Source organism: Algoriphagus marincola DSM 16067 (genome assembly GCF_000429405.1).
GTDB lineage: Bacteria > Bacteroidota > Bacteroidia > Cytophagales > Cyclobacteriaceae > Algoriphagus > Algoriphagus marincola.
Genome location: NZ_KE386898.1, coordinates 5,631 through 63,301, shown reverse-complemented (window position 1 = coordinate 63,301; position 57,671 = coordinate 5,631). Strand labels below are relative to the sequence as shown.

38 protein-coding genes (1 of these 38 only partly in view) are annotated in these 57,671 nt (G+C 42.9%); 31 read left to right on the top strand and 7 right to left on the bottom strand.

All coding sequences use genetic code 11. The features are described from left to right. From G457_RS22400 to tnpA, 12 genes are all read left to right on the top strand, one after another. A protein-coding gene (locus G457_RS22400; protein ID WP_051260900.1) for a glycine-rich domain-containing protein crosses the window boundary here: on the top strand, positions 1 to 1,899 show its 3' portion. It extends 327 nt beyond the left edge of the window; the window shows 1,899 of its 2,226 coding nt (coding positions 328-2,226); the start codon falls outside the window, past its left edge; the stop codon is at positions 1,897 to 1,899. 114 nt (positions 1,900 to 2,013) lie between these two features. Further along, entirely contained in the window at positions 2,014 to 3,081 is a 1,068-nt protein-coding gene (locus G457_RS0117310; protein ID WP_026947570.1) for a DUF3500 domain-containing protein, read from the top strand. Between the two features lie 24 nt (positions 3,082 to 3,105). Then, complete coding sequence (locus G457_RS0117305) at positions 3,106 to 3,918, top strand: peptidylprolyl isomerase (RefSeq protein ID WP_026947569.1); 813 nt, start codon at positions 3,106 to 3,108, stop codon at positions 3,916 to 3,918. A 7-nt stretch (positions 3,919 to 3,925) separates the two neighbouring features. Further along, the gene (locus G457_RS0117300) at positions 3,926 to 5,308 is read left to right on the top strand and encodes a sulfatase family protein (protein ID WP_026947568.1); all 1,383 of its coding nucleotides are present in this window, start codon (positions 3,926 to 3,928) and stop codon (positions 5,306 to 5,308) included. Beyond that, positions 5,305 to 7,227, top strand: a complete 1,923-nt coding sequence (locus G457_RS22395; protein ID WP_051260899.1) for an adenylate/guanylate cyclase domain-containing protein — start codon at positions 5,305 to 5,307, stop codon at positions 7,225 to 7,227. The genes G457_RS0117300 and G457_RS22395 overlap by 4 nt, the downstream gene beginning before the upstream one ends. Beyond that, positions 7,224 to 8,885 (top strand): arylsulfatase, encoded by a 1,662-nt coding sequence (locus G457_RS0117290; protein WP_051260898.1) that lies wholly within the window; start codon positions 7,224 to 7,226, stop codon positions 8,883 to 8,885. Before G457_RS22395 ends, G457_RS0117290 begins: the two co-directional genes overlap by 4 nt. A 3-nt stretch (positions 8,886 to 8,888) precedes the next feature. Then, entirely contained in the window at positions 8,889 to 10,211 is a 1,323-nt protein-coding gene (locus G457_RS21870) for an APC family permease (protein ID WP_051260897.1), read from the top strand. A 7-nt stretch (positions 10,212 to 10,218) separates the two neighbouring features. Beyond that, positions 10,219 to 12,249 carry an alpha/beta hydrolase family protein gene (locus tag G457_RS0117280; RefSeq protein ID WP_026947566.1) on the top strand — a complete coding sequence of 677 codons (2,031 nt, stop codon included), beginning with the start codon at positions 10,219 to 10,221 and terminating at the stop codon, positions 12,247 to 12,249. Next, complete coding sequence (locus G457_RS0117275) at positions 12,246 to 12,680, top strand: YybH family protein (protein ID WP_026947565.1); 435 nt, start codon at positions 12,246 to 12,248, stop codon at positions 12,678 to 12,680. Before G457_RS0117280 ends, G457_RS0117275 begins: the two co-directional genes overlap by 4 nt. Before the next feature lie 64 nt (positions 12,681 to 12,744). Next, a complete protein-coding gene (locus G457_RS21865; RefSeq protein ID WP_282705556.1) occupies positions 12,745 to 13,239 on the top strand; it encodes a (2Fe-2S)-binding protein in 495 nt (164 codons plus the stop codon). A 139-nt stretch (positions 13,240 to 13,378) separates the two neighbouring features. Further along, the gene (locus tag G457_RS0117265) at positions 13,379 to 15,604 is read left to right on the top strand and encodes a xanthine dehydrogenase family protein molybdopterin-binding subunit (RefSeq protein WP_026947564.1); all 2,226 of its coding nucleotides are present in this window, start codon (positions 13,379 to 13,381) and stop codon (positions 15,602 to 15,604) included. Positions 15,605 to 15,800: 196 nt separating this feature from the next. After that, entirely contained in the window at positions 15,801 to 16,262 is a 462-nt protein-coding gene (gene tnpA / locus G457_RS0117255) for an IS200/IS605 family transposase (protein WP_026947563.1), read from the top strand. A 497-nt stretch (positions 16,263 to 16,759) separates the two neighbouring features. On the opposite strand, the gene G457_RS0117245 is transcribed toward tnpA, so the two are convergent. Continuing rightward, entirely contained in the window at positions 16,760 to 17,371 is a 612-nt protein-coding gene (locus G457_RS0117245; RefSeq protein ID WP_026947562.1) for a hypothetical protein, read from the bottom strand. Between the two features lie 653 nt (positions 17,372 to 18,024). Here G457_RS0117245 and G457_RS0117240 point away from each other — a divergent pair. From G457_RS0117240 to G457_RS0117190, 10 genes are all read left to right on the top strand, one after another. Further along, entirely contained in the window at positions 18,025 to 19,812 is a 1,788-nt protein-coding gene (locus tag G457_RS0117240) for a thiamine pyrophosphate-binding protein (RefSeq protein ID WP_026947561.1), read from the top strand. 26 nt (positions 19,813 to 19,838) lie between these two features. Then, complete coding sequence (locus tag G457_RS0117235; protein WP_026947560.1) at positions 19,839 to 21,509, top strand: flavin monoamine oxidase family protein; 1,671 nt, start codon at positions 19,839 to 19,841, stop codon at positions 21,507 to 21,509. A 14-nt stretch (positions 21,510 to 21,523) separates the two neighbouring features. Then, positions 21,524 to 22,663 carry an FIST signal transduction protein gene (locus G457_RS0117230; RefSeq protein ID WP_026947559.1) on the top strand — a complete coding sequence of 380 codons (1,140 nt, stop codon included), beginning with the start codon at positions 21,524 to 21,526 and terminating at the stop codon, positions 22,661 to 22,663. A 64-nt stretch (positions 22,664 to 22,727) separates the two neighbouring features. Further along, positions 22,728 to 24,380, top strand: coding sequence for a sensor histidine kinase (locus G457_RS22390; protein WP_051260896.1), 1,653 nt, complete (start codon positions 22,728 to 22,730; stop codon positions 24,378 to 24,380). A gap of 74 nt (positions 24,381 to 24,454) precedes the next feature. Beyond that, entirely contained in the window at positions 24,455 to 27,766 is a 3,312-nt protein-coding gene (locus G457_RS22850; RefSeq protein WP_051260895.1) for a sensor histidine kinase, read from the top strand. Continuing rightward, complete coding sequence (locus tag G457_RS21850; protein WP_035484235.1) at positions 27,766 to 34,188, top strand: ATP-binding protein; 6,423 nt, start codon at positions 27,766 to 27,768, stop codon at positions 34,186 to 34,188. Before G457_RS22850 ends, G457_RS21850 begins: the two co-directional genes overlap by 1 nt. Positions 34,189 to 34,409: 221 nt before the next feature. After that, complete coding sequence (locus G457_RS21845; protein WP_051260894.1) at positions 34,410 to 35,675, top strand: oxygenase MpaB family protein; 1,266 nt, start codon at positions 34,410 to 34,412, stop codon at positions 35,673 to 35,675. Positions 35,676 to 35,680: 5 nt separating this feature from the next. Continuing rightward, positions 35,681 to 36,355, top strand: a complete 675-nt coding sequence (locus G457_RS0117200) for a transmembrane-type terpene cyclase (RefSeq protein ID WP_134199346.1) — start codon at positions 35,681 to 35,683, stop codon at positions 36,353 to 36,355. 2 nt (positions 36,356 to 36,357) lie between these two features. Next, positions 36,358 to 37,743, top strand: coding sequence for a sensor histidine kinase (locus G457_RS23140; protein WP_051260893.1), 1,386 nt, complete (start codon positions 36,358 to 36,360; stop codon positions 37,741 to 37,743). A 2-nt stretch (positions 37,744 to 37,745) separates the two neighbouring features. Next, a complete protein-coding gene (locus G457_RS0117190) occupies positions 37,746 to 37,937 on the top strand; it encodes a hypothetical protein (protein ID WP_026947556.1) in 192 nt (63 codons plus the stop codon). Between the two features lie 3 nt (positions 37,938 to 37,940). Here G457_RS0117190 and G457_RS0117185 read toward each other — a convergent pair whose 3' ends face one another. Together G457_RS0117185 and G457_RS0117180 are read right to left on the bottom strand one after the other, a co-directional pair. Then, positions 37,941 to 38,675, bottom strand: a complete 735-nt coding sequence (locus tag G457_RS0117185) for a response regulator (protein ID WP_026947555.1) — start codon at positions 38,673 to 38,675, stop codon at positions 37,941 to 37,943. Next, positions 38,672 to 40,615: a tetratricopeptide repeat-containing sensor histidine kinase gene (locus G457_RS0117180; RefSeq protein WP_026947554.1), complete on the bottom strand. Its 1,944-nt coding sequence runs from the start codon at positions 40,613 to 40,615 to the stop codon at positions 38,672 to 38,674. The genes G457_RS0117185 and G457_RS0117180 overlap by 4 nt, the downstream gene beginning before the upstream one ends. 170 nt (positions 40,616 to 40,785) lie before the next feature. Between G457_RS0117180 and G457_RS0117170 the strand changes: the two genes are divergently transcribed. From G457_RS0117170 to G457_RS22375, 4 genes are read left to right on the top strand one after another with little or no spacing between them, the layout of a single operon-like run. Next, positions 40,786 to 41,184 carry a RidA family protein gene (locus G457_RS0117170; RefSeq protein ID WP_026947553.1) on the top strand — a complete coding sequence of 133 codons (399 nt, stop codon included), beginning with the start codon at positions 40,786 to 40,788 and terminating at the stop codon, positions 41,182 to 41,184. A gap of 18 nt (positions 41,185 to 41,202) precedes the next feature. Continuing rightward, entirely contained in the window at positions 41,203 to 41,622 is a 420-nt protein-coding gene (locus tag G457_RS0117165) for a nuclear transport factor 2 family protein (RefSeq protein WP_026947552.1), read from the top strand. 39 nt (positions 41,623 to 41,661) lie between these two features. Then, positions 41,662 to 42,294, top strand: a complete 633-nt coding sequence (locus G457_RS0117160) for a DUF2306 domain-containing protein (RefSeq protein WP_026947551.1) — start codon at positions 41,662 to 41,664, stop codon at positions 42,292 to 42,294. 23 nt (positions 42,295 to 42,317) lie between these two features. Further along, a complete protein-coding gene (locus G457_RS22375; protein ID WP_162142718.1) occupies positions 42,318 to 43,232 on the top strand; it encodes an amidohydrolase family protein in 915 nt (304 codons plus the stop codon). A gap of 187 nt (positions 43,233 to 43,419) precedes the next feature. On the opposite strand, the gene G457_RS0117150 is transcribed toward G457_RS22375, so the two are convergent. Then, positions 43,420 to 46,695, bottom strand: coding sequence for a S41 family peptidase (locus tag G457_RS0117150; protein ID WP_026947550.1), 3,276 nt, complete (start codon positions 46,693 to 46,695; stop codon positions 43,420 to 43,422). 295 nt (positions 46,696 to 46,990) lie between these two features. Between G457_RS0117150 and G457_RS22370 the strand changes: the two genes are divergently transcribed. The 5 genes from G457_RS22370 (at position 46,991) to G457_RS0117120 (ending at position 54,931) form a co-directional block, all read left to right on the top strand. After that, a complete protein-coding gene (locus G457_RS22370) occupies positions 46,991 to 50,695 on the top strand; it encodes a two-component regulator propeller domain-containing protein (protein ID WP_051260891.1) in 3,705 nt (1,234 codons plus the stop codon). 3 nt (positions 50,696 to 50,698) lie between these two features. Further along, positions 50,699 to 52,066: an ATP-binding protein gene (locus G457_RS0117135; protein ID WP_026947549.1), complete on the top strand. Its 1,368-nt coding sequence runs from the start codon at positions 50,699 to 50,701 to the stop codon at positions 52,064 to 52,066. Between the two features lie 90 nt (positions 52,067 to 52,156). Next, positions 52,157 to 52,543, top strand: a complete 387-nt coding sequence (locus G457_RS0117130) for a response regulator (protein ID WP_026947548.1) — start codon at positions 52,157 to 52,159, stop codon at positions 52,541 to 52,543. A gap of 4 nt (positions 52,544 to 52,547) precedes the next feature. Next, entirely contained in the window at positions 52,548 to 53,597 is a 1,050-nt protein-coding gene (locus tag G457_RS0117125; protein WP_026947547.1) for an adenylate/guanylate cyclase domain-containing protein, read from the top strand. Positions 53,598 to 53,773: 176 nt separating this feature from the next. After that, positions 53,774 to 54,931, top strand: coding sequence for a DUF4221 family protein (locus tag G457_RS0117120; RefSeq protein ID WP_026947546.1), 1,158 nt, complete (start codon positions 53,774 to 53,776; stop codon positions 54,929 to 54,931). 121 nt (positions 54,932 to 55,052) lie between these two features. Here G457_RS0117120 and G457_RS0117115 read toward each other — a convergent pair whose 3' ends face one another. The 3 genes from G457_RS0117115 to G457_RS21825 all read right to left on the bottom strand — a co-directional run. Beyond that, entirely contained in the window at positions 55,053 to 55,271 is a 219-nt protein-coding gene (locus G457_RS0117115; RefSeq protein ID WP_026947545.1) for a hypothetical protein, read from the bottom strand. Positions 55,272 to 55,355: 84 nt separating this feature from the next. Next, positions 55,356 to 56,348 carry a PorP/SprF family type IX secretion system membrane protein gene (locus G457_RS0117110; protein ID WP_026947544.1) on the bottom strand — a complete coding sequence of 331 codons (993 nt, stop codon included), beginning with the start codon at positions 56,346 to 56,348 and terminating at the stop codon, positions 55,356 to 55,358. Positions 56,349 to 56,485: 137 nt separating this feature from the next. Further along, a partial coding sequence (locus G457_RS21825; RefSeq protein ID WP_035484233.1) for a gliding motility-associated C-terminal domain-containing protein occupies positions 56,486 to 57,671 on the bottom strand: 1,186 nt, incomplete at its 5' end.

Here is a 57,671-nt window from a genome sequence, read left to right as displayed (position 1 = left end):
AGAGCAAGTCAGGTCCTAAATAATTTTGGCTCAGTCTTTTTTAGAAATGTAACCAATGAAGGCTTAATCAATTCAAGTAGCGGCACCTTAACCGTTGAGCGAGATTTAGAGAATGATGAAGGCGTCCTAAATCTAGGCAATACCGCTGTAGGAGGGAATTTTATTAATAATAATCTAGTCACTTTAGCAGGATCGTTAACCGTCGGAGATGACCTTGATAATGATTACGACGATGCAATCATTCGGCCACTTAATACTAATCAGTGTAATACCATATCAGTTGGTGGTGATATTGATACAGATGATGGAACAATAACAGGAAACAATCTCACCGGCCCTTTCAAGGCACCTCTAATTGTAAACAAATCACCTGATGATGGAAATCTGACTGGAGGTGCAATCGTAGACTCAGACCTTGATTGTGATGACACAAGCGGTCCTCCACCTAGCGGTTGTTGGAAATATATCGATGACGGTTCTGAATCTGGAACAGTAATTATCGAATTTTTTGAGGATTGTATCTGGGAGGCACCTGCAAATCTGGCTGAATTTGAAGTCCTTGTAGTAGGCGGTGGTGGTGGCGGCGGCTCAAACATCGGAGGTGGTGGAGGTGCCGGAGGACTGGTGCATACTCGGGCAGAAGTCACTGAAATCGAAGTCAATGGACTTCCTGCCAATACAACATTTGAAATCAAAGTAGGATCGGGTGGTGAAGGTTCTGATGATGAAGACGAAGAAGGCCAAGATGGATCAGAGTCAACTTTTGATCTTGGAGGTATTTATGAAGTAAGGGCTGCTGGCGGCGGCGGAGGTGGTTCTGCTGATAGCCGCAGAGGTAAAAACGGTGCGAATTCCTCCTACAAAAATGCTACTAAAGGATATTCAGTAGTCTCCAATAGAATTTTCGGGGGCTCAGGTGGTGGAGCAGGAAATGAGGGAAACAATAACCACAGAGGTCAGGGTGGAAATAATGGAAAAAATGGTGGCCGAGGAAATGATGGTGGTGCAGGCGGAGGTGGCGGAATCAGCCAAGATGGACTTAATGCTCGTGATGAAGAAGGCGGTAATGGTGGAGCTGGCCTAATTGTAACTGAATTTGACAACAGAGTCTACGCTGCCGGTGGAGGTGGTGCTGGCGAAGATGACAGAGGCTTCGGCGGTGCAAATTTACGGGGAGGTAATGGAGCTGAAGATGATGATGAGGGTGAAGAAGGCCAAACTCCAGGTTCTGGCGGAGGTGGTGGCGGTGATGATCGAAGAGGCGGAAGAGGCTCTAATGGTGTGGTTATTGTCAGATATGAAATCGCCAGAATCCTTCCTGTCGAATTCCTGTCATTCCAGTCAACCTATCAAGTAGCCAAAAGAACAGGTCTTTTGGAATGGTCTACCGCAAAAGAATGGGAAAACTCCCACTTTGAAATCGAGCGGGCTATTAATTCGGTCGATTCATGGACCAAAATAGGAGAAATTCAGGGCCAAGGGTTTGCTGATTCTCCTACCTCCTATTCATTCGAAGACATCAATCTTCCTATTCAAGGCGGGAACATCTTCTATCGACTAAAGCAAGTGGACTTTGATGGAACATACACTTACAGCCGAACAACCGCTATTCAGATAGAGGGACAAAAAGGCAATAAGACCTGGAGAGCCTATCCAAATCCAACCAATGGATATTCATTTCAAATTGGCATGATTGACCCTTCTTCTTATCGGGATGAACCAATCTCCATTCGGGTTATTTCCTCTACTGGTCTTTATCACTACATTCGAGTGGATGATATTCAAACCATGGGGAAACAAGTAGGAGACTGGTTGATCGGTCAGACTGCAGGTATTTACACCATAGAAATTGTATGGGGAACAAACAGGGAATACCACAAAGTGATTTTAAAAAGGTAAGTAACGTTCCCACTTTTTTGGACTTTTTTTAGAATTATAGAATTTTTTATTCTATCTTTTACAAGATTCTTTTTCCATTCAGGCATAGTAAAACGCCTTTATCTTTTATTGTCCATGCAATTAAAACTAATCTCCTCTCTAGTAGCTTGCTTTTTCCCTATTCTTCTTTTTGCACAGAGCGTCACATCTATTCAGGAAAAAACCCTAAGGTTTATCGAAACTCTGGAAGACGGGCAAGAGGATGAATTAATGATTGAATTTGCAGACTCTGTCCGAACTGAATGGACCAATTTACCTCTTGGACTAGCTCCTAGGGCCGGTCTTCAATACGGCCTACTTTCTGAAAAGAGCAAAATTGCCTTTCATCAGGTTTTAAGCTCTATTCTTAGCTCCCAAGGGTATTTGAAAACCTTCGCGATCATGCAAGTGGATGATATTCTCCATGAACTATTCGAGATCAAATATGAGCGTGGGGAGGTGAATGAAAATGCTATAAAAATGATCCGAGGTTTAAACTGGGATTATGGGAATTACTTTTTAGCCATCGCAGGCAATCCCAAAACCGATACGCATTGGGGATTGAAATTTGAAGGACATCACATTTCTCTCAATTTGACTGTAGCCGGAAATGAGTTTAGCATGACTCCTTTGTTTTTAGGTTCGGATCCGGCAGTTGTTGAGGATACTCAATACGCGGGGTTAAGACCTTTGAGCAAGGAAGAAGACTATGGGTTTTGGTTTGTCAACTCGCTGGATGAAGAACAGAAACGTAAAGCTACACTCTCTGATGACGTCCCGGGAGACATCATCACCAGTCCAGGAAGACCGCAATGGCTGGAAAAATTTCAGGGTATCAAAGGATCCGAACTTTCGGAAAGCCAGCAGCAAATCCTTCACTATCTAATTGAAGAATATGTGGCCAATCTGGATCATCTCAAGGCCGAGGAACATTTAGCAAAGCTACATGCTCGGGGGATGGATGAGGTTTATTTTGCCTGGATCGGAAGTTACGAGCCGATGAAGCCCCATTATTACATCATCCATAGTCCAGACTTTTTGATCGAATATGACAATGTTGGATTCTTAGATAATGCCAATCACATCCACTCCATTTTCAGGGAAAAAGGAAATGACTTTGGGGAAGATTTACTTAGGAAACATCGACTGGCACATCAACATTAATCCATTCTTCAACTCGAAAAAGAAATGAAACAGTTTCTAATTTTTTTACTAATTATTTTTGGAAGTAGTCTAGCTACTTTAGCACAAGAACGCCCTCAGGTTGAAATCCTTACCAGCAAAGGGAGAATAGTCGTAGAACTATACCATGAGACGCCACAGCACCGGGACAATTTCCTGAGGTTGGTCGAGGAAGGAGTGTATGACAGTTTACTTTTCCACCGAGTCATACAGGACTTTATGATACAGGGAGGTGACACCAAAAGTAAAACTGCGAAAACCGGAGAACAATTGGAGAGTAATGATTTACCATATCAAGTTCCTGCGGAAATCCACTCTGAGCTTTTTCATCAAAAAGGGGCCTTAGCTGCCGCCCGAACGGGCAATCTGCAGCGGGCATCGAGCAGTACTCAGTTTTATTTGGTGCAGGGAAAAATCCAAAATGACAGCCTCATCCAACACAATCAAGGTAGAATCAACAGCATGCTGCAACGCCCTTTTGCCCGAAACCATCCGGATAATAAAAGTCTCATTGATTCTCTGGAGCAAGCTAGAGTAGCTAGGGATACCGCTACTTACCTCTCCTTGTATAAAAAGCTGGATCAGATAGTAGCCGGATTTGAGGATTTTGAAAAGTACAAGATTCCGGAAAAGCACGTAGAAGTCTATAAAACCCTAGGAGGAACTCCCCACTTGGATCAAAATTACACCGTCTTTGGTCAAACGGTTGATGGGTTGGAAGTCATTGATGCCATCGCAACGTTGGAAACTGACGAGCGGGACAGGCCATTAGAAAATGTGTATATTCTGAGTATGAAGCGCATCCCTTCCCAAAAATGAAAAAGCCATGAGAGTATTCGGAATATATTTAATCATTTTAATGATTTTCCTTTCCTGCAATCAAAAGGAAGATACTCCCCCACCCGACTCTGAGTCATATCCCAATATAGTTTTCATCTTCACCGATGATCTCGGCTATGGAGATTTGGGTTGCTTTGGAGCTACCGATATCCAAACCCCGAATATTGACAGGATCGCAAGTGAAGGCATCAAGTTCACCTCCTTTCTTTCGGCATCACCAGTTTGCAGCCCTTCCAGAGCAGGTCTTTTGACGGGACGTATGCCCCAACGGATGGGAATCAATGCCGTCTTTTTTCCAGAAAGCCTTACTGGCATGGCTCCTGAGGAAATCACTTTTGCCGAAATCCTGAAAGAAAAGGGCTATCAAACTGCTGCAGTGGGAAAGTGGCATCTCGGGCACATGGAAAGGTACCTTCCACTCAATCAAGGCTTTGACTCTTATTATGGAATTCCCTACAGCAATGACATGGCTTCGGTGGTTTACTTAAAAGACAATGAGATCGATTCAATTTCCGTCAACCAGCGATTTACCACGAAAACTTACACTCAAAAATCCCTGGAATTTATCGATCAGGCGGCTGAAGGGCCATTTTTGCTCTACCTGGCGCATAATATGCCCCATGTCCCCATTTATGCTTCTCCTGACTTTGAAGGCAGTTCCCAAAGAGGACTCTATGGAGACGTAATCCAAGAAATTGATTGGAGTGTGGGAGAAATTCTAAAGAAACTGGAAGAAAAAGATCTACTAGAAAACACCATGATTGTCTTTTCTTCAGACAATGGACCATGGCTGGTCATGGAAGATCATGGAGGATCAGCAGGATCATTGCGAGAAGGAAAGCAGTATACCTTCGAAGGTGGGGTTCGGGTTCCAACGGTTGCCATGTGGAAAGGAAAGATCGATCCGGGTCAGGTGTATGAAGACCTAGCAACGCAGATGGACTGGTTTCCAACTTTTTGCAAGTTGGTGGGGGCTGAAATTCCTCAGGACAGGGCGATAGACGGAAAAGATCTGAGTGCAGTACTCTTCGAGAATGGTATACGGGAAGGTGATGAATACGTCTATTACATGCTTTCCGACCAACGAGGATTTAGACAGGGAGACTGGAAGATAAAGAGACCTTTTGAAGGGTATGAGGGTAGTCGCGGCATGAAAGCCGTGGACGCTCACGACACTCTCCTTTTTAACCTAAAAACCGATCCCGGAGAGACAACAAACCTCGCCAAGGAAAACCCTGAAAAGCTAGCTCAGATGATGCGAGCGATGGATTTGGCAGTAAAGCAACTGGGACCCTTACCACCTAGCCTAGTCGTGAGAGGCCCGCAGGACAACAGTCATTTTAAATACCTTGACAGTAAAAAAGAATGAAAAGTATAATTTTTTATAGTGTCTTTTTTTTAACCACCTGCCAGCTTTTTGGTCAATCAACTACTGAGATTGACAGTCTGATTGTACTCACCTACGATAGCTACTCCGAATATCGGTACGAGGAAGCCATTCAACTTGCACAGGAGGCTCTTGAAAAAAGTGAAGCAAAAAAAGACAGTGCCCGGATACTGAAGTCTCAGCTTTACCTTTTGATGGCTCAGCAAGAATTAAATCCGGCTACCTACGATCCAAAATCCATAGAAAGAATAATCCCCAAACTCGCTTCCCGAAATCTATGGAAGGAAAGAGCAAGAGCACACTCATTCTCTGCCAATATTTATGCGTTTTTTGGAGACCTGGAAAAAGCAATTTCCAACCACCTTTCCGCGCTAGCAATTTATGAAGAGCATGAAGTACCCACCGGAATTGCCAGCGTTTACAATTCCCTCAGCCTCATATACTATGATCAATACGATTATGAGGAAGCATTCGACTATGGGAGAAAGTCTCTAGCTCTTGAAGAAGGGGTAGGCGACTTAGGCAGAGTCCATACCTCTTTGAATAATCTCGCCATTATTTTCGAACATACTGGACCGATTGATTCGGCTATTTTCTACCATAAACAGGCGCTCGATATCGCAATTCAAACCAAAAACCCTTACTCCATTGGACTATCTCTTAGCAATTTGGGGAATAATTATGCCAACAAGAGTGATTTGGACTTGGCAGAAGAAACCCTGCTGGAAGCCTTGAGAATTCGGGATTCCCTAGGCTACACGAGAGGCTTGGCCTACACTCACAACAGGCTAGCGGCATTGTATCTCCAAAAAAACCAAGTCAATCTTTCTAAGTTCCATGCGGAAAAATCGTTGGAGAATGCAGAAAAGGCCTCCGAAGTAAAGGTCACCAGAATGGCTTACGAGAGACTGATGGAGGTCGCTGAGAAATCAGGGAATGCGCGTGATGAGCTTACCTTCCTGAAAAAAGCCATCGCCCTCAGAGACAGTATTCGCAATGAATCAAACACCAAGGAGATTACCCAACTGATGCTGAATTATGATTTTGAAAAAAAGCAACTTCTAGACAGCATCCAAAATGCACAGCAAATGCGTGAGCAAAGCCTACTGTTTGAAGAAAGGCTGAAAGTCGAGCGGAATCGACAGCTTATTTTCCTGATCTCTGGACTATTCTTGCTTATTCTCGTCATCCTTTGGTGGAGAAGGTATGTATTTATCAAAAAATCCAATGAGGTCATTGAGGCAGAAAAAGATCGATCGGATAAGCTTTTGCTCAATATTTTGCCGGCAGAAGTTGCAGAGGAATTGAAAGAAAAGGGATTTTCAGAAGCAAGGGATTTTGAAGAGGTAACCGTGATTTTTACAGACTTTGCTGATTTCACCCAAAAAGCTCAGCATTTGAGTGCCAAGGAGTTGGTCAATGAGTTAAATACCTGTTTCAAAAAATTTGATGAAATCATCGCTTCCCATGGATTGGAAAAAATCAAAACGATCGGTGATGCCTACATGGCAGCTGGAGGGCTAAATAAGAAATCGGAAGTACAGGCGGTAGTGAGGGCTGCTCTGGAGATGAGAGACTTTATCATACAGCGAAATAACAACCCTTCCACGCCTAGTAATGCAAAGTTTGATATGCGGGTAGGAATTAACACAGGTCCAGTGGTGGCAGGAATCGTAGGAATCAAAAAATTTCAGTTTGATATCTGGGGAGACACAGTCAATACAGCTCAAAGAATGGAAGGAGCTTGTGAGTTAAACAAAATCAATATCTCCGAAAACACCTATGCTGAAATTCAGGATGAAGAAGGACTTGAGTTCGAATATAGAGGTGAATTGGAGGTCAAAGGGAAGGGAAAATTAAAAATGTGGTTTGTCTTCGAGAAAAATCATTCAGCAGCATGAAAAGGAAATATCTCTCACATTTTTATTCAGCTACCACTCTTTTGGCATTACTTAGCCTTTTAATTTTTTCCTGCTCCAAACCAAATTCGCCAGAAAAAGCCCCAAACATCCTTCTGATTGTAGCAGATGATTTGGCTTATGCAGACCTTGGGTCCTTTGGTGGAGACATCGAAACGCCAAGTCTGGATCAATTGGCAAAAGAAGGAATCCGCTTTAGTCAATATCATACTGCTCCTTTTTGCGCCGTTACCCGGGCCATGATGCTATCTGGTAATTACAATCATGTAGCAGGAATGGGATCGCAAGACCTAGTCACTGGTGTACCTGGCTATGAAGGACATTTGAGTGAGCGAATCATTCCAATACCAGAATTACTTCAGCAAGCAGGATATCACACCTACACCGTGGGTAAATGGCATCTAGGACTACGTCCCGAGGACAATCCGCATCGAAAAGGCTTCGAAAAATCCTTTGTGACCTTAGAGGGAGGTGCGAATCATTACAGTAGCAGGGGTATTTTCCCTGATGCTCCTGAATCCCCTTACACCGAAAACGGCCAAAAAGCTAACTGGCCAGAAGGTGCCTACTCTACTGATTTTTATACAGACAAGCTGATTTCCTATATCGAGTCAAATCGAGAAGACAAACAACCTTTTTTTGCTTTTGCCGCCTACACTTCACCCCATTGGCCGCTTCAGGTGGATGAAAAGTTTTGGAAAAAATACCAAGGACGATACGATGAGGGCTACGAAGTTCTACGAAATAAAAGGCTGGAATCCCTCAAAAAAGCTGGAATCATTCCGTCCAATGCTTCGCTTCCGGCCTTAAACCCGATTGTCACTTCCTGGGATTCACTTTCTCCCGAAGAGCAAAAAAAAGAAGCCCGGAAAATGGAGCTCTATGCCGGAATGGTTGACAACCTTGATTACAATATCGGCCGATTAGTAAGCTACCTAAAAGAAAATGGATTGTATGAAAATACACTGATCGTCTTCGTTTCTGACAATGGAGCAGCAGCTGAAGACTTTTATTACAGTTCCTATTTCGGTCCTTTTCTTCAAGACAATTATACAGATACCTATGAAGAAATGGGCAAAGAAAACTCCTTCATTTCCTATGGGCCTCAATGGGCCGAAGCAGGAACTTCCCCTTATCGCTACTTCAAAGGATATACTACCGAAGGAGGTATGATTGCTCCCATGATCATAGCAGGTTCACCTGTACTTCAAACCAACCAAATTGTGGATCAATTTGTAACAGTGATGGATCTGGCCCCTACTTTTTATCAACTCGCAGATTTGGAATATCCTGCCGATTGGAAAGAAAAGGAAGTAAAGCCACTAGCTGGAAGGTCCCTCTTACCCATTCTACAGGAAGGAAAAAATGAAATCCACGATTCCACCTATGTATTTGCTTTGGAGCATCGAGGTCGAATCATGCTTCGAAAAGGCAAGTGGAAATTACTCAATATCACTGCTCCTTATTCAGAAGAAAACTTTGAACTGTATGACTTGTCCGTATCACGGGACGAGCAAAACAATGTGAAAGAACGCTATCCTGAGAAATACGAAGAATTGCTTCAGGAATGGAATACCTATTCAAAATCTGTTGGTGTCAGAACCCCAACTCCTCGACTTGGAGAGGGCTTAAAAGATTAACAAATGGCAGAAAAACAAAGAACTGAGCTCAAGCGTGAGGTAGGAATGGGTGGTGTCATTACCAATGTGCTTAGCATTTCCATTGGTAGTGGTATATTCCTTTTACCAGCTTTGGTTTATGGGATTTTGGGCCATGCCAGTATTCTGGCCTACATCTTCTGCGGATTTATTTTTATGTGTCTCGGATTATGTTTTGGAGAATTGGGCAGCCGAGTACCAGATACCGGAGGTTTGTATGTTTACATCAATCGTGCCTTTGGCCCCATGGCCGGATTTATTGCCAATATTCTGTATTGGATGGGAGTAGGAGTTTTAGCATGTGGTGCCTTGATGAACGCCCTGGCTGATATTGCAGGTTCATACTTTCCTATTTTCAAAGAAACCGGGATGAGGGTTGCCTTCTTCGCTGCCATCACCGCTTTCAGCTGTTTTTTGAATTTTAAGGGAATAAAAGACAGTATGGTCTTTATCAAAATCCTCACCTGGACTAAGGTACTATCTCTGATGGCTTTGGTCAGTATTGCACTTACCCAAATAGATTTTGCCAATATCAGTTGGGAAGGGTTCCCCGAATTCGGGAAAGTCGGAGAGGCTTCCATTTTGCTCATTTTTGCCTTTTTGGGAGGGGAACTCGCTATAGCCAATGGCGGAGAAATGAAAGACCCGACCCGAACAGGTCCTATGGGTTTTATAATAGGTATTGTAATGGTGATTTTAGGATTTTGTACCATCCACCTTGCCGCCCAAGGAGTTTTGGGAGATTTGATGCTTACTAATCAGGAAGCTCCTTTAGCTGAATTAGCCAAAGTGATTTTTGGGGAAACAGGATTTCTGTTGGTATTGATTCTCTCTTTTATTGCAGTTTGGAGCACTTTAAGTTCCATAATTACACTTCTTCCTAGAATCCTGTATGCAGGTGCAAAAGATGGATTGCTTCATCCTGTTCTTTCCAAAGTACATCCTTCCCACGGTACTCCCTATGTGGCTATATTATTCTTGGGTGTTTTAGAATTTGCTTTCGCAGCTTCCGGCAGCTTCCGGTATTTGTTGGTATTGGTCACAGGAGCTTCCTTGGTAATCTACTTTGGAGCTGTCCTGGCCTATCTCAAATTTCGCTGGAAAAATAAATCCGTGGTCCCCAACTACTTTCGAGTACCCTTTGGGAATAGCATTGGAATCATAACCCTGATCGCTTTAGCCTGGGTATTTTTTCAACTAAGCAATAATGAATTATTAGCAATAGGCATTTTCATATTGCTATTAGCCGTCATCTATATACTAAGAACGCAGATTAAAAAAAGATCCAATCAACCTATCATTAACTAATAATACCATGAAAAAAGTACTGGTTTTCCTTTTTCTTTCTTTCGGGCTGTATTCGCTGACCATCGCCCAGCAAAAAACAAATTTCGAATTGACAGATCTCTTCGATCTCGAATATGTCACTAGCCCGAGCATTTCTCCAGATGGGAGCAAGATCGTCTATGTCCGCAACTTCAAGGACATCATGACCGATCGAGACTATTCCAATTTATGGATTGTCAATGCGGATGGAACACAAAATCGGCCCCTGACACAAGGAAATCAACGAGATTTTGGGCCTGTTTGGTCCCCCGATGGGGGCAAAATTGCCTACCGATCCAATGCCCAGGATGAACGGGTAAAACTTTTTGTATTCTACCTAGACACCAAAGAGTCTGTGGCCCTGACTAACTCAGCCAATGCACCGGGAGCGGTGAGTTGGTCTGCGGATGGACAGCAATTGGCCTTTACACAATTTGTCCCCGCTCCTAAAAAATCCATGCTCAGCATCCCCTCCAAACCACAAGGAGCAGAATGGAACGAAGCTCCGATTTTTATAGATGAATTGAACTACCGTGGGGATGGTGCCGGCTACCTGCCTAGCGGAAATTCGCAGATTTTTACCATAGGCCTTTCTGGTGGTACCGCGAGACAGCGAACTTTTGATAATCAGAATCACGGATCTCCTATCTGGTCTGCTGATGGTCAAAGCCTCTTTTTCTCTGCCAATCTTCTTGAAAATTCGGAATTGGAGCCAGCGAACTCCGAAATCTACCAACTTGATTTAGCGAGTGGAAAGATCACCGCCTTGACTTCCCGTTTTGGTCCTGATTCTAACCCAAGCCTATCACCAGATGGAAAAATGATCGCTTACACTGGATTTGACGATAGCTTCCAAGGGTACCAAGTCACGCATCTCTATGTAATGAACACAGATGGAACGGGGATCAAAAACCTGACAGCTGACCTAGACCGAGATGCAGGCAATCCCCAATGGGACGCCAGTGGGCAAGGAGTCTATTTTCAATATGATGAATTTGGAGACACCAAGGTGGGTTATGTGGCCCTGACGGGAAAAATCAGAACGGTCGTCGAAGGGCTTGGGGGGCTAGATTTGGGAAGGCCCTATAATTCCGGCACTTACTCCGTTTCGTCTAATAACCGAATCGCCTATACTTTGGGCGGTCCAGAACACCCAGCCGACCTCGCCATTTGGAACGGTGGCACCACCACTAGACTCACTGCCTTGAATGATGATATTTTCTCTTATCGGAAAATTGGAAAAACAGAAGAAATCTGGTGGGAATCCAGTTTTGACGGTCGAAAAGTTCAAGGTTGGATCGTAACCCCTCCTGACTTTGACCCCAACAAAAAATACCCCTTCATTTTAGAAATTCATGGAGGGCCTTTTGCCATGTATGGCCCTTCCTTCGCCTATGAAATTCAAGCTTATGCTGCTGCAGGCTATGTGGTACTTTACACCAATCCAAGAGGAAGTACCGGCTACGGCCAGGAATTTGGCAACTTGATTCATCATGACTACCCCAATCATGATTATGAAGACCTGATGTCAGGTGTAGACGCAGTTATTGAAAAAGGTTACATCGACACCGAAAATCTTTTTGTGACAGGTGGCTCTGGTGGGGGAGTTTTGACTGCTTGGATCGTCGGAAAAACCGATCGCTTTAAAGCAGCTGTGGTGGCCAAACCTGTGATCAACTGGACAAGTTTTGTACTTCATGCTGATGGTGCCGCATTTTTTGGTAAATACTGGTTTGGAGCCATGCCTTGGGAAGATATCGAAAACTACTGGAGAAGATCCCCTCTTTCCTTAGTAGGAAATGTAACTACCCCAACCATGCTTCTTACCGGAGAAAAGGATTTCCGAACCCCTATTTCAGAATCCGAACAATACTATACAGCGCTGAAACTTCAGGGTGTTGAATCTGCCATGGTTCGCATTCCCAATGCCTCTCATGGATTGGTGAACCGACCCAGTATGCTGATGAGTAAAAGTGCCGCGATTTTAAGCTGGTTTAATCATTATCGAGACCAAAAATGAAGGGATTAAGCTGCCTTTTTTTTTACTTTTTATTCCATTTCACCTTTGCGCAGGAATCTGAAAAATCTCAGATTCTTGCACAAAGAGAAGCTTCCAATCAAGCCTTACGCGCTTTTGACGAGGAATTAAACGCAACTTTTCTGACAGACGATGTTTTAATCACTACAGGCGCCGGGACTATGATCTCAGGAAAAGAAGCCTTGATGGACTATGTACAGGAAGTGCAGGGACCCAGAATGTATTGGATTCGAACTCCCGATGAAGTCATTGTCAATCCAGAAACTCAACTTGCCTGGGAGACAGGAACCTGGAAAGGATATTTCGAAGATTCGGAAGAAGCCACAGTAGGTGGAAAATATTCCGCTCAATGGACTAAAAAATCGGGGGCTTGGCTGATACAATCTCAATTGTTTGTCACCTTACCTCGATGACCTTTTTGTATTTTAGAGAAATAAATACAGGAAATTACTGAAATTGAATCTTTTACCATAAAACCTGATCATGATTAACCTGACTATAAACGGAAAAGAATATCCCGTGGAAGCCCCTGCAGGAATGCCACTCCTTTGGGTAATCCGTGAGCAATGTGAATTGACCGGAACCAAATTCGGTTGCGGAATAGCTCAATGCGGAGCCTGTACGGTCCATGTTGACGGGCAGCCAATCCGGTCTTGTATCACTCCTGCATCTTCTGTAGAAGGGAAAAACATTACGACTATCGAGGGCATTGCTCCTGATGAAAACACCTTACACATCGTTCAGCAAGCTTGGATCGAAGAGCAAACTCCCCAATGTGGCTATTGTCAATCCGGGCAAATCATGTCTGCAGTAGCCCTTTTGAATGAAAATCCAACTCCTTCGGACGAGGAAATCGAGCAGGCCATGTCAGGAAATATCTGCCGCTGCGGTATGTATGGACGGATCAAATCGGCAATCAAGCGTGCCTCAGCAGCACTCCAAGCCTCCACCTCTAATCCCCTACTCCCATGAAATCGAGCCTGTCTGAAGTAGACAAGCATGACGAAATTCGACAAACAGTGGAATACCCCGATAGATCAGGGAAATCGTGCGAGATTCCACCCCGATACTCGGGACAAGTTGTGGCCTTTAAAAATAAAATTATATACACATGAAAAAGTGGACAAGAAGAGCCTTTATCGGTACAGGAATTTTAGCGAGTGGTGCACTTGTAATCGGAGTGGCAATCCGCCCGGGCAACCGATCCTCCAAAGTGGCTGGTTTAATCGCCGAAGAGGGCGAAACAGTCATGAATATCTGGCTGAAAATATCGCCTGACAATACCGTCACAGCCATCATTCCTCACGCAGAAATGGGGCAAGGCGTGCACACTACCTTGGCGATGATGCTGGCCGACGAAATGGATGCAGACTGGTCTAAGGTGAAATTTATGGAGGCTCCTGCCGATAAGGAATATGCAAATTATGTGGTAGCCAAAGGTTTTATTGCCGGAGACAAGACCTTCCCCAAGTTTTTGGAAGGAACCATTGATGGGGTTTTTCTCACGGCAGTAAAGTCTATGAATTTCCAAATCACAGGGGGTAGTGCCTCCGTGAGATTTACCGGTCAACAAGGAATGCGAATCGCCGGGGCTGCTGCCAAGGCAATGCTGCTCCAGGCTGCCGCAGATACTTGGAAGGTACCAGTCGAAGAACTCAAAGCCGAGAAAAGTACCATTTCGCATCCTGCTAGCAATCAAACAGCAACCTTTGCCGAATTAGCTCAAGCAGCCGCCAAAGTTAAAGCTCCCAAGCAACCTCGATTGAAAACTCCTGAGGAATTTACCCTCATGGGCACTTCTCAGCCCAGATTGGATATACCAGCCAAAGTCACTGGCACAGCTAAGTTTGGAATGGATGTGATCCTACCCAATATGAAATATGCCACGATCAAGGCTGCCCCGGTATTTGGAGCGAAAGTGAAAACCGTAGATACTTCTATCCCTTCAGATAGTGAAGGAATATTGAAAGTTCTGAATCTGGAAAATGCTGTGGCTGTGGTTGCTGATGGCTTTTGGCAGGCAAAAAGTGCCATAAACCGTCTAAACATCGAATTTGAATCCACAGAAAATGATGGAAAAAGCCAGGATGATATTTTAAATGGGTATCAAATGGCCATGGACAAAGCACTGGAAGAGGGAAGCATTGAAGAGCATTTTCGATCCGGAGATGTACTTAATGCCCTTTCTGAAGCGGAGACAATCGTCGAGGCAGAATACCAACTCCCGTTTTTGGCCCATGCCACTATGGAGCCGATGAACTGTACTGCATGGGTTCATGACGGGAAATGCGAAATCTGGTGCGGAAGCCAAAACCCCTTAGGTGCAAAAGCTGCCGTGGCTGAGCTTTTGGATATTTCTCCTGATCAGGTCACCGTGCACAATCAGCTTTTGGGTGGTGGTTTTGGACGAAGATCTGAGACAGATGTGATCAAGCAGGCGGTTGCAATAGCCAAGGAAGTAGATTATCCAGTCAAATTGATCTGGTCACGGGAAGAAGACACCCAGCATGACGTGTACCGCGAGGCAACGATCAGCCGCATGAAGGCCGGTTTGGATGAGTCCGGAAATCCGGTGGCTTATTCTCATCAGTTTTTGTTTAAGCACCATCCGCCTGAAGCGGCGGATTTACCCTACTCTGTTCCCAATCAATTGATTCAGTTTACGAGTCCCAACTCATTTGTTCCTTGGGGTAATTGGCGAAGTGTGGACCATTCTGTACATGGATTTTTGACCGAATCCTTTATAGATGAACTCGCATTTGCAGCGAAAAAAGACCCTTTAGCTTTCAGAAAAAGCCTTACTCAGGACAAACCAAGATTTCAGAAAGTACTTGACCTGATTCAAGAAAAATCTGATTGGAATTCCCCTTTGCCTACCAATTGGGGAAGAGGGATCGCTATTGCCCAATCCTTCGGCTCTATTGTGGCGGAAGTTGCGGAAGTGGAGGTGAATGTGGAAGGAAAGGTCAAAGTTCACCGGGTAGTTTGTGTGGCAGACGCCGGCTTTGCCATTCATCCGGATGGATTCAAAGCGCAGATGGAAAGTGGAATCATCTATGGACTGGCAGCAGCGATGAGCGGTGAAATCACGATTGAAAATGGAGCGGTGGCCCAGAGCAATTTCCATGATTATCAGGTCACCCGCATGAGTGAAGCTCCTAAAATAGAGACGCATATCATCAATTCCGGAAATCCTCCGGGAGGAGCGGGCGAGCCGAGTACACCGGTGATTGCTCCTGCAGTAACGAATGCTATTTTCAATGCCACGGGAGCTCGAATCCGTCAATTGCCGATTTCAAAAACCGATTTGCGGGTTTCTATCCAGCAGGCGACCTAAAGAAACATGATCTCATTTTTCAGAAGCCTATCGGCATGGCAGAAAATCAGTTAATCTCGAATCTGTACGCTGATAAAGGTAGAGTAAAATTGATAATGATTGAATTGAATAGTCCCTTTAGGGACCTAATATTGGTAGCACCCAATAATATTAAGGATTATCCGTGCCTATAGGTACGGTATATAAATTTTCAACCATGGCCAATACCTACACACAAATTCATATTCAAGTAGTCTTTGCCGTACAGAACCTGATTTCTCTTATTCAAGCACATTGGAAAGAAGAGCTTTACAAATACATTTCTGGGATAATTCAAAATCATGAACACAAGGTTTTACAAATCAATGGAATGCCTGACCATATCCATATACTCATAGGATTTAGGCCTAATCAAGCCTTATCTATTTTGATGAAAATGGTAAAAGAAGATTCTTCCAAATGGATTAATACGAGGCGTCTTGCTAAGGGAAAATTCTCTTGGCAATCCGGATACGGAGCTTTTTCCTACTCGAAGGATCAGATACCTCGGGTAACTAAATATATCCAAAACCAGGAAAAGCATCATTCAAAAAAATCTTTTATCGAAGAATATTTAGAGCTTCTGAAGATACATGAGGTAGAATATGATCAGCGTTACATTTTCAAACCCCTCGAATGATTATATTCTGTACCTAACGGCACAGATGATCAACCCTACAAAATTTTCTGCCACCCATATAAAGTCCCTAAAGGGACAAAATAAAGACATTGATTCTATTATCTCCTTCTTCCGAAAAATCCGCCAAAAACTACTCTTCAGAGATAAAATGATTTAATTAGTGAAATGATCATCAGAAAAAATCACAAGGTTCGAAATACAAAAAACCACTTACTAACACAAAAAAATTCCTTTGGAATTTCAGATAAAAAATGAATTTATTATGTTCAGGAATGAAGAATCTCCTGATACTCTTCTCCTTTTTCGTAATTTTTGAAATTAATGCTCAGGTTTATCTTTATCCTGACTCACTTCGCCAAGCACTCCGGAAGCTAGAGGAAAAAGATCAGGTATTGGATTTACTCCGAATTGGCTTTTACTATGCTCAGGAGAACACTGATTCTGCTTTACTCTATGTCAATAAAGCAGAAAATATTGCCATCAAGTATCAAGACACTTTAGGTGAAATCATCACCTACCGAACCAAAGGGGTAGTATACTATGAATCCAACCGGCCTGACTCCACCATTTGGTACTATAGAAAAGGCCGTGCCCTTGCAGAAATAGCTAGTGAGGATCTTCAACTTGCCCATTTCGACAATAATATTGGAATGTATTAATTTTCCGCTTTCTTCATCCGTGATAAACTCACTAGGTTCTACCAGCGCTATCCCTTTCGCCTGGAATTGATCTTGAAATTCAGGAAGTAAAATCTCCAAGAAATGATCTGCCACAAGATTGCTTCCTTCTGGTGTCAGGTAATTTTTGGAATAAATTGTGGTTTGTGCCACCTTGGACGAAGTCGTCACTGAATAATCCCAAACTTGCATGGATAAAACACCGATTTTTTTGGAGTTTGGTGAATTCTCTTCCGCAAGGAGCTCTTTATTGAGCAAGCCTTGAAGTTGATCGATCCAGGTACTATTATTTTTATAGCTTTTGACTAGCTTGTCCCATTTTTTATCATTCAATTCAGCCAGCTCCTGCATGGATTTTTGTGCATGGGCAAATGTGGAAAAGCTTAAATAAAAAAGGAGGGAAAAAGCAATTTTAGGAAGATACGATTTCATTTTATGATTTTTTAGTTGAATAAATTGAATTTGTAAAACCGGTTGAGAACACTCATCTAATTGGAATTAAATTTTTGATTAAAGGCTGATTCAAAAGTGAGAGAATAATCAGGCAAAATCAATCCCCAATCTTGGGGATATTTTATCACCTAGTTTCCTAAGATTAAATGCACTTTTCATAAACCTGTTGGAAAAATTTAATCGGTATTTGGGGAGTTTTTTTATCACATCTGTCCAAACGACCTCCCCCTTACAGGTACAAAAAAGTATCTTTTAAAAGTATCTAATCGGAGAAATAACAGCCTCTTTAAATAGTAATAAGAAAAGCTGGAATCATTTAATACGAAGCAAAGTCGGAATACAATTTTAAAACTTGATTTAATTGATACAAGATTGAAAAATTCGAGATTTAATTATTGTAATTACAAGTATATTTTGTATTTTAGAAAGAATTAAATCAGTGAAGCAAATAGATTTTTCACTGAAAGAATTTTTGACTTATCGGCTTTTACTTATAGCGTTCTATCCTGAAAATCCCATACGGGGATTAGACAAGTTTTCATTGATATGAAGATCTAATGAATTGAAGCATCGGATTAGAACCCTTTACTGTGATAATAATTTAATCTTATTAATCTTTTAATTTTCATTTTATGTCTGATTCAAACACTTTCGATCCCAATGCAATGAACGTTGGGAAATACCTAGCCTACAGGCTCCATCAGCTAGGTGTAGATCAATTATTTTCAGTTCCCGGAGATTATACCAGCGATCTTTTAGAAATCATTGATACTTACAAATCCCCAAAGGGGGATCGGTACCTTCATCGTATCGGTAATTGCAATGAACTCAATGCAGGCTATGCAGCGGATGGCTACTCCCGCGCTAATGGTCTCGGGGCAGTTGCCGTGACCACCGGTGTAGGTTCATTTTCTTTACTCAATGCCATCGGAGGTTCCTTTGTAGAAAGTGTCCCTGTCGTAGCGATCATCGGTACGCTGAGCAATACCAAACTCATGGACGAGATCAATGCCGGCGAACTCTATCATCACAATGTCAGCACCGAAGACACCAATCGCACAGTCTACTCTCCTGTCACAGTAGCATTTGAACGGATATCAAACCCACTGACGGCACCTTCGCAAATAGATGCTGCCATCATCGCATGTATCAGCAAAAGCAAGCCGGTGGCTATAGAGATCATGGAAGATTGCTATTACATGCCTTGTGCAAATCCCGAGGGAACGCTAAGCCCTGTTCCCAACTATGAGTCATTACCTGTACTTCAAGGTATGGCTGCGCAATCCGCCCCAAATAAGTACGCAGCCCAAATCGTGCAGGCCATAGAAAAAGCAGCCGAGGCTGTCTATGCGAAGATATCAACAGAAAAGCCTATTCTTTGGATAGGAAAGGAAATCGCCACCAGAAAATTACAATCCAAATTTGCCGCTTTGCAACAGGCTATTGGGGCGCCTTATGTCACGTCTTTTTTGGGTAAAGCAGTAGTTTCAGAAGATAACCCCTGGTTTCTGGGGATGCATGATGCTGTATTTACTAGTGATTACACCAATTCCTATTTGAAGCAATCCACAGCAATCATTGGATTGGGAGTATGGAATACAGACCTGAATACTTTTGGCTCCAAAAGCACTGAGACTGGAAATATTACCCAAGTCTTTGCTTCCCGGGATATGGTAAAAGACGGTGAAAATCTCTATGTACAGGTCTCTCTAGAGCATGTGATAGATGCCGTCATGGCACTAATTCAGAAAAACGGATATAAATCTTCTTGGCAGCAGCCAAGCCCTCCGACGATCCCAACCATTCCTGCTCCCCAAACCTCAATTACATACGATTCCTTTTTTGCAGTACTCGATCAGCATGTCAATGATAATCACCTGATCGTAGCCGATATCGGCCTTTCATCATTCGGAGGATCCTCCTCCTTGAAAATCAATCGTCAAGATGGGTTTCTAGCGCAGAATATCTGGGCATCCATCGGCTGGAGCGTACCTGCAGGTCTGGGAGCTTCCTTTCGAGAAGATGTCAGGACTTTCGTGATCGTAGGAGATGGAGCTTTTAAGTTGACTTGCCAAGCGGTTTCAACCATGGTACAAGAAGGTCGAAATGCGGTAGTTTTTGTGCTGAATAACAAAGTATATGGTGTAGAGCAAATGCTGCTAGATCCTGCCCCTTATAAAACCGGATCCTCGGCTCCCTTTGAAGAGGCAAATATTCTCCAAGAATGGGATTATGTGAGTCTGATGAAGGGTTTCTCAAACAATTCAGGGAATGCTAAAAGCGCCGTGGTCAACACCATTGGCGACTTGGAGTCCCTCCTGGAAGAAATAAGCTGCAATAAAGCCTCCACCTATCTTGTAAGTATCAATCTAGATGAACGGGACTATCCTTCAGCTTGGAAGCTTTTTGTCAATAAATAAATCTCAAACTCTAATTTCTTTTTATCATGAGTACTAAAACAAAAAAAACAAGTCACTCCACTGATGTCCTAATTGTCGGAGCTGGTATGAGCGGACTTTTTGCAGCTTGGCGTTTACTGAAAGAGAAGCCATCCACCAAGGTGACCATTTTAGAGAAAATGGGGCAGGTAGGCGGTCGACTTGAAACCACTTTTGTGGATATCAAAGGTCACGACGGAAAAACCTATCAAGTTCACGATGAAGAAGGTGGAATGCGCTTTGTCCCCAGAGGAAAAGGGATGGAACATCTTTGGGGACTCATCGATGCACTGAATGAGGAAAATAAAGGAAATCCCCAGGCGCAGATCCGTACCGTGGACTTTGTAATGGGTGATGACAACAACAGATACTACATCCGGGGAAAATCCTTCACCCAAGCCGAGGTAAAAGCGAGTAACAATGCCATTTGGGCTTCCCTATTCAATCTCGCTCCCAATGAACAAGGCAGAAAACCCTCCGATATACTGACAGCAGTGATCGATGATATTTTAAACCAAAACTGTATTCCACTTCCCTCCTCTCCTGCCGAATGGGTACACTTCCGAAACAACTGCACCTACAAAAACTTTGAAGGGAAACCCATTCCGATCAATCAATGGGGCTTTTGGAGTATACTGAGGAATTATAACATGAGCGAAGAATGCATTGAGATGCTCAGCCATATCATGGGATTTATGGGGCCATTTCAGGACTATATCAATGCCGGAGAAGGACTTCAGATTTTATTCGATTTCCCCGATCCCAAAAATGCCCACTTCCAAACGCTCGAAGAAGGATTTCAATCCCTGCCCAATGCCTTGGCAGCCTCTATTCAAAAAGCAGGTGGAAGTATTCACCTGAATGAAACCGTCAAATCTGTCACCAAAACAGAATCCGGATACTTGATCGAATCAAATCTGGGATCCTATACTGCTCCCACGGTAATCCTTGCCATCCCCAAGAAGCCCCTCAAAGAATTGATCAAAGTTTCACCGATTCTTTCACAGAATGAAAAGTTTATGAGCGCGGTCAACAGTGTGCAAAACATGGAATTGACAAAAGTGGGTCTCTACTTTAAAGAGCGCTGGTGGCATCAAATCAAAGACATCAATCTGACAAATGGGCCGAATTTTACGGATCTTCCCTTAGGTTCTGTTTACTGCTTTTCCCAATTCCCTTCTGATCCAATTGCCGATAAAAATTACAATGGGCCGGCAGCTTTGACTCAGTATACGGACTATATCCGGGGAAATTTCTGGAAAGAGATGCAAAATGTAGGAGACCTCTACCAAACAGAAGATTTTCCACAAAATCCCCCTGGAACCAAAGCCTGCTCCAAAGCACTAGTCCATGAGATCATGCGGCAGATCAAATTATTGTTCGGCCTGAAAGAAGATGATCAGGTACCTAATCCAGTACTGTCGACCTATCGGGTGTGGGGTCAGGATCCTTATGGCTTTGGATATCATCAATACAAAATCAATATCAATGATCTCCAAGAAGTCTATCCCCACATCACTTCACCCGCCGAAAACTTATTTGTATGCAATGAATCCTGGTCACCTGAGCAGGGATGGGTAGAAGGTGCACTCATCATGAGTGACTATGTCCTCCAGCAAAAAGCTTTCGGACTTCCAGCTTTTGCCACGGACTCTTTTGCAAGCACTGTAAACTCTTAAAAATCTTTTCAAGCATGAAAGCAAAAACAATCAAAGGAAATTCACTGGCTGAAATCAGTCAAGCCCTTGAAACCACTCTTTCTGATGGCTTTAAGCCTACACTAGCCATCATATTTCTATCCATCAAGCAGGATCGGGTAGCTATTTGCAAATTATTAGAGCAAAGAGACATCAGTATTTTCGGAGCAACCACCGCAGGAGAATTTATAGACGGAGAAATTGGTGAGGAGTCCATCGTGATCATGCTTTTGGATATCAAGAAAGAATATTTTCAATGTGTACACTTCGAGACAGGAGATGGAAATATTCTAGATGTAGCCCGAAAAACCGGAGAATTGGGTTTGAATACCTTCAAAAATCCGGCTTTCATCATTGCCTCAGGAGGGATCAGCACAGATGGGGAAATGATCATCAAAGGTATTGAAGAAGCAGTCGGTCCAGAGGTCACCATCTTTGGTGGAATGGCCGGAGATGATTTCACCATGACTGGGACCTATGCATTTACTAATGGCCATTACAACATCACCGGAATCGTAGCGCTGATTCTTGATGAGGATAAAATATCCATTGCAGGTTTGGCGACCAGCGGCTGGCAACCTGTAGGCACCGTTCGAACGATTACCAAAAGCGAAGGAAATACGGTTTACACCATCGATGATGAACCTGCACTTGATGTAGTCATCAAGTACATGGGCGTCAATAAAAACATCGATGAATGGAAAGAGGTCATCGTCAATGTAGGTTCAGAATTCCCGATGCAAATCCAACGGGAAGGAACAGAGCCTGTAATTAGAGCCCCGCTATTTGCGAATAAAAATGATCGCTCTTTAGTATGCGCAGGAAGTGTCCCACAAGGCTCCAAAATCCGCTTTTCTCTTGCTCCAGATTTTAATGTCATCGAGAAAGTAGTAGAAGAATGCGAGACTGTGAAAAAAAATGAACTTCCGAAGGCTGATGCCTTGATTATGTTTTCGTGCAAGGCTAGACACCTTTCTCTTGGCCCAATGGTCAGCGACGAAATTGACCAAGTGAAAAATGTCTGGGACGCTCCTTTAGCCGGATTTTTCAGCTACGGGGAGATGGGTAAGTCAACCAAGGGCAAACACGAATTTCATAACAATACTTGTTCGCTTGTCGCATTATCAGAGAAATAAATTACAGCAAAGAGAAAACAGAGGGAACTGCTCGTAAGCCCTCTTATTTCTTTCGAATCATTCTATGAATAAAAATATTCAGACAATTCTGGAGCTAATCTCCAAGTCAGAAAAGCTCACCGAAGAAGAAAAGGAGCAATTGAGCCGTTCGGCCAAGGGCATCGAAAGGGATTTGAGCATTGTAGAGTTTAAACTTGATCGCTCAGAAAAGATGCGAAGGACTACCTCTATACTTTTGGAGGAAACTATCGAGGAACTGGATAAAAAAAGGCAAGCTGTAGAAGAGCTTGCCTTGATCTCTTCCAGGCAGGCATCTCTAGAGCGAATCAGGGCTGAGATTGCATCCATGCGCAAGGCAGAAGATTTGGAAGAAATCTCACCCCTTATCTGGCAAGAATTGTCCAAACTTCAAGTCCCCTATATTCGGTGCGGAATCTTCATAGTGGAAGAAGAAAATGACTTAATGCATGTCTTTCTAAACACCCAAAATCAGGAATCCATTGCTGCCTTACATATTCCTTTTGAAGCGACAAAACTCACGCAGACTGTTCATTTCTATTGGAAAAAGCAAAACCGGCATCGGGAAAAGTGGAGAGAGAATGATTTCCGAAATTGGGTGGAGAGCTTAAGCAAAAAAGGGTTTATTTCTTCCCAAGAAGAATATGTGGGCGGACCCATTCCCGAGCAACTTATTTTACAGTTTTTCCCATTCAAGCAGGGGATGCTCTACATCGGAAATTCGGAGCCTCTTACCACTGAAAATGAAGAGCTCTGCCAAACATTGGCAGGTAATTTTTCGGTAGCGTATGATCGCTACGAGGATTTCACAAAGCTGGAGATTGCCAAGAAAAATGTAGAAATCGCACTGAAGGACCTTCGCACTACCCAAGATCAATTGGTCCAACAAGAAAAACTTGCTTCTCTCGGTCAGCTTACTGCTGGCATTGCTCATGAGATCAAAAACCCCCTGAATTTTGTCAATAATTTTTCTGATCTCAGCATCGAAATGGTCACTGAGGTTTTGGAAGAGGTCAGTGAAGCGAAAGTTTACAGCAGCAGTCCTCAATTGAAAGAGCGGTTTGAGGAAATGACTGATCTGCTTCATACCATCGAAATCAACCTGAAAAAAATCCATGAGCATGGCACTAGAGCCAATGATATTGTGACTTCGATGCTTCAGCACTCGAGAGGTGGATCTGGCGAAACCAAAGAAGTTGATTTGAATGAATTGCTAGCTGAATTTTCAAACCTAGCCTACCATGGGATGCGAGCTGGAAAAAACCCCATTAATCTTGACTTGAACCTTGATTTGGCACCAAATCTACCTATGGTATCGCTTATCAAAGAAGACTTCTCCCGGGTCATAATTAATCTCTGCACCAATGCCTTTGATGCCTTAAGAGTAAAGGCTCAGAGGCAGATATCTGACTATAAGCCTAGCTTGACCATCAGGACGCATTCCGAGGATAAAGCCGTTTACCTAGAAATCGAAGACAACGGTCCTGGAATACCAGAAGAAATCTTAGACAAGATACTCCAGCCCTTTTTTACCACAAAAAAAGGTACAGAGGGAACTGGTTTAGGCCTAAGTATTTCACATGACATTATTAAGGCCCACCGGGGACAACTCGATATCGAGACCCTTGAAGGAAAAGGCACCAAATTCATTATATCGCTACCTATCCATCTATCAGCAAATCAGCTTTACATGACTTAAGTATAAGTTTCCAGGAAATAGGTTCTACGCAAGTCTAACTGAGCCTCTTCCTTACTACTAAAATTTTGAGCACTATGAAACATTCAGACAAATCCTTTTTTTTCTTTAGGTCTATTAGCTTTTCTATTGCTGTACTACTTTTCTGCCTGACTAGCTTTCAATCACAAGCTCAGATCAATGCTTCTCAAGGAGTTCCTAGCTACACCAACTATGTGATAGGGGGCAACTCTTTGGCAGGTCAGCAGGTTTGGAATGTCAATCAAAACAAGGATGACTTTCTTTTTGTGGGCACTAGCTCAGGATTGCAAAAATTTGATGGTAAGAATTGGAATCTTTTAGCCTCTCCGAGTACAGAATTCAATACGAATGTACGGTCAACTTTACTCGCCTCTGATGGTACCTTTTATTACGGTTCGCTGGGAGATTTCGGGATAGTTATATCGGATTCTACCGGCAAGACAGTTGAAAGATCGATTTTGGATGGATTTCCTTCGGACTTTGTGTTTAATGATATCTGGTCTATTAGAGAGAGCAAGGGAAAAATCTACTTCCAGGCGAGAGAAGCTATATTCATCTACACCCCGGCGACAGAAGATCAATCGGGGAACATCAAAATATGGAACCCGGATACCGAGTTCATGTATGGCTTTATACTCAATGGCGAGTACTATACACATCAAATAAACCTAGGTCTATACCGGGAAGAAGATGAAAGCCTTCAGTTGATTCCAGGAAGTGAATTTTTGGGTGCGAATCGAGTCCAAGTGCTGCTGCCCTACAGTGACACCGGAGAGTTCCTTGTAGGAGCATTTTCAGGTGGTCTTTTTAGATATGATGGGGATACATTCACCCCATTCCCTACTGAAATTGATCCCTATCTAAAAGATGGAACATTGTATAAGGCACTTCCACTTCCTGACAGCACTTATGCAATCAGTGCCTTAGGTTATGGATTTTTTATAGTCGATCGAAAAGGTGCGATCAAAGCACATTTTAATACTAAAAATTCCATTCCAGATCAAAGTGTCTATGCTTTCCATCTAGACAATACCAATAATCTCTGGGTTGGGACTAATAGCGGACTTTCCAAAATTGAAATATTCTCTCCACTTACCCGATTTGATTCGGATACTTATGAAATCGGAAATGCACTTTCACTCTCTGCTTTCGACAATACCCTTTACATCGGCACCTCTACCACGGTATTATACATTGACAAGTCAGACGGAATTGTCAAAAAGGTAGAAGGGACACCCAATTCTCAGGTTTTTGATCTGTACTCCGATACCAATGGGATTTTGAGCACAGGGGTAGGTGTTTATGAAATAAGAGGAAATCAAGCCAAAATTATTCCTGAAACTGCACCCTTTCAAACCTTAAGAATATTAGTGTCTGAAAAACATCCAGGCTATGTTTTCCTCAGCGGGAATTTCGGAATTCAGGTTTTTAGAAGGGAATTAGGAAGCAATGGAGAATATCAATACGAAGACATTGGCCCCATAACCGGTGTAACACGAGCTGTTTATTCTTTGGTCGAAAATGAGCAAGGAGAAATTTGGGGTGGAACCCAAGCCGGAATTCTGTACCGAATTAATTTGCCAGAAACTGCCTCTGGCAGACTTGATGTGCCAAATGCACGAGTACAGGAGTTTAGTGAAAATGATGGAATCAGAGGACTATCCGGACTGGCAGTTGGGCCCATCGAAGGGAAAGTATATACTTCAGGCATCGATGGCTTTTACTATTTTGACGCATCCACCCAAAGCTTTAAGCGGGATCCGCTATTTAGCTTCTCGGATGAAGTAGCTGATATTAACCTAGACACCTATGGCTTAGGGGTCGGAGAGACGGGTAATGTTTTTTTAGACTTTAAGGGAGAAAAAAGGTATGCAGTAAAGCAACCCGATGGAAGCTTTATACTCGAAACTTACCCTGTAAATCTGATAACAGCCAGTGGCATAGCATCAGGATATACGGAGCCCAGCGGGGTCATTTGGATTGGAACTGACGAGGGGCTGATGAGGCTCGACCCGAATAAACAATACAAAACAGACTATTCTATTCCCCTTTATTTTACAGCGATTTCTGGTTCTTCCGGTCCACTTATGCTTGCTGAATTTTTGGATAGAGAGCCCCCTGAAATTGCCTACAATTCCAATAAAATAACATTTGAATATGCTGCTCCCTTTTTTGTCAGGGAAAATAAAATCCTCTTTCAAAACTATTTGGAAGGCTATGATGAAGAATGGGAAGAGTGGAATGATAAAGTGACTCGTGAGTTTTCAAACCTTCCCTATGGGGACTATATCTTCCGAGTTCGGGCAAAAAACACCTTTAATACCTTATCTGAGGAAATAACTTACTCTTTTACAATCCTTCCTCCATGGTATGCTACTTGGTGGGCTTTTATCATATACTTTCTAGGATTTGCTTTGTTGGTTTACGGACTGGTCAAAATACAGACAAATCGGGTTTTAGCCCGGGAAAAAGAAAAAAATCGAGAAAAAGAGCTAGCTCATGCACGAGAAATAGAAAAGGCTTACGAGGAATTAAAAGCTACCCAAACCCAGCTTGTTCACTCCGAGAAAATGGCTTCTCTTGGTGAGCTCACTGCCGGCATTGCCCATGAAATTCAAAACCCGCTAAACTTCGTCAATAATTTTTCAGAGGTCAGTGAAGAGTTGATTGATGAAATGCATGAAGAGTTGGAAAATGGAAATATAGAAGATGCCAAGACAATCAGTAAAGATTTAAAGGAAAATCTCACCAAAATCAAACATCACGGCAAACGGGCTGACTCGATAGTCAAGGGAATGCTCGAACATAGCCGGGGTAGCTCATCAGAGAAAAAGCCTACCAACCTTAATGCACTCGCGGATGAATTTCTTCGCCTAAGCTATCATGGACTGAGAGCAAAGGATAAGAGTTTTTCAGCTGACTTTGAAACAGACTTGGATTCAAATATCCCACGGGTAAAGGTAGTTTCTCAAGATATAGGGAGAGTATTTCTCAATCTGATTAATAATGCCTTCTATGCTTGTGCTGAGCGGAAACGATCTGTGATTTCCGAAGAAGAACAAATCAACGAATCCTACAAACCAAAAGTGTCCGTGCAATCCCGTTTGGTAGAATTAGGCGGAATAGATGGTGTAGAAATTTGCATAAAAGACAATGGAGGTGGAATCCCAAAAGCCATCATCGATAAAATCTTCCAACCATTCTTCACCACCAAGCCAACTGGGAGTGGTACTGGTCTTGGCTTAAGCTTAAGCTATGATATCATCAAGGCACATGGAGGTGATCTTCGGGTCAAAAGCAAGGAAGGTGAAGGAACCGAAATGATCATTTATTTACCGATTGATTCAGATTTTAAGTCGAGTTCATAATGAGGAAAGAAAAAGAGCAATCGCTTAACCAAGCCTATCAAGAATTTATCGAAATCGGATTGAATATTCGACCGATTATCGATGAGTTGAAGCACTTGATTGATCCAAAAATCATGGGTTTCGGTACAACAGAGGATGAGCGGATCTTTTCCAGTCAGGAATTTTTTGACTTGATCAAAAGGCAAGAAGAGCAGGCAACTGGAATTAAACTAGAGCATCAGATAAAGCCGGTACACCGAAGAGTCCTAAACGGAGAGAATTCCGCGATTTACGTCGATGACATGATCATGAGAATCACCACCGATTCGGATCAGTTTGAAATAAAATTGCGATTTTCCATAGTCTTTGAATATCAAGAAAAAAAATGGATCTTGGTCCATTGGCATGGCTCTAAACCGGAGGAGGTTAAAAGCGAAGAGGACACTTGGGGAATAGATATTTGGAAGAAAAAGACAGAAGAACTCGAGCAAATTATCTCAGAAAAAACAGCTGTTTTGGTCGAAAAAAACCGGGAATTGGCCATCGAGGCTGCTCTCGAAAAAGTCCGGGCTGTAGCCATGGGTATGAAAAAACCCGAGGATATGTTGGCTATCTGCCGCATTATTTCGGAACAGCTAGAAAAGTTTGGAGTCGAAAAAATTCGGAATATTCAGACGGCAATTATTGACGAGGAAAAAGGAATCTATCTTTGCTACCAGTATTTTACTTACTATGATAAAGAAGCAGTAGAACGGACCGAATATCTCAAAAACCCCGTCGAACATGGAATAGTGGAGCAAATGCTGGCATCGAAAGACGGGCACTTTACTGGTACTATTTCAGGAAAAAAACTGGAGGAATTTCGTGAACATCGCAAAGCGGAGAATCATTTCCCTGACCCTCTTTTGGAGGACTCTGATGAAATCAGCCACTGCTTTTTATCCATAGGACAGGGAGGATTAGGTCTGACCCTCTATCAGCCGATGGACACTTCAATACTGAATTTATTCAAGCGATTTCATCAGGTTTTTTCCTTAGCCTACAGAAGATTTCAAGATATCCAAAAGGCTGAAGCCAGAGCCCGAGAAGTTGAAATCGACCTTGCACTAGAACGTGTCAGAGCTCAGACCATGGCGATGCATAGCAGTGAGGACGTAGGGAAATGCATTCTCAAAATGTTCGCTGAACTAACTGCTTTGGGAGTAGATGAACGGACTAGGTTTGGAATAGGGATTCTGAATCATGAGAACGAAAACAATCAGCTTTGGACCGCTAGAAAAAACGGGGATGAGGTCAATCTGCATGTTGGCAACATCAATATGGATTGGCACCCCATGCTAATAAAAGCCCGTCAGGCTTGGCTCCAACAAGTTCCCTTTCACAAGTATATTTTGGAAGGGGAGGATTTACTGGACTATTATCGGATGCTCAATACTGCACCGGAATATAAAATCCAGATCCCGCTGGAAACACTTCCCAAAAAAGAGATCCAGCACTGTTTTATCTTCGAACATGGGTTTTTCTACGCCTTTTGCCCTGAAGAATTTGATTCCGAAATCACTAGCATTGCCCAGCGGTTTAGTTCCCAGTTTGAACAAACCTTTCGAAGATATCTGGACCTCCAACAAGCAGAAGCACAGGCGCGAGAAGCCAAAATCGAAGCAGCTTTGGAGCGGGTTCGATCTAAAAGTCTGGCCATGCACCAGACCAGTGAATTGCAGTCAGTCATTCATACCGTTCATAAGGAACTAGTCAAGCTGGGACTTTCCATTCATGGCGGATCTTTCATCGTGATCAACAGCGAGATCGATCAGGAACTCAAATGCTGGGGTGCCGGCGGAACAGCCGAAACATCGCAGGTAGTCCAAATCCCGAGATTTGAAAAACCCTTTTATACCGATCTACTAGAAGGAATCAAAAGGGGCCCTGGTTTCTTCACTGAAGAATTTACCGCAGAAGAGAAAAATGAATACTTCAAATTTCTGTTTAAACATGAACCATGGGCAAGACTTAGTTCAAAAGAGAAAAAACAAAGGCTTGAAGGAAAAAAACCGTATTTCCGATCCTGTGCCGTTTCCAGCAATACCAGCATTTTTATCATCAATCAGAAAGGTCAGATATTTTCCGATGCAGATAATGACATCCTAAAAAGATTCGGAAAAGTCTTCGAACAGGCCTACACCCGCTTCCTCGACCTCCAAAAAGCCGAAGCACAGGCACGAGAAGCACAAATAGAAGCTGCTCTGGAACGAGTACGATCCAGAACCATGGCTATGCAGCACTCAGACGAGCTGACTGAAGCTTCAGAAGTTTTGGATCGGCAGGTCAGAGCCTTGGGAATAGATACTTGGGGCTGTGCATTCCATATCTATGCTGATGATCCAGAAGGGGACTATGAATGGTTTAGCAGCAGAGAAGGGTCTTTACCCTTCTACAAAACTCCTAGGGAAAATTTCTTCCTGAAGTTTTACGAAAAAGGAAAAGCTGGTGAAACTTTTCATGTGGAAGAATTTCTGGGCGAAGATTGTAAAGCGCATTATGATTACCTAATGACTATTCCTGTCATGGGCGATGCACTTCGTGAAATTATATCTTCTGGAGCCACACTACCCGAGTCGCAGTACGATCATATTGCTTTTTTCAAGCATGGGTTCTTGCTATTCATTACCTATCAGCCTGTCCCTGAATCCCATGTGATTTTCCAACGCTTTGCAAAAGTCTTCGAACAAACCTATACCCGATTCCTTGACCTAAAAAAAGCAGAGTCTCAAGCGAGAGAAGCACAGATTGAAGCAGCACTTGAGCGAGTTCGGGCTAGAGCTATGGCTATGCACTCTTCAAAAGAATTGGAAGAGGTAGCCTTAGAACTAAGAATCCAAATGGGTAAATTAGGTCAAGAAGACCTGGAAGTCTGTGCCATTCATTTATATGAAGAGGATGAAGACTATTTCGAATCTTGGGGAGCTGTTCGTGCACCTGGTATGGAGGAAAAGCTCTTCCAAGGAATGGCAAAATTTCCAAAATCTGGGATCAAGATCGTAGATGAAATGATGGCCCATTATTATGCTGGGGACAAGGATTATGTCTTGGTAAATGATGGAGAAAAAGGCCAGGAGTGGTTGCTCGCTATGAAAAAGTATTCTCCTCAGGCCTACGCTATGCTTTCTAAGAAGATCGAATCCATCCCAACGGAAGAAATAATAGCCTATTGGTCAATCTCAGATTTTAAGGGAGGAGCCCTCGTAATGGTAACCTATACCCAGCCTGATGAAAGCTCCCTAAACCTTCTCCGACGAGCTGCAAATGTCTTTCAACTCGCCTATCGCCGATACTTGGATCTTCAAAAAGCTGAAGAACAGGCAAGGGAAGCCCAGATTGAGGCGGCTCTGGAAAAAGTACGTTCCCGATCTCTGGCTATGCACAAGAGTGAGGAATTCCCTGAAGTAATTCAGATAGTTTTTGAGCAGTTCCGCCAACTCAATTTCAACATTGATTCTGCCCAGATAGATATGTCTTTTAGAGACACGGATGACTTTAATCTTTGGACCGCAGTTCCAGGCAGGCCTTATCCTGTTCTTCAGCACATTCCATATAGGAATAATGCCGTGTTCAATTCTATAAAAAATGCCAAGAAGGCCGGTCTTAATTTCATTTCCGACCAATTCAGCAAAGAGGAAAAGAATGATTTTTTTGAATTATTCTTTCTTCATTACCCTGAAGTACCGGAAGAAAGAAAGCTATTTATTTTTTCAAGCCCGGGATTTTCACGTTCTGCTGTTTTATTGAGTGATGTCATGCTGGGAATTCAGAATTATTCAGGGATTCCCTTCACGGATTCAGAGAATGAGATTTTGAAGCGATTTGCCAAAGTCTTTGAGCAAACCTATACGCGCTTTTTAGACCTACAAAAAGCCGAAGCACAAGCTAGAGAATCCCAAATTGAAGCGGCATTAGAGCGGGTGCGATCTCGTACCATGGGCATGCAAAAAGCCGAGGAACTTGGAGATGTAGCGACTCTTCTATTTAATGAGTTGAATACGCTGGTTGATAATTTATGGACCTGCGGCTTTGTCCTTTGTGAAAAAGATCGTCAAGAAGACGAGTGGTGGCTGAGCGCGGATAATGGATTAATCGACCCCTTTTTCCTTCCAAATGTTGGAGACTATACACACGAAAGCCTCTATGAAGGTTGGAAAAAAGGAGAAAGCTACCGAACCGTCACATTAGAAGGACCACAACTTCAGGAGCATTACGATTGGTTGTTACAAATCCCGATAGCTGCTCAAATTTTTGAGGAAATGGAGGGATCCGGTATTCCCCGTCCTACCTGGCAACGCTTGCATGCAGCATACTTCAAGACTGGATACTTGGTGATAATTACAGAAGTTCCTTGTGAGGAAGAAGATATTTTCAAGCGATTTGCGCAGGTTTTTGACTTAACCTACACGCGTTTCCTCGATCTCCAAAAAGCAGAAAATCAGGCTCGGGAAGCTCAAATCGAAGCAGCATTGGAAAAAGTTCGTTCCCGCTCCTTGGCTATGCAAGATCCGGAGGAGCTCACCGAGGTAGCACAACTGCTAAGAGAAGAAATGGGGAATTTAGGCGTCGAGGAATTGGAAACAAGCTCCATTTACATTCATGAAGAATCGAATGGCTTGACCCAATGCTGGTTCACGATAAAAAATAGTCAGAACCCCGCACGAAGCGTTTCCGATCAAATGGTCCTTGATCTGCAGGATACTTGGGTAGGAAATCAAATGTTGAGGTTCTATCGATCTAAAGAGAAAAAAACCTCCATTCTTATGAAGGGCGAACAGCGAGTAGAATGGATCCGATACTGTGAAAGCAAATCTGAGCTTCTTGGAAAAAGTAGATTCTATGGAGAAACTATCCCTGAACGAACCTATCACCTTTATAAGTTTTCAGATGGATTCTTAGGCGCCGCATCTTCAGGGCCCATCTCAGCTGATAGTTGGGATTTGATGCGAAGAGCCACAGCGGTTTTTTCATTTGCTTTCACTCGTTTCTTGGATTTGCAGAGAGCCCAGGCTAGCGCAAAAGAAGCCCGAAGACAAGCCTCATTGGATCGAGTTCGTGCGGATATTTCCTCTATGAGGACAGCTGCAGATCTGGATAAAATCACCCCACTTTTATTCAAAGAGCTCACCACTTTAGACATTCCATTTATCCGCTGCGGAGTATTCATCATCAATGAAAAAGCAAAAATCGTAGAGGCCTACCTCTCTTCGCCTGAGGGGAAATCTTTGGGAGTATTGCATCTTCCCTTTGATGCGAGCGAGCTCACTTTCCAGACCGTCGAAGCCTGGCGAAAAGGAGAAGTTTACCGACAGCATTGGGGTAAGGGAGACTTTCTCAACTGGATTCAACAAATCATGGAAAAGGATCTGATCCAAGATGAAAAAACCTATCAGGGCGCAGCCGCTCCTCCAGAATCCCTAAACCTTCATTTCGTCCCTTTTACCCAAGGGATGCTATATGTGGGTTCTACAGAACCACTTTCTGAAGATGAAATTGACTTGATCAGATCACTATCCGAAGCCTTTGCGATTGCCTATTCCAGATATGAGGATTTTGTCAAACTAGAGCAAGCCAAGGCGGAGATCGAGTCGGCAATGTCTGAACTCAAAGCCACACAAACTCAACTCGTGCAGCAAGAAAAACTGGCTTCTCTAGGACAGCTCACCGCTGGGATAGCTCATGAGATTAAGAATCCATTGAATTTTGTGAATAACTTCTCTGAAGTCAGTAATGAACTGATTGATGAAGCTTTTGAGGAGTTGGAAAAGTTAGTGGATTCGGAGGAGAAGGAAGAGATCATCGCCATTCTGGAAGATGTGAAAGGAAATCTTTCCAAGGTACAGGAACATGGAAAGCGAGCTAATGGGATTGTAACCTCCATGCTGCAACACTCCCGAGGTGGAGATGGCAAAATGGAGCCTACTGACTTAAATGCTCTTCTGAAGGAATATGTAAACCTGAGTTTTCACGGGATGCGGGCAGCAAAAAACCCCATCAATGTGGATATAGAACTGAAATTTGATGAGAAAATAGGTAAGGTCAATCTGATTTCAGAAGATTTTTCCAGAGTCATTGTCAATCTCTGCAATAATGCATTCGACGCAATGAGATTAAAAACGAACGATGAGTCCAGCAATTACCAACCGAAACTCACCATTTCCACGAAGATCGAGAAAAATCAAGTTACAATTGAAGTAGAAGACAATGGCCCTGGCATTCCAGATGAAATCAAGGACAAAATTCTCCAACCATTCTTCACCACCAAAAAAGGTACAGAAGGTACTGGGTTAGGGCTCAGTATTACCAATGACATCGTGAAGGCGCATGGAGGTCGGTTGGATGTCGAAAGCAATCATGATGGAAGTAAGTTTGTGATTTCACTACCTCAATTATTGCCCGAGTGAGCTACTGTATGCTTCGCCCTGAAGGCGATGCTTTACAAGTCAAGTTTGACGAATTAAAAGACGCCAAATAAAAAATAAAAAATGCGCTTTTTTAATTTTTCAATTTGTACTTTAGAAAGCATTTATTGCATTAAAACTCTAAAAATTAAGTTGAATACTAAAATCCAGCATTACAAAATCCGCCTATCTAAACTCGACCATATACACTAACTATCACCCATATGCTCTCAAAATTACTTTTGGTCTTATTACTCATTTTTGTAGTCCTATCGATCGCTTTTGTCATCAAAAACAAAAGAATTAAAAGAAGAGCTCTTCAGAAATTCAAAGAAATGGATCCTCAAGAACTTTCGGATTGGTCCCCTCAAAAGTTGGATTCCAAGCGTGCTCACATGGACCCATTAGCTGATCAGACAGTAGCTATTATCATGGCAAAACAAGAATCGGCTGAGATCAATCATCTTTTTCAATCAATCGTCAAAGACAGCGAACAACTGCCTCCCACAGCACCCAAAGAGCTTCATGATTATTTTGAAGAAAGTGCCAAACTCCCTGAATGGGCCGACCCTGATCTGATTGCCTTAGGCCAACAAATCTACCTTAGACATGGGATTTGGATAGGGCTTTTACTTTGCTACAAATCACTGCCTGAATGCTATGCCTGTGCCCGTGGTGCGGAAGTCCTTCACAAGACTGCCCGACTCAATGAAAAGAAGGGTTCCTTGGACGCCTACTCAAGAAGAATTGCAGAAACGGCCCTATTCGTTGTTTTTGCCATGTCTCCGGATGGACTGGATAAGAAAGGTAAGGGACTGAGAGCTACACAAAAAGTCCGTCTCATCCATGCCACCATTCGATACTTTCTGAAGCAACATAACTGGGATGCCGACACCTACGGTGAGCCTATCAATCAGGAGGATTTAGCGGGGACTTTGATGTCATTTTCAGCTTTGATTTTGGAAGGGCTCGAGACGATTGGGGTAGAATTTGAGCCAGTAGAAATGGAAGCTTACATTCATTGCTGGAGGGTGATCGGCCACATCGCTGGTCTAGATGAGGATATGATTCCCAAAAACGCCAAGGATGCATTGAAGCTCGGTCACAGCATTCTGGACAAAGAAATTGCCCCAAGTGATCATGCCAAGGAATTGGTCAAAGCCCTTCGGGAATTCCAAGACACGAAATCAAAACCCATTCTGGGGAGTCAATCCAATATTGCTATGATGCGATTAATGATGGGCAAAGATATTTCGGATTTGCTTGGCGTGGAGCCCATTGATCAATCACAGATTGATAGAATGGAAAGGAAACTCAAAAGAATCACAGCGGTAGGGGAGTTTCTGGATAAAAGCCTGATCTTTTCATTTTTCCTTCAGGGATTTACAAAGCTTGGCCTTATGCTGATGCTTAAACGAATGACCACCCGCTCAATCATCAATTTCTACATTCCCAAATCCCTCACACAAGATTGGGGCACAAAATCTTAAATGCTATGAATCAGCCTTTAATCAATTTTGAAGATTATTCACTTGCCGGGCTTATTTTCAATGGTGTCGGTTGCCTTTTTTGGGTCGTCGCATACGTGATTTTAGTGATGGAAATCCGCAAAAAGAAATTTGTGGAAATGCCAGCCTACGTTGCTGGTGCGAATATCGGCTGGGAATTCGTATGGAGCTGGATATATCATCCCAATACCGGTCTTTTATTCGCCCTGAGCTATCAGGCTGCATTTTTATTAGACTGCTTTATTTTCTACTCGGTCCTTCGATATGGTACCAAACAGCCGATGAATCCGGAGACCAAAAAGCATTTCGCATTATTCTGTGTGATCAATTTTGGCTTCTGGATCATATTCTCCTACCTCTTTAGAAATGAAGGCTTTGACACACTCATCGGGGCAAACTCGGGATATATCATCAATGTAATTCTCTCATTACAATGTGTGTTTTTGCTGATGCAAACCAAAGATACCGGACAATTCTCAATGGTTTTGGCCTGGGCTCGAATGTTGGGCACAGGATTAATTTCTGTTTCCATGTTCTTCTTCTACCCTGAAAATCACTTCGTTCAGTTCCTGGGAATTTCTTGTTTTATTTTGGACAATACCTTCATCTACATTCTTTGGAAAAGACACGGTAAGCTATTTGGAGCACTTAGTAAAGCATAATTATGTTTAAAAAAATCACAGAGTTTTTCATCCCTCCCCAAAAGCTGCAGAGCGGAGATGAATTACGATCAGAACGAATATTTGTCGCAGTTTTACTTATCTCGGCAGTTTCTAATTTTCTGGGAATCAATTTGGCTATTGAGATCAAAGCGGAGCTTAATGGCTACCTGCTTCTAGTCAATGGGGTGATTAACCTGCTTATTCTTTTAGCTTATCGATATGGGTTAAAAAAATCCATCGCTACCACATTAGTTTTATCACAATTTGCCATCAGCTTTCCAATACAGGCATGGCTTCAGGGAGGTTTATCATCTCCTGCTGCAGCGGCATTCTTCTTACTGCCCGCGGTGGCAATGTTGATACAGGGAAAACGCGCTGCGACATTTTGGATGATACTATCAGCATTCCTCAGTTTGGGATTATTCTGGTTTGAGAGTCAATTCGGAACGCCGGTCCCTACCTTCGACCCTGCAAAAAGCAATCTCTTTTATTTCTCCTCCATCCTAGGGACTAATCTTACGATCTTTATCATTTTATTAGTTTATGAAACTGGCAAATCGAAAGCCTTGGCAAATATTCAGAATAAAAATGAGGCGCTAATCAATACTCAATCACAGTTAATCCAAGCTGAAAAAATGGCCTCGCTCGGAGAACTCACAGCTGGAATTGCCCATGAAATCCAAAACCCCTTGAACTTTGTCAACAACTTTTCCGAAATCAGTAATGAGCTAATTGAAGAAATCGAAGAAGAACAGGAAAAACCCGCAGCAGAACGTGATTATGAACTCATTTTTGAAATCATCGCTGACCTTAAGCAAAACCTCCAAAAAATCAACAAACATGGTCATCGCGCAGGCTCCATTGTGAAAAATATGCTGGAGCATAGCAGAATAAGTACCGGTGAAAAAGTACTTACAGATATCAATGTTTTGGCTGATGAATATGTCAAACTCTCTTATCATGGGCTTCGAGCCAAGGACAAGTCTTTCAATGCAGATCTCAAATTGAATCTCGCTCCGAATCTTCCAAAAGTCAAAATTCTGCCTTCTGAAATAGGTCGGGTTTTACTCAATTTGGCTAATAACGCCTTCTATGCGGTGAGTGAAAAAGCAAAAGGTAACTTGGAGGGATACAAACCACAATTGACACTAAGTACGCTTAAAACAAAAAATGGAATAGAAATCTCAGTTTCTGACAATGGCCCGGGAATCTCCGAGTCCATCAAAGACAAAATATTCCAGCCCTTTTTCACGACCAAGCCCTCAGGATCAGGAACTGGACTCGGTTTGAGCTTGAGCTATGATATTATCAAGGCTCATGGGGGAATTCTCGAAGTAGAATCCGAAGAGGGAAAAGGCACAATTTTCACAATCAAACTTACGAATTGACCATGGGACTATTCTGGAACCTAATCCAACAAAGCCAAATCTCCAGTCAGGACTCTAGAGCTTCCTCTTTGGAAGCACGGGTGGCCTATCTGGAAAGTGAATTGCGGAAGACGCAAGAACTACTGATCAAAACGCTGAAAGTACTGGAGGAGGAAAGTGGAAAAGATATCAATAGAGATGGGAAGATAGGATAAAACTCAAACCTTTCGAATACTCCGCATCAAATCCTCCTTATACATCTTGCTGATCGGGATAACCTTCCGCTTGATTTCAAGATGGGAATCCGCAACTGCATCAAGCTTCTTAAGATTGACCACATAGGAACGATGCACCCGCAGAAAATCCCTACTTTCAATCTTTTGGCAAAATGCATTCAATGGACTGACAATGAGATAATTCTGACTGTTGGTAAAAATATTACAGTAGTTTCGATCAGCTTCAATGTATAAAATTTCGTCCAGCATCAGCTTGATCAGTTTCCCATTGTTTCGAATAAAAATCCGGTCATCCAGGCTCTCAATCAACGAATCTGAATTTTCCGTTTCAATTTTTTCCTCTTTGATTTTTTCCGCTACCAATTCAATGGTCCGCTCCAGATTTAGCTTGTTAAAAGGCTTGGAAATAAAGGCATAGGGTTTGGTTTCTTTGGCCTTTTGAAAAGAAGCTTCGTCAGCGTTGGCAGTCAGGTAAATCAAAGGAATTGCAGTCTTCTCTTGGATTTTCTTTGCCGCATCTATCCCAGTCATTCCCCCTTTCAGCTGGATATCCATCAAAATAATATCAGGATGATTTTCCATGGCGTGATTGACGGCATCCTCTCCCCGGGACTCAATTCCCGTGACTTCATAGCCAAGCTTAGAGAGCTGCAGGGAAATATTCGCAGCGATAATCATATCATCCTCCACAATCAAAATTCTGGTCTTCTCACTCATGCTGCTTTATTGGTCTTAAACTCAAAATATAATTCTGTTCCATTTTGGGTACTCAGTGTCATCTTTCCGTCGAGCTGCTTAGTCAAAAGTGCCACGAGCTGAGTACCAAAGCCCGTTCCCAAAGTGGGATTATTTTTTTTCATTCCAGCGCCATCGTCTGCTACTTTCAGATACAGATGATCTTGATCTTTTTTCAAATTAATCAGAATCTCACCTTCTCTTCCATCGGGAAACGCATACTTCAGCGAATTGGTAATCAGCTCATTGACAATCAAACCAATCGGAATAGCACGATCCACATCCAACTCCAGGGGTTCCATCTCTACTTCCAAGCTTATTCGTGCCGAAGCATCGAAAGAATCAATGATAAAAGCGCCTAAATTTTTAAAATAATTTTTCATCTCGATCGCGGCCAAATTTTCTCCTTGATAGAGATTTTGATGGATCATCCCCATGCTTTGAACCCGGTTTTGGCTTTCGATCATGATATCCTGAAGCTCCTCATTTTCGATTTGAGCTGTCTGTAAAGCCAAGAGGCTGGAAATAGTCTCCAAATTGTTTTTGACCCGATGATGGATCTCTTTCAGCAAAAATTCTTTTTCTCGATTCTGCTTTTCCAAAAGTTGGCTGTACTTTTTTCGCTTCACAAAAACCCGATAAAGGAAGAATAGAAAAAACACCATCAATGCGGTGAATAGAAGTGTAAAAATCTGAATGATATTCTGTCGCTTCAGCGCCTCCTCTTGAAGGGAAATAATTCCTTCCTTTTGGGTTACATCCATTTCAGTTTGCAATTGAGCAATCCGCTGATCCGCCTCTGCATTGAAGACAGATTGATCGAGCTCATGATAGCGCTTAAATGCCTGATAGGAATTGGCAATTTCACCTGCTCCCTCGTAGGCTTCCGCCAATTCGCGATAGATCAAACTCAAAAAATACCGATCTCCAAAGTCCTCGGTAGCCGTGCGGATACTTCGGCCAAGGTAGGTAATCGCATCCTGATAGAATCCCTGCTCTTTTTTCACTTTGCCCAAAGACAGCAGGGAGCGCACGACCATAAACTCATTTTGAAGGAGTTCCGCGTACTTCAGCGCTTCCTTGCCGGAAGTTTCGGCATTTTCAAAATCCTCCAAAGCCAGATACAAATCTGTCAAGGCGATATATGTGTCGCTGAGATTGTTGTAAAATCCGTACTGCTTGCCCATCTGCGTTGATCGCTGGAAGTAAGGAAGTGCTTCCTCATTTCGCCCGAGTGCAATCAGGTTATTTCCAGTCACATGCAGGGTAAAATCAAAATCCAAATCCTGGATTTCCCGCTCCTCAAATAGGGCGAGAGACTTCAGTCCATATTCCAAGCCTTGCTCGGGTTTGCCTTGCTTCCAAAATAAGTTACTGATATCCGAATAGGCCATGGCCATAGCTTTCCTGTCACCGTATTTCTCCCCGAGTTGAAGAGTTTGGGTTGCCAATTCAAAAGCCTTTCCCAAGTCTCCCCTTCGCTCATGGACATAGCCCAGATTGGTGAGCAAAAGCCAAGTTTCGGATTCGGGAAGTTTTTCCAAAGCACTTTGAAGTACCTCTTCTGCCTGATCGAGTTGTTCCATTCTCAGCAAAACAGCCCCTTGGGCCACCTGCATTCTACCCTCCCATAGCTTACTTTCTGCTATTCGAGCCTCTTCTAGCCCTTGATTGATGACGGAAAGGGATTTGCGTAGATTTCTGGTATGGTAATAATAGCCCAGATCCCAGAGCATTTGCAGCCTCAATTCGGTCTCTTTCACTGAAGGAAGTGATTGCTCTATTTTTTCAAGGTAATCCGCACCAAAATCATCTGTCTCCTCAAAGATCTTTGAATATTCGACTTTACCGTCTATTGAAACTACCTGAGCTTCTAGTTGAATCTGAAACAATACAAAAACAAGGATAAAAAATCGCTTCATGCGATTAATATACAATAAAATGCAATTGAATATCAATTGCTTAATTGTGAATTTTCCGGGGAAGGAAAAAACTCATTGGGGAAACATTTTATAGGCCTTCATCCTAAGCCTTTTGGGAAGGATCAAATGAAAGTGGAGATTATTCCATCTTTTAACCTAAAAAAAATGAGATGAGCAGTCAAACCCCAGAATTTTTCTCTCTTAGACCCGAACTCGAAAAAGCCTATGGCTACACCCACGCAGTGAAAATCGGAGATAGCATCAAGATTTCAGGAGCAGTAAGCATGGATAATGAAGGTAATCCATTGGCTGTTGGAGACTTTCTTCAGCAAATGAAAAACTGCTATGCTGACCTGGAAAAAGTCTTGGCACATTATGGCTGCAGCTTCGATGATGTACTGGTAGAAAATGTATTTACCACGGATATGCCTGCCTTTCTAGAGCACGCAGCATATAGAGGCTCAATCTACCAAAAGCAGTTTCCTACCGGTTCGTGGATTGAAGTCAAAGGCTTGGTCATGCCCGAATTTTTGATTGAAATCGAACTGGAAGCCCATAAATCACACTAATAGTAATCTTATAAAACCATGGAAAATTTAATTAATCAATCCGCAGAGAATAAAGCAGTTGTCGATAGTCTCTACCATGCTTTCAGCAAAGGAGATGTACCGGGAGTTCTCGGGACTATGGATTCTCAAATCATTTGGAACGAAGCCGAAGGAAATGAATACGCAAAAGGAAATCCCTATGTGGGTCCAGATGCAGTTCTGAATGGAGTTTTTGGTCCCATTTTGCAAGACCATGAATACTTCAATCTAAAGGACATCGAAATCCATGAAATGCTTCATGGAAAGGTACTAGCCACTTTGCGATATGATGCCAAGTATAAAAGCGGAAAAGCATACAACGCGCAGGTTGCACATTTTTGGACTGTGAAAAATGGAAAAATCACTGGATTTCAACAATACGTGGATACCAAGAAACTACACGAGGCTTCAATAGCTTAAGATCGGCTTTCTCCTCAAACTACTAACTGAGAAATCCCAATGGAAACTAAACTCACACTTGTCCCAAGCAAACCCAAAGCCTGGCTTCTACTTTTTGTTTGGGGCTTCCTGATACTATTCGCGGGCAAATTCATTCTGCATGACGCCTTACCCTACTTTGGCTTTGAGGAATCCTTTTTTGGAGACTATTGGGAGATGAAATGGCCATTGATCGGCCATATTTCAGGGGGGCTCATCGCTCTCACTTTAGGCCCCTTTCAATTTTGGAAAGCTTTTAGAATTCGATATCTCAAAGTCCACCGCATAATGGGAATGGCCTATATCTGTGGAATTTTGATCGCGGTCATTAGCTCGATTACACTTTCACTCACCATCGCCCTTGATTTCCATTGGACTTGGAGCTTATCTCTGATCGGTTTGGCCTTTGCATGGTTTGGCACCACAGGGATGGCCTTTCGATTTATCCTTCTGCGCCGAATCAACCTCCACAAAGAATGGATGATCCGAAGCTACGTGGTCACCTTTGCCTTCGTCCTTTTTCGATGGTTGACGAGACAGCCTTTTTATGATGATTTGGGGCCATTTATAGAAACAGGTCCTACCGCCATTTGGCTTTCATGGGTGGTTCCGCTTTTTATCACAGAGATCGTTTTGCAGTGGAATAAAAAATGAATCAATCCATGAATCACACATCCATGAAAAAAACATTTATATTAATTTTCTTAGTAGGAATATCCTTTCAGGAAGCTTTTTCACAAAGAAAAATCATCGATATGCACATTCACTCCTACACCGAGAGTGATTTTGGTGTGAGGGAACCTTCTGCTACAGATCATTATGGGGTAAAGGGTTCAGCAAATGCTGAGCAACATCGCTTAGAGACTTTTGCAGCTTTTGAACGATTTAATATCGTTAAGGCTGCTGTCAGTGGTAATCCTGAAAGTGTCCGTATCTGGAAGGAAAAAGATAAAGATAACCGTGTAATCAAGGGGATTTTGTCTATTTCCCCAGATGATTACGACATCGATATTGAGCGGTTTGAGCAAATGATCAATGCAGGTGAAATCGAAATCTTTGGAGAATTGGGTCCCTACTACGGTGGTACCACGCTCAGCGATCCCATTTGGCAACCTTATCTCGAGATTTGTGAAAAATATGACATTCCGGTGGCTGTGCATACCGGAGGTGGAGATCCGGGAGGCACTTACTCTTGGTCTCCAAAAGCAAGACTGGCCTTAGGAGATCCTTACCTGATCGAAGATGTATTGGTCAAGTATCCCAAACTTCGAGTCTATCTGATGCATGCCGGAGGAGAGGATTGGCCGGAACATGCCATTCGGTTGATGGCCTACTATCCACAACTCTATACAGATATCGCAGTATTACTCTGGGTGGAGCCAAATACCCAAAGATACGTGACGGATTTTCTTAAAAACATCAAGCATGCAGGCTACTTGGATCGAGTGATGTTTGGTTCTGATCAGATGATCTGGCCTTACGCAATCGAGAAGTCTATCGATTTTTTGAACAGTTTGGATTTCCTGACAGAGGAGGATAAAGAAGGGATATTTTATGGGAATGCGGCGAGATTTTTGAAATTGGAGGATTGAGGCTTTTCAAATTCTAATCCAATTAATGGATGAAGTAATTCTTTAATTTTGAATCAAACAGAGTAGAGTTTTCATTTTGACGGGATTTTTGGCACTGATTTACTTCTCGGGAAAATCCATCAAAAAATGGAGGCAGCGAAACCAATGATCTCGCTGCCTCGCATAAATTCAATAAATTAGCAGGTTTTTAATCCTTCCCATTTTTAAAACTCAAATCCGGATATGCAGGTGGCGCTGGTACCGAACGCGGATCTTTTTGGATCAACTCTTTCAAATGCTCAATCGCAGCATCCAGCTGAGCATCTTTTCCTTCGAAAGTGGCCTTTGGTAGATTAATCACCTCGATATCAGGAATAAACCCAACTCCTTCGATCAGCCATTCCACATCCTCGCCGTCGTTGGTGTCTCCACCAACGACTCCATAAACCCCATTCATTGGAGCCCGTGCAATGCCATTATCCGAAAGGGTATTCACTCCGGAAAGCCAAACTTCACCTCCCCAGGTCCTAGCTCCGATTGCTTTGCCCAAACCTAATCTTCTGAAGCCTTCGGCAAAAGCCTCTCCATCGGAAGCTGTAAACTCATCCACCAACAGGACCAAATGCCCTCGGAATGCATAATTCATATTCCAGTAAGGCTCTCCTGTTCGGCTCTTCCAGTAGAAGAAAGCCTCACGAATGAGTTTTTCCAAAATAAAAGAATCAATATTTCCTCCTCTATTATGGCGCACATCGATGACCAAGCCTTTCTTCTTAAACTGCGGATAAAAATCCCTATACCACTGTCCGATATCTCCGGAAGTCATGGCTCTCAAGTGGACATAACCGATATCTCCATTGGATTTGGCTTCAGTTTCCAGTCTCCGGGTATATTCCCAATCGTTGTAGCGGAGATTACTCTCCTCCCGAGAACTCATGGGATAAATGATGTGATCTCCTTTTCCAGCTACTGCTATCCGAACTTGCTTGCCAGCTTTGTCGCGAAGCAATACCTGCATATCCTCCACTTCCAATACGGAAGTCCCGTCAATATGCGTGATCACATCACCTTCCTGAATTCCATAAGCAGGATGGCTCAAAGGTGATTTCTCATCAGGATAGTCAGGATCGCTTTGGAAAATATAGTCGATTTGATAGCCATTATTGGTTTTGGAGAAAAGTCCTCCCAGCATTCCAAACTGAATATTATCATCCCCATCTCGGATATCTCCTCCTCGTACGGAGGTGTGCAGAACAGAGAGTTCGCCAATCAACTCCCCTATCACATCCGAAAGCTCATTTCGTGTAGTGACCCGATCCACCAAAGGCATGTATTTTTCATGCATTTTATCCCAATCTACCCCATGCATCCCGGCATCGTAGAAATAATCCCGCTCCATGCGCCAAGCATCGGTGTAGATCTGCTTCCAGTCTTCCCGAGGATCTATGCTGAATTTCCAGCCACTTAGATCCAATCTATTTTTTGATAAATCAGAAACGGGTGAAGTCCCTAATTCCACCAAGAAATGATTGGACCCTTGTCTTAGCAAAGCGTATTTGTTGTTAGCTGAGATCGCATAGCTGTTAATTTTATCTGCGAAAACTTTCTGCTCAGCTTTTTCCGAAATCGGAGTCATCATCAAGGCAGGCTCATCATCATTGGATGCCCCGCCGCCATAATAAATACTTGGACCCGGACCTACTCGATGGTAATACAAAGCCTTATCCGTCACGATCAGATTTTTATAATTTCCAGCTGGCACAGGAACCTCCTGCACTCGCTCCATCAGTCCCTCTTCATCAATGGTTACCGTCACTGGACCTTCAGATTTTTTCTCTTCCGCTTTCAGTTCGTTTTTGGGAGTGAAAGGAGAAATCAAGCCCTTCTGCAAAGGAATGTGGTAAATCTTCATCTGCTTTTCCCAGAAAGGTTCCGGCTGACGCTGTCCCCAAGGGCTTCCCACCTTGGTTTCGAAGTTCCTGTCAGAGAGGAAATAAATCCACTTCCCATCTGCACTCCATTGGGGATTGAGGCTGTTGGTACGATCAGAGGTTAGCGTCACCCGCTTCCCAGAAGAGGGATTAAATAGAAATAGCTGAGTAAAAGTATTGGAAGCAGCCTGCCCATAGGCTAGCCATTGACTATCGGGAGACCAAGCCAGGCTACCATGCAAGTCCTCATCTGTGAGATTGGCTTTGACGGCTTTTCCCGTGGAAAGATTACGAATCCAAAGGTCATTATTCAGATCGGTCCAAGCCAACCATTTTCCGTCGGGAGAAGGAGTAAGGTTGAATCGCAACGTGGTACCATTATCCGTCAACTGCTTTCCTTGGTCTAAACCCAAACCGGAGTATTGATGGATTTCAAATTCTCCACTTTCATCCGAAAAAGTCAAAATATCCTTGGAATCTGTAGTGAAAACCGCATCCCGATAGCGTACGCCGTCTTTTCGGCTTAGTCGAAGCATTCGCCCTTCTTTAGCTGGATAGACAAAAACCCGGCCCCGAGCAGTCAGAGCAACCTGTTCCCCGTCATTAGAAACCGAAATATTAGTGATGTAGGAAGCTGGGTTGTCCACCCATTTTTCCCGTAGCTGATCAAAATCTGAAACCAGATTGATCGCGATTTTTTGGGCTTGGTTTTGGCCCAAATCCATTCGGAATAAATCCGCTCCAGCCCGATAAACGAGCGTATTTCCGGAAAGGGAATACTCTCTCACATCATAGGATTCTTCCTTCGTGTGCTGCAGAATATCAGATCCATCGGCATTCATGGACCAGATATTCTGTATGCCATCCCGGGAAGAAATGAAGTAAACTCTTCCATCATGATATATCGGATGATGATCTTCCCCATCGTAATTCTGTGTGAGTTTGACGGCTTCAGGAGCTCCATCGCTGTATTTCCAGACTTGGCGAGCTGTCCCTCCCTTGTATCGCTTGGTTACATTGTTGTGATAAGTAGGCCGCACAAAAAAGTACGTATCCGATTCCCGGTCAAAGCTCCCCTCAGCTGCCATTTCCAGAGGAAGCATTTCTTTTTCCCTCGAATTCATATCAACCACCACGGTGCGCAATCGAGGCAAAGTGGAGTACTGATTGGTGGTATAGGCCACTTCAGTCGCGGATTTCCAAGCCGTGGGAATAGAAGCGGCAGGTTCGTAAGTCAATCTTTTGGGAAGACCTCCGGAAATCGGCATGACATAGACCTCAGTCGGACCCTCGTAGCTAGCCGCATAAGCGATCCATTGGCCATCGGGAGAGATTTTGGGATCTGACTCGTCTCCCGGGTGAGTGGTCAGGCGGGTAGCCATCCCCCCGGAAAGTGAGGCCTTCCAAATATCTCCCTCGGCTACAAAAACAACCGTGTTTTCATGTACATCGGGATGCATGAAATAGCCTGGAGTGGATTCCTGCAAAGCAGACGCAGGCCTTATAAAAAGCGAAAAGAGCAATAATGCGAGAACTGAAATTTTAAAATTCATAGCTGACTCATTTTGAATTGATTTCAGGAAAAAAGGTAGCTTAAAAATTCCATTTTCATTTATTGATTTACATGAAATACCTGAAGAAATGAATTTCGGGAAATATATCTTCAGTTAGGGGAAGAAAAGGTACAAGTCGCTATTTTTTCTGTCAATGTTTTTGTATTTTCCCAATTATTAAATGTTTTTAAATCTCATAATCAGCAATTTGTATGCGATTTTTTGAAGAATTCACAAATGATAAATTTTCTCTTTTTACTAAACGCCAGAGTCAGGCAGGTATTAAAATCAATCCATGAGATTCAAAAATTTTTTTAGTGAAAAATTGGAAAAAATTCCACTTTTAGAATTAACCCAGTACGGCAAAGTCCTGGTGTTTGGCGGACTCTTTATTCTGGTGCTTGGTTGCCAATCGGGGTTAAAAAAACCTGTCACCAAAACCGACGATCTTGTAAAAGCACCTATTCATAGACTTTCCGATTTGGAAGAAGGGAATCAGCCAAGGGAGATAAAAGTCTCTTTTAGCAGCCTTCCAAAGTCAAGAATCCGAAATTTCAACAAGCCCAACAATGAAAAAAGGTCTATGCTTCCCATGCTTAGAGATGAGCAAGGGAATCCGATTCTGGACCAAGATTCTAACCCGTTTTTTTTAGGAGAAGGAGGAGTTTCACAGTTCAAAAAATATACTTCGGACGATGGGCTCGCATTGGATGGGGTGAATAGTGCCTTAGTGGACTCACGAGGGCATATTTGGTTTGGAACAAATGGAGGGGGAGCGACTCGATTTGATGGATTGGACTTTTATACCTACACCGAAAATCAAGGCCTCGCCAGTAATATAGTCCGGAGTATGCTGGAGGATTCCAAGGGCAATATTTGGTTTGGAACCGTCGGCAGAGGAATCAGCAAATTCGACGGAAAGACTTTCGAAAACTTCGGCTATGACAAAATAGGCGACGATGTCATCTATTCGATGGTGGAAGACAGGGAAGGCAATATCTGGTTTGGGTCTAGTGGAATCGGTGTAATTCGATATGATGGAGAGAGCTTCAGCACTTTGGATCAGTCCGATGGACTGGCCGGAGATGTGGTCATCAGCATGGCCAAAGACCCAGAAGGGAATCTTTGGTTCGGAACGAATGGTGATGGATTAAGCCGATTTGATGGAAGTACTTTTAAGACTTTTACCACTGAGGACGGCTTACCTAGCGATCGAATAAGGGCAATCTATTCTGATGCGGATGGATTTCTCTGGATAGGAACTTTGGGAGGAGGGATCAGTAAATACGACGGAAAAACTTTTCAAAACTTCAACAAAGCCGATGGTTTGGCTGGAAACGTTGTCAGAAGTATCATTTCGGATAAAAATGGACAAATCTGGATTGCCACCGAGACAGGTGTAAGCCGGTTTGATGGTGAGCGTTATATCAGCTACACAACCGAACAAGGTCTAGCTGGCAACAGTGTGCTCGATCTTGCAAAGGATAGTCAAGGGAATCTTTGGTTTTGCACAGATGGAGGAGGTGTCAGCCGGTTGGATGGATTGGCTTTTACCAGCTTTACCAATCAACAAGGCCTGGCTGGAAACCTCGTACTTTCTGGCCTTCAGGACAGAGAAGGGAATCACTGGTTTGGCACAGCTGGATGGGGTGTCAGTATATATGATGGCCAGTCATTTACCACCCTTTCTTCCGACCAAGGAATATCTGGAGATGTGATCCATGCGATTTTGGAAGATGAAACAGACCGGATTTGGCTTGGAACAGGCGGAGATGGTGTGTCGATTATTGGAGGAGATGTGGTGACCATCTTTGACAGTCAATCTGGACTTCCTAGTGATGAGATTTTGTGCCTTACCCAAGACCGAAACGGCTCCATCTGGATGGGAACCTATGATGGGGTGGTTCGGTGGAAAGACGAAACCTTAACTCATTATACAACTGACCAGGGAATCATCGGAAATGAGGTTCTAGATATCATTGAGGACCAAACAGGAGCGATTTGGTTTGGGGCAGTAGATGGTGGCGTTACTCGCTTTGATGGGGAAAAATTCATCAATTTCTCAATGGATCAAGGCTTGATCGACAATGCCGTTTTGCGATTGACTGAAGATGAGCTCGGCAATATTTGGATAGGTACCGGACATGGCGTAAGCGTTTTGTTTGTTGAGGATATCAAAACTTTAAGAGAAAGTCCTGACCATCTTCCCAACTTCTTTTCAATCGATACCGAGCAAGGACTTCCTGATAATGTCATTCTTCAAATCACAGATCTACCAGGGCCATCAATCAGCTTGGGAACCAACCAAGGTTTGGCGATTTTTGATTTTGACCCTAAGGCCGATAACCCCCTTCAAAACCAGAATATTTTTAATTCGGAAACGGGCTATCCTGTCAAGGATTTAACTGATGGAGAAAATGCACTACTCCTTGATCGGGATGGAATTCTCTGGGCCGGTACCGGAAGCGTTAAAAATGGCTTGGTACGCTTTGACCTTTCCCAAAATGAGAGCAATCAAAGTCAACCCAAACTTTTACTGAAACAAATCCGCCTAAATGAGGAAATAATTCCTTGGCAATCCCTACAAAATGCAGAAAAGGTTTCTCCCGAGCTTCTAGCCACAGACCAACTCATCACTATCAAAAGGAGACTCAATCCCAGTGAAGAAAGTAATCTAAGCCGCAGATTCAAAGGGGTGAGTTTTGAAAGTGTGGATGGATTCTTCCCCATTCCCCAAAAGCTGGTTTTGCCTTATCGCCACAATCAAATCAATATCGAATACGGGACAGATGAATTGTCCAAACCTGACTTAATCGAATATCAATACCGCCTCAATGGCTACGAATCTGAATGGGGACCTGTCCTCAGACGTACCTCTGCTACTTTTGGAAACATTCAAGAAGGCAGCTACAAATTTGAAGTAAGAGCGAGAATCAAAGGCCCCATCGAAGATCAATCAGGAGAATGGACTGAACCGATCAGCTTTTCTTTCACTGTTCTTCCTCCTTGGTACCGCAGCTGGTGGGCCTATACGATTTATACCATTTTATTCTTGTCTTTGATTTATCCCCTTCATTTGTACCAAAGAAACCGGGTGCTGAAAGCAGAAAGAGAAAAAGCCAAAGAACGAGAACTTGCCCATGCTCGGGAAATCGAAAAAGCTTACAAGGACCTCGAGTCTGCACACGAAAACCTCAAGTCAACACAATCACAACTGATTCAGGCCGAAAAAATGGCCTCACTTGGGGAGCTCACCGCTGGAATAGCTCATGAGATTCAGAATCCCTTGAATTTTGTCAAAAACTTCTCTGAATTAAGTCATGAGCTGGTGGAGGAGATGTATGAGGAAATCGAATCTGGGGATTTTGAGGAGGCAAAAATTATCGCCAAAGATGTCAAAGAAAACATGGATCGCATCGCTACACATAGCATGCGAGCCGACGCCATCGTCAAAGCCATGCTCCAACACTCCAAGGCAAGCATGGGCACCAAAGAGCCTGTTGATATCAATATGGTTGCAGATGAATCCATTCGTCTCAGCTACCACGGAATCCGAGCAAAAGAAAAAGATTTCAAAGGTGAATACTATAAGGAGCTTTCTGAAAAGCTGCCCCAGCCAGAAGTGATCAGGCAGGAAATCTCCCGAATTCTGATCAATATGTGTAACAATTCCTTCTATGCTGCCCAAGAAAAAGCCAAACAGAGTACGGATCCTGACTTTATCCCGAAAGTGAAAATCAGTACGCATAAAGTCAAAAAAGGTATCGAGATTAAAATTTCTGATAACGGAACAGGCATTCCTCAAGACATCATTGGTAAAATATTTCAACCCTTTTTTACTACCAAGCCAACTGGACTCGGAACAGGTTTGGGGCTGTCTTTGAGCTATGATACCATTAAGTCTTATCAGGGTGAAATAAGTGTTGAAAGTCAGACGGGTGAGAATTCTAGCACGACTTTTACTATATTTCTTCCAGTAAAACCCAAAAAAACCACCTAGCCTATGAATCTCGGATTCATTCTTTTGATTTTGTTGTACTATCTGCAACGTCCCATGGGACCCATTGAGGTGTCTCAGGAATGGAAGCGTATCATCAAAGGGGGGATGGCTGTTGCGGGTATTTTGTTGACTATCGCTAAACTAGGGATAGGGTATATTTCTCCACTAGCCGGGATGCTCAATTTTGTTTTGGGCGGAATCATCGTATATGTGACCATCCGAAATCCGGAACTTCAACACCGAAAGGGAATGATCTACGCCTGGTTACCGATTATGGCGGTCATGGTTTTGGAGACTATTACCGAAATGATCAGCTCAAGTCTTTACAACTCCCTGGAAATCTACTTCGAAAGTGCTGGAGGCTTTGCCATTTTATGGGCTATTGTGATGTGGATCAATAATACCAAGCAGCGCAAAGCTCTCGAAAAAGAAAAGCAAAAAGCTCTTGAAAAAGAGAAGGAATACAAAATCACCGAGGCTCTCAAAACCCAACTAGAGAAACAAGTAGCCGAACGGACGACCGAACTCACCAAGCAGAAGAATGAACTGGTCAAAGCACTCGACGAACTCAAAGCAGCTCAGGAGCAGTTGATTCACTCTGAGAAAATGGCCTCGCTTGGGGAACTCACTGCAGGTATTGCCCATGAAATCCAAAACCCACTCAACTTCGTCAACAATTTCTCCGATGTCAGCACCGAATTGATCGAAGAAGCAAAAGAAGAATTGGCTTCCGGCAATCAGGAGGAGGCGATTGAAATCTTGAGCGATCTTAAAACCAATCTGGAGAAAATCATGCTCCACGGGAAGCGGGCAGACTCCATCGTCAAAGGAATGCTGCTCCATAGCCGAAGCAGTACGGGACAGAAAGAGCCAACCGATATCAATGAATTAGCTGACGAGTATTTGCGGCTTTCTTACCACGGACTTCGAGCCAAAGACAAATCCTTCAATGCGGATTTTAAAATAGAAACTGACGATAACTTGGAAAAAATAAGCGTAGTCCCAGGAGATGTGGGTCGAGTACTTCTCAACTTGATCAATAATGGGTTTTATGCAGCAGATGAAAAGAAACGTGAACTCAATCAGAAAGGAGTAAATGACTTTCTTCCCTCTGTCATTGTAAAAACTCATGCAACCAATTCTGGAGTAAAAATCACAGTACGAGACAATGGAAAAGGAATTCCTACTTCCATTCAAAATAAAATCTTCCAGCCTTTTTTTACTACTAAGCCTACCGGAAAAGGGACTGGCTTGGGCCTATCCATGAGTTATGACATCATTACCAAAGGCCACAATGGAAGACTTGAAGTAAAAAGTAAGCCCGGTGAGTTTACTGAATTTGAAATATTTATCCCAAAAAATGAATCCTGATGAAATCGAGCATGATTTAGCAATCACACACTGATATGACTATTCCCAAGCGAGATTCCATCTGACCTCTAAAAAAAAAATTATAAACAGATGAAAATACTCATTGTAGACGACGAAAGAGACGTGGAAATGCTTTTTCGACAGAAATTCAGAAAAGAAGTAAAAAGTGGTCTTCTGGAACTTGCATTTGCTTTTTCAGGTGAAGAAGCTCTCAAAATTCTAGACTCTGAGCATCCACCTAAAGTAGTTTATGTTTTTTCAGACATCAATATGCCAGGAATGAACGGTTTGGAATTGTTGAACAATATCAAAAACCAATTTCCAGAAATTCAGGTCAGTATGATTTCTGCCTATGGTGATACGCAGAATTATGAAAAAGCGATGGAATCAGGAGCAAAAGAATTTTTCACCAAACCCATAGATTTTATCACGCTAAAAGCAGAAGTAAACAAGCTGATTGAAAAGCACAATTCTTAAAAAAATGGTCAAAATACTCGTAGTAGATGATGAAGCGGATCTCGAAATTCTGATCAAACAGAAATTTCGAAAACGCATCCGTGAGGGGGAGATGGAGTTTTCATTTGCCCTGAATGGTCGGATTGCATTAGAGATGCTGGAAGAAAATCCCGATATAGATTTGATTCTCAGCGATATCAATATGCCCGAAATGGATGGACTCACGCTCCTCTCAAAGGTGAAGGAAAAACACTCCTTACTGAAGACCGTCATCATCTCTGCCTACGGAGACATGGAAAATATCCGCACAGCCATGAATTTGGGCGCTTTTGACTTTATCACCAAGCCGGTGGACTTCAGAGATCTGGAAATCACACTGGAAAAGACTATTCAGTACCGCAATCAGATCAAATCCACTCTAAAAGCACTGCGGGAAAATAATATTTTGAAGATGTATGTGGATGAAACGGTACTGAACTTCATGGGAAACAAAGAGCTGGAATCTAGCTTGATGGAAAATGAAGTGATCGAGGCATCTGTGGCATTTATCGACTTGGTGGCTTTCACCAAGATCTCCGAAAATGAAGAGCCAAATGTCGTGGTAGGTCTATTAAACGACTACTTCGACCTCATGGTCAAAGAAATCATCGAAGAGGCTGGCAGCGTGGATAAGTTTATCGGAGATGCCGTAATGGCCGTTTTTCAGGGAGAGGATCATTTTGCCAGAGCACTACGAGCCAGTTTGGCGATCCGGACGAAAATCAATGAAATGCCTGTTTTTTCGGAAGAAAACAATTTCAAACCCCAGGTCTCCATCGGAATCAACTCCGGAGAAATGGTCTCTGGAAATATTGGCTCAAAATCCCTCCGGAGGTTAGATTATACCGTCATTGGGGATGCTGTGAATGTGGCAGCCCGATTGCAAACTGCTGCTAAGCCGGGTGAAATATTGGTGTTAGAAAAAAATGCAAGCCCGGTGATGACCGAATTCAGTTTCCGTGAAATCGGAGAGATCAAAATGAAAAATAAAACCCACCCGGTAACTGTTTTGGAGGTTGTTTCAGGTATCAATTAAAACTAAACCAAAAATCTAGGCTGATAAAGAAAAAGACACCTAATTATTTGTTATTTTATTTTATTTTATTGAAACTAACTTCAATATATTATGAAAACCTTTAAAGTAATTTTGTTTTCGGCAATCTTGATCATTGGGATGCATTATCAATTTAAAGGTCAATAGGCAAATAATCTATGCGAGAATTTCTATTCGTATTTCTAATTCTAATTGCATCTTCCTGCACAAACGGAAAGGCAGACAAAGCAATACAGTATGATGATTCAAAAGCCCAATCAAGCTCATTAGCTGAAAACTATTCACTGCCATTAGATGCAGAAACTCCTCTTTGGAATTACTATAGCCAGCATGCCGAAATAGACGGGAAGCCGAAACTAATTTGGTTTAATCCAAATAGATACTCAATCGACTATTTTGACATTCAATCACAAACTTTGGAGAGAAAAGTTAAAATTGATATAAATGGACCTAATGCAGTCCCAGGAATGGGTTTAAATTCTTCCATTAAATTTATCAATGAAGATACAGTTGTTTTATATAGTGGACCGCTTAGACAGATTTTTCTTACCGATATTTCAGGTGAAGTTTACAAGAAGATTGATTTAAGCGATTACCCTTCTGGCTTTGGATCCATAGCATTAAATACTTCTATAGCTTATCGAAAAGGAAGTGTTTACATGCAAATTTCACCAATTATACCAATTGAAATACCAGAAAACTTTAATCCTAAATATAATCGAATCGCTAAAATTGACCTTTCGGATGGATCAGTTAAAGAGTTTGAAATAGATTACCCTGCAGTCTACTCTGACAAAAATATTTCTCAACAATTGAAAATGATAAGCATCATCTATAATGAGAAGATTGATAAATTCATCATCAGCTATCCCTTATCTGATGATTTATACGTGACAGATTTTGAATCAGGAGTCAAGCGCTATCCTGCATCCAGTGAATTAGTTGGGGAGGTGATTCCGATAGATCGAATAAACTCAGAAATAGAACCGTCCAGAATCCAAAACACTTATTATTGGATAAATGATAGTTATGAAGGATTAGTTTTTGATGAAGAGAATGAACTATATCTAAGAACAGTAAGAAATGGGATCACTCTTGAACAGCTTAATAATCGCGACTTTGTAAGTGATAGACAGCTTTTGATATTTAATAAGGATTTTAAACAGATTGGTAAAATCCAAGACAGAGGGTCATCATATTATTATTCATTCTTTTTTGACAATAAATTTTATTGGAATAAAGATATCCAGAAGTACAATTTAGAAGCGGGCAATGAAGATGAGATTTTTTTTCAATCCAGAGAACTGACCTTTTAAACCATCCCTGGCATAAATCATTTCTTTGTTAGACTAGAAAATATTGGGCAAAGCCGAAGAATAACAGTAGATTAATGCTTCTTAACTTTGACCCGAATGAGAAAATCTCAAACCCTAGCACTCATGCTATTCTCAAGTTCAATTTTGAGCTTGAGCTCCTTTGTTTCAAAGCCAAACATCCTATAAAATCATAGATAGCTGGATAATGAGGATCATAATCCTGTAGAATTCTTAAATCATCCAGATAATCAAACATATCATCGAGCTCTATTTTGCCGAAAAACCTCACCTCCATCAAGCCAATGTCCTTTCGGATCGTAATGCTATATTTATTATCCATGACTTTTGTTTAGGTTCATGAAGCAAAGGGAGTTCATTTGACTCCTTTACTTTTATCACTTTAGATCGTTTACTAAACTATACTTCACCATAAATTGATTGTTCCGCTTTCAGCCTCAAATAACCTAAACGTCAGCATCAGCTCATGGGTCGGGTTGGGAAGCAGGTAGCTTTCCTGTCTTGGAAACTCATACACATAACCCACATTCACCCGGCCCATCACCATCCCCAACTGGGCATGATTGGCATAGTCAAACCGGTGTCCCCCTCCGATCCATACCCGATCATATAACAAGAATTTCAGGTTCAGCTCCACATTATCCGGCAAGTCCTCCTGACTTCGGTACATTCCGTTCATGATCAGTGTAAAACTATCCGTAACCCGGTTGCGGTAGCCCGCCTGTACAATATTCACCATCGGCTTGCGGTCCATAAACACGTCTCCGTTGCTGATGCTTCCCCTGTTTACGTTATGTACCCCATAGCTCACATAGTAGTTCGGGTGCGTCAGTGACATCCCCAAATTGAAATCCAACACGTTCATATTCGCAAATCCTCCCAGGTACTGCATCACCTTCGGGTCATTTGCCTGCTCGGTGTTCAGGCTGTTGCCGTCCAAACGGACCTGATTGATGTTAACACCCGCTCCCAGTCGCAGACTCGCCTGCTTACTCAGCTGGATCCGAGTACCGTAGCTGATGATCAACTCGGTCTCCCGAAACGCTCCGTACTCATCGCTCAGCAGGTTGATCCCTACCGCATTCTTGCCCAGCTCGCCCGAACCGGCCAATTGGGAAAAGTCCAGCTCTGCCGATACAAAATAGGTCTTCGGAGCTCCTTCCCAGCCTGCCCACTGATTCCGCACAAAACCTCTAAGCGTGGAGCCCTCATAACCTGTCATCCCGGGATTCAGGTAGCTCTGCACATGGCTGAACTGACTGATGTACTTCCGGGATTGGGCTTTGCTCTCATAGCCCATAAACCAGATCATGTACAAAAACAATAAACCTGTGACCACTCTAAGCACAATAGTCACTGTCGATTGGCTTTTTGATGTTTCCACTGTATATCCTTTCATTGATTTTAATTTTTCATTTGTAAACTAAGACACGAAGCAGCGCTTTAGCCAAGTCCAAGACCGGGATTCCCCAGTCTTGGATCTTGTTTCTTGCGTCTAGCTACTTGATACTTATGTCTTGATACTTGCTACTTCTTTTACTTTCTGATCAGATTCAGCATCCCCCTTCTTGTCTCGCCGGTCTCTTTCAGTTCCAGTACCCAGAAGTACGTGCCCACCGGCAGCTCCTTGCCCTTGTAGGTTCCGTCCCATCGCACATCCGGATCCTCGGTGTAGAATACCCGCTCTCCGCTGCGCTCAAACACCTGTACCCGCGCTCCCCGGTAGAACCGGATCTCAGGGATGCCCCAAGTATCATTGATGCCGTCTCCATCCGGAGTGAAGGCATTGAACACCTCGATCTCATTGATATCCTGGCGGATTCTGCTGATCTCAAAGAACTTGTCCAGCGTGTTGCCGTCCCGGTCGGTCACCCGAACGATTATCGTAAAGGTGGTCTTGCCCTCGGCAGGATCCGCACTGCTCCAGAACAGGATGTTGTCCTTGATCTCGAAGTACTGATTATCATAACCAGGGCCGTAAAGGGTCACTTCATGGATATTATCCACCGGATCAGTTACCTGGAAGGCTCCTACTTCAATAAAGAAGTTCCTCTCGTCTCCAACAAAGACACTATTAGTCAGCGTCACATCCAATGGCGCCGGTTTTGGAAGGACTATTACCCTAAGGATGGCTGTTCTATTTTTGGAATTATACAATCCTCTTGGCAGAACTGGCTGACCATTTACCGTGTAGGTTCCATTTTTATAAATGTTCACCACATCTTTGGCATTCCAGTCCATTTCCATATCCAATTCAGCTCCAGAATAAAGTTTCACCTTCAAGCTTATCGGCAACTTGGACAGATAGTCCTCATCTCCCCATAGCAATACTACCTCAGCTGATTCAATAGATTCAATCGATCTGAACAAGATATAATCTGGTATTCCATCGCCAGTCGAATCTTTAAAGTTCTTAGAATCAAATCGATCAGTACCTTCCTGATCCTCCACATGGTCAGGGACTCCATCTCCATCAGAATCTTTTTTATCGCCAGGATCTGTTGGGTCGGTATCTTCCTGACCTTCGACGTGGTCAGGAACTCCGTCTCCATCAGAATCTTTAGCATCACCAGGCTCGTTCGGATCAGTGCCTTCCTGCTCTTCTACATAGTCAGGTACTCCATCTCCATCGGAATCTTTTGAATCATCCGGATCATTCGGGTCAGTACCTTCCTGCTCCTCTACATGATCTGGCACACCATCTCCGTCAGAGTCTTTAAAG

Bases quoted from the DNA above. Each gene is read 5' to 3' on its own strand.
- G457_RS0117310 (WP_026947570.1), top strand. From the start codon at position 2,014: ATGCAATTAAAACTAATCTCCTCTCTAGTAGCTTGCTTTTTCCCTATT.
- G457_RS0117305 (WP_026947569.1), top strand. From the start codon at position 3,106: ATGAAACAGTTTCTAATTTTTTTACTAATTATTTTTGGAAGTAGTCTA.
- G457_RS0117300 (WP_026947568.1), top strand. From the start codon at position 3,926: ATGAGAGTATTCGGAATATATTTAATCATTTTAATGATTTTCCTTTCC.
- G457_RS22395 (WP_051260899.1), top strand. From the start codon at position 5,305: ATGAAAAGTATAATTTTTTATAGTGTCTTTTTTTTAACCACCTGCCAG.
- G457_RS0117290 (WP_051260898.1), top strand. From the start codon at position 7,224: ATGAAAAGGAAATATCTCTCACATTTTTATTCAGCTACCACTCTTTTG.
- G457_RS21870 (WP_051260897.1), top strand. From the start codon at position 8,889: ATGGCAGAAAAACAAAGAACTGAGCTCAAGCGTGAGGTAGGAATGGGT.
- G457_RS0117280 (WP_026947566.1), top strand. From the start codon at position 10,219: ATGAAAAAAGTACTGGTTTTCCTTTTTCTTTCTTTCGGGCTGTATTCG.
- G457_RS0117275 (WP_026947565.1), top strand. From the start codon at position 12,246: ATGAAGGGATTAAGCTGCCTTTTTTTTTACTTTTTATTCCATTTCACC.
- G457_RS0117265 (WP_026947564.1), top strand. From the start codon at position 13,379: ATGAAAAAGTGGACAAGAAGAGCCTTTATCGGTACAGGAATTTTAGCG.
- tnpA (WP_026947563.1), top strand. From the start codon at position 15,801: ATGGCCAATACCTACACACAAATTCATATTCAAGTAGTCTTTGCCGTA.
- G457_RS0117245 (WP_026947562.1), bottom strand. From the start codon at position 17,371: ATGAAATCGTATCTTCCTAAAATTGCTTTTTCCCTCCTTTTTTATTTA.
- G457_RS0117240 (WP_026947561.1), top strand. From the start codon at position 18,025: ATGTCTGATTCAAACACTTTCGATCCCAATGCAATGAACGTTGGGAAA.
- G457_RS0117235 (WP_026947560.1), top strand. From the start codon at position 19,839: ATGAGTACTAAAACAAAAAAAACAAGTCACTCCACTGATGTCCTAATT.
- G457_RS0117230 (WP_026947559.1), top strand. From the start codon at position 21,524: ATGAAAGCAAAAACAATCAAAGGAAATTCACTGGCTGAAATCAGTCAA.
- G457_RS22390 (WP_051260896.1), top strand. From the start codon at position 22,728: ATGAATAAAAATATTCAGACAATTCTGGAGCTAATCTCCAAGTCAGAA.
- G457_RS22850 (WP_051260895.1), top strand. From the start codon at position 24,455: ATGAAACATTCAGACAAATCCTTTTTTTTCTTTAGGTCTATTAGCTTT.
- G457_RS21850 (WP_035484235.1), top strand. From the start codon at position 27,766: ATGAGGAAAGAAAAAGAGCAATCGCTTAACCAAGCCTATCAAGAATTT.
- G457_RS21845 (WP_051260894.1), top strand. From the start codon at position 34,410: ATGCTCTCAAAATTACTTTTGGTCTTATTACTCATTTTTGTAGTCCTA.
- G457_RS0117200 (WP_134199346.1), top strand. From the start codon at position 35,681: ATGAATCAGCCTTTAATCAATTTTGAAGATTATTCACTTGCCGGGCTT.
- G457_RS23140 (WP_051260893.1), top strand. From the start codon at position 36,358: ATGTTTAAAAAAATCACAGAGTTTTTCATCCCTCCCCAAAAGCTGCAG.
- G457_RS0117190 (WP_026947556.1), top strand. From the start codon at position 37,746: ATGGGACTATTCTGGAACCTAATCCAACAAAGCCAAATCTCCAGTCAG.
- G457_RS0117185 (WP_026947555.1), bottom strand. From the start codon at position 38,675: ATGAGTGAGAAGACCAGAATTTTGATTGTGGAGGATGATATGATTATC.
- G457_RS0117180 (WP_026947554.1), bottom strand. From the start codon at position 40,615: ATGAAGCGATTTTTTATCCTTGTTTTTGTATTGTTTCAGATTCAACTA.
- G457_RS0117170 (WP_026947553.1), top strand. From the start codon at position 40,786: ATGAGCAGTCAAACCCCAGAATTTTTCTCTCTTAGACCCGAACTCGAA.
- G457_RS0117165 (WP_026947552.1), top strand. From the start codon at position 41,203: ATGGAAAATTTAATTAATCAATCCGCAGAGAATAAAGCAGTTGTCGAT.
- G457_RS0117160 (WP_026947551.1), top strand. From the start codon at position 41,662: ATGGAAACTAAACTCACACTTGTCCCAAGCAAACCCAAAGCCTGGCTT.
- G457_RS22375 (WP_162142718.1), top strand. From the start codon at position 42,318: ATGAAAAAAACATTTATATTAATTTTCTTAGTAGGAATATCCTTTCAG.
- G457_RS0117150 (WP_026947550.1), bottom strand. From the start codon at position 46,695: ATGAATTTTAAAATTTCAGTTCTCGCATTATTGCTCTTTTCGCTTTTT.
- G457_RS22370 (WP_051260891.1), top strand. From the start codon at position 46,991: ATGAGATTCAAAAATTTTTTTAGTGAAAAATTGGAAAAAATTCCACTT.
- G457_RS0117135 (WP_026947549.1), top strand. From the start codon at position 50,699: ATGAATCTCGGATTCATTCTTTTGATTTTGTTGTACTATCTGCAACGT.
- G457_RS0117130 (WP_026947548.1), top strand. From the start codon at position 52,157: ATGAAAATACTCATTGTAGACGACGAAAGAGACGTGGAAATGCTTTTT.
- G457_RS0117125 (WP_026947547.1), top strand. From the start codon at position 52,548: ATGGTCAAAATACTCGTAGTAGATGATGAAGCGGATCTCGAAATTCTG.
- G457_RS0117120 (WP_026947546.1), top strand. From the start codon at position 53,774: ATGCGAGAATTTCTATTCGTATTTCTAATTCTAATTGCATCTTCCTGC.
- G457_RS0117115 (WP_026947545.1), bottom strand. From the start codon at position 55,271: ATGGATAATAAATATAGCATTACGATCCGAAAGGACATTGGCTTGATG.
- G457_RS0117110 (WP_026947544.1), bottom strand. From the start codon at position 56,348: ATGAAAGGATATACAGTGGAAACATCAAAAAGCCAATCGACAGTGACT.